42 protein-coding genes (2 of these 42 cut by a window edge) are annotated in these 57,671 nt (G+C 40.7%); 38 read left to right on the top strand and 4 right to left on the bottom strand.

Going from position 1 to position 57,671, the window contains the following annotated elements:
• Positions 1–2,152, bottom strand: partial view of a SusC/RagA family TonB-linked outer membrane protein gene (locus PQO05_RS18060; RefSeq protein WP_273628835.1) — the 5' portion only. It extends 965 nt beyond the left edge of the window; only the first 2,152 of its 3,117 coding nucleotides appear in the window; its start codon is at positions 2,150–2,152; its stop codon lies off the left edge, out of view.
• A 569-nt stretch (positions 2,153–2,721) separates the two neighbouring features.
• On the opposite strand from PQO05_RS18060, the gene PQO05_RS18055 reads away from it, so the two are divergent.
• The 19 genes from PQO05_RS18055 to PQO05_RS17965 all read left to right on the top strand — a co-directional run bounded on the left by PQO05_RS18055 (position 2,722) and on the right by PQO05_RS17965 (position 28,192).
• Positions 2,722–4,650, top strand: coding sequence for a 7TM diverse intracellular signaling domain-containing protein (locus tag PQO05_RS18055; RefSeq protein ID WP_273628834.1), 1,929 nt, complete (start codon positions 2,722–2,724; stop codon positions 4,648–4,650).
• 333 nt (positions 4,651–4,983) lie between these two features.
• The gene (locus tag PQO05_RS18050) at positions 4,984–8,310 is read left to right on the top strand and encodes a TonB-dependent receptor (protein ID WP_273628833.1); all 3,327 of its coding nucleotides are present in this window, start codon (positions 4,984–4,986) and stop codon (positions 8,308–8,310) included.
• Positions 8,311–8,355: 45 nt separating this feature from the next.
• Entirely contained in the window at positions 8,356–8,865 is a 510-nt protein-coding gene (locus PQO05_RS18045) for a hypothetical protein (RefSeq protein ID WP_273628832.1), read from the top strand.
• A 152-nt stretch (positions 8,866–9,017) separates the two neighbouring features.
• Positions 9,018–9,386 carry a hypothetical protein gene (locus tag PQO05_RS18040; RefSeq protein ID WP_273628831.1) on the top strand — a complete coding sequence of 123 codons (369 nt, stop codon included), beginning with the start codon at positions 9,018–9,020 and terminating at the stop codon, positions 9,384–9,386.
• A gap of 108 nt (positions 9,387–9,494) precedes the next feature.
• Entirely contained in the window at positions 9,495–9,950 is a 456-nt protein-coding gene (locus tag PQO05_RS18035; RefSeq protein ID WP_273628830.1) for a MarR family winged helix-turn-helix transcriptional regulator, read from the top strand.
• A 366-nt stretch (positions 9,951–10,316) separates the two neighbouring features.
• The gene (locus tag PQO05_RS18030; RefSeq protein ID WP_273628829.1) at positions 10,317–14,288 is read left to right on the top strand and encodes a hypothetical protein; all 3,972 of its coding nucleotides are present in this window, start codon (positions 10,317–10,319) and stop codon (positions 14,286–14,288) included.
• A gap of 101 nt (positions 14,289–14,389) precedes the next feature.
• The gene (locus PQO05_RS18025; RefSeq protein WP_273628828.1) at positions 14,390–14,716 is read left to right on the top strand and encodes an RNA recognition motif domain-containing protein; all 327 of its coding nucleotides are present in this window, start codon (positions 14,390–14,392) and stop codon (positions 14,714–14,716) included.
• A 145-nt stretch (positions 14,717–14,861) separates the two neighbouring features.
• Positions 14,862–15,701, top strand: coding sequence for a phosphatidylinositol-specific phospholipase C/glycerophosphodiester phosphodiesterase family protein (locus tag PQO05_RS18020; protein ID WP_273628827.1), 840 nt, complete (start codon positions 14,862–14,864; stop codon positions 15,699–15,701).
• A 242-nt stretch (positions 15,702–15,943) separates the two neighbouring features.
• Positions 15,944–16,999, top strand: coding sequence for a hypothetical protein (locus PQO05_RS18015; RefSeq protein WP_273628826.1), 1,056 nt, complete (start codon positions 15,944–15,946; stop codon positions 16,997–16,999).
• Between the two features lie 6 nt (positions 17,000–17,005).
• The gene (locus PQO05_RS18010) at positions 17,006–17,824 is read left to right on the top strand and encodes a glycosyltransferase family protein (RefSeq protein WP_273628825.1); all 819 of its coding nucleotides are present in this window, start codon (positions 17,006–17,008) and stop codon (positions 17,822–17,824) included.
• 23 nt (positions 17,825–17,847) lie between these two features.
• The gene (locus PQO05_RS18005; RefSeq protein ID WP_273628824.1) at positions 17,848–18,711 is read left to right on the top strand and encodes a transketolase; all 864 of its coding nucleotides are present in this window, start codon (positions 17,848–17,850) and stop codon (positions 18,709–18,711) included.
• A gap of 1 nt (position 18,712) precedes the next feature.
• Positions 18,713–19,651, top strand: a complete 939-nt coding sequence (locus PQO05_RS18000; protein WP_273628823.1) for a transketolase family protein — start codon at positions 18,713–18,715, stop codon at positions 19,649–19,651.
• Positions 19,652–19,657: 6 nt separating this feature from the next.
• The gene (locus PQO05_RS17995; protein ID WP_273628822.1) at positions 19,658–21,004 is read left to right on the top strand and encodes an aminotransferase class III-fold pyridoxal phosphate-dependent enzyme; all 1,347 of its coding nucleotides are present in this window, start codon (positions 19,658–19,660) and stop codon (positions 21,002–21,004) included.
• 1 nt (position 21,005) lies between these two features.
• Complete coding sequence (locus tag PQO05_RS17990; RefSeq protein ID WP_273628821.1) at positions 21,006–21,809, top strand: SDR family oxidoreductase; 804 nt, start codon at positions 21,006–21,008, stop codon at positions 21,807–21,809.
• Between the two features lie 10 nt (positions 21,810–21,819).
• Positions 21,820–23,250 (top strand): HAD-IA family hydrolase, encoded by a 1,431-nt coding sequence (locus PQO05_RS17985; RefSeq protein ID WP_273628820.1) that lies wholly within the window; start codon positions 21,820–21,822, stop codon positions 23,248–23,250.
• A gap of 2 nt (positions 23,251–23,252) precedes the next feature.
• Positions 23,253–24,215 (top strand): sterol desaturase family protein, encoded by a 963-nt coding sequence (locus PQO05_RS17980; RefSeq protein WP_273628819.1) that lies wholly within the window; start codon positions 23,253–23,255, stop codon positions 24,213–24,215.
• Between the two features lie 3 nt (positions 24,216–24,218).
• Positions 24,219–24,590, top strand: coding sequence for a DMT family transporter (locus PQO05_RS17975; RefSeq protein ID WP_273628818.1), 372 nt, complete (start codon positions 24,219–24,221; stop codon positions 24,588–24,590).
• Positions 24,591–24,749: 159 nt separating this feature from the next.
• Positions 24,750–27,440 (top strand): response regulator, encoded by a 2,691-nt coding sequence (locus PQO05_RS17970; RefSeq protein WP_273628817.1) that lies wholly within the window; start codon positions 24,750–24,752, stop codon positions 27,438–27,440.
• 59 nt (positions 27,441–27,499) lie between these two features.
• Complete coding sequence (locus tag PQO05_RS17965; protein ID WP_273628816.1) at positions 27,500–28,192, top strand: DUF2461 domain-containing protein; 693 nt, start codon at positions 27,500–27,502, stop codon at positions 28,190–28,192.
• Between the two features lie 3 nt (positions 28,193–28,195).
• Here PQO05_RS17965 and PQO05_RS17960 read toward each other — a convergent pair whose 3' ends face one another.
• On the bottom strand, positions 28,196–28,813 hold the full coding sequence (locus tag PQO05_RS17960; protein WP_273628815.1) for a hypothetical protein: 618 nt from the start codon (positions 28,811–28,813) through the stop codon (positions 28,196–28,198).
• 453 nt (positions 28,814–29,266) lie between these two features.
• On the opposite strand from PQO05_RS17960, the gene PQO05_RS17955 reads away from it, so the two are divergent.
• From PQO05_RS17955 to PQO05_RS17945, 3 genes are all read left to right on the top strand, one after another.
• Complete coding sequence (locus PQO05_RS17955; RefSeq protein WP_273628814.1) at positions 29,267–30,457, top strand: alginate lyase family protein; 1,191 nt, start codon at positions 29,267–29,269, stop codon at positions 30,455–30,457.
• A 185-nt stretch (positions 30,458–30,642) separates the two neighbouring features.
• Positions 30,643–32,550 carry a 7TM diverse intracellular signaling domain-containing protein gene (locus PQO05_RS17950; RefSeq protein WP_273628813.1) on the top strand — a complete coding sequence of 636 codons (1,908 nt, stop codon included), beginning with the start codon at positions 30,643–30,645 and terminating at the stop codon, positions 32,548–32,550.
• Positions 32,551–32,682: 132 nt separating this feature from the next.
• Positions 32,683–34,770 carry an HRDC domain-containing protein gene (locus PQO05_RS17945; RefSeq protein WP_273628812.1) on the top strand — a complete coding sequence of 696 codons (2,088 nt, stop codon included), beginning with the start codon at positions 32,683–32,685 and terminating at the stop codon, positions 34,768–34,770.
• Positions 34,771–34,821: 51 nt separating this feature from the next.
• Here PQO05_RS17945 and PQO05_RS17940 read toward each other — a convergent pair whose 3' ends face one another.
• The gene (locus PQO05_RS17940; RefSeq protein WP_273628811.1) at positions 34,822–35,829 is read right to left on the bottom strand and encodes an SDR family oxidoreductase; all 1,008 of its coding nucleotides are present in this window, start codon (positions 35,827–35,829) and stop codon (positions 34,822–34,824) included.
• Positions 35,830–36,047: 218 nt separating this feature from the next.
• Here PQO05_RS17940 and PQO05_RS17935 point away from each other — a divergent pair, with 218 nt between their 5' ends.
• The 16 genes from PQO05_RS17935 to PQO05_RS17860 all read left to right on the top strand — a co-directional run bounded on the left by PQO05_RS17935 (position 36,048) and on the right by PQO05_RS17860 (position 57,188).
• Complete coding sequence (locus tag PQO05_RS17935) at positions 36,048–37,538, top strand: gluconokinase (protein WP_273628810.1); 1,491 nt, start codon at positions 36,048–36,050, stop codon at positions 37,536–37,538.
• A 174-nt stretch (positions 37,539–37,712) separates the two neighbouring features.
• A complete protein-coding gene (locus PQO05_RS17930; RefSeq protein ID WP_273628809.1) occupies positions 37,713–38,609 on the top strand; it encodes a cation diffusion facilitator family transporter in 897 nt (298 codons plus the stop codon).
• A gap of 138 nt (positions 38,610–38,747) precedes the next feature.
• Positions 38,748–39,632, top strand: a complete 885-nt coding sequence (locus PQO05_RS17925; RefSeq protein WP_273628808.1) for a glycoside hydrolase family 16 protein — start codon at positions 38,748–38,750, stop codon at positions 39,630–39,632.
• A 178-nt stretch (positions 39,633–39,810) separates the two neighbouring features.
• Positions 39,811–42,165 carry a glycoside hydrolase family 3 C-terminal domain-containing protein gene (locus PQO05_RS17920; RefSeq protein WP_273628807.1) on the top strand — a complete coding sequence of 785 codons (2,355 nt, stop codon included), beginning with the start codon at positions 39,811–39,813 and terminating at the stop codon, positions 42,163–42,165.
• Between the two features lie 4 nt (positions 42,166–42,169).
• Entirely contained in the window at positions 42,170–43,393 is a 1,224-nt protein-coding gene (locus tag PQO05_RS17915; protein ID WP_273628806.1) for a polysaccharide deacetylase family protein, read from the top strand.
• Positions 43,394–43,845: 452 nt separating this feature from the next.
• The gene (locus tag PQO05_RS17910; RefSeq protein WP_273628805.1) at positions 43,846–46,443 is read left to right on the top strand and encodes an SLBB domain-containing protein; all 2,598 of its coding nucleotides are present in this window, start codon (positions 43,846–43,848) and stop codon (positions 46,441–46,443) included.
• Between the two features lie 159 nt (positions 46,444–46,602).
• Complete coding sequence (gene rfbG, locus PQO05_RS17905; RefSeq protein ID WP_273628804.1) at positions 46,603–47,679, top strand: CDP-glucose 4,6-dehydratase; 1,077 nt, start codon at positions 46,603–46,605, stop codon at positions 47,677–47,679.
• Entirely contained in the window at positions 47,676–48,221 is a 546-nt protein-coding gene (rfbC, locus tag PQO05_RS17900) for a dTDP-4-dehydrorhamnose 3,5-epimerase (RefSeq protein WP_273628803.1), read from the top strand. Before rfbG ends, rfbC begins: the two co-directional genes overlap by 4 nt.
• A 1-nt stretch (position 48,222) precedes the next feature.
• On the top strand, positions 48,223–49,449 hold the full coding sequence (locus PQO05_RS17895; protein WP_273628802.1) for a class I SAM-dependent methyltransferase: 1,227 nt from the start codon (positions 48,223–48,225) through the stop codon (positions 49,447–49,449).
• 11 nt (positions 49,450–49,460) lie between these two features.
• A complete protein-coding gene (locus PQO05_RS17890; RefSeq protein WP_273628801.1) occupies positions 49,461–50,573 on the top strand; it encodes a DegT/DnrJ/EryC1/StrS family aminotransferase in 1,113 nt (370 codons plus the stop codon).
• Positions 50,566–51,210, top strand: a complete 645-nt coding sequence (locus tag PQO05_RS17885; protein WP_273628800.1) for an acetyltransferase — start codon at positions 50,566–50,568, stop codon at positions 51,208–51,210. The genes PQO05_RS17890 and PQO05_RS17885 overlap by 8 nt, the downstream gene beginning before the upstream one ends.
• An 82-nt stretch (positions 51,211–51,292) precedes the next feature.
• Positions 51,293–51,967, top strand: a complete 675-nt coding sequence (locus tag PQO05_RS17880) for an LbetaH domain-containing protein (protein WP_273628799.1) — start codon at positions 51,293–51,295, stop codon at positions 51,965–51,967.
• A 136-nt stretch (positions 51,968–52,103) separates the two neighbouring features.
• On the top strand, positions 52,104–53,069 hold the full coding sequence (locus PQO05_RS17875) for an MraY family glycosyltransferase (RefSeq protein ID WP_273628798.1): 966 nt from the start codon (positions 52,104–52,106) through the stop codon (positions 53,067–53,069).
• Positions 53,070–53,109: 40 nt separating this feature from the next.
• Positions 53,110–53,787, top strand: coding sequence for a hypothetical protein (locus PQO05_RS17870; RefSeq protein WP_273628797.1), 678 nt, complete (start codon positions 53,110–53,112; stop codon positions 53,785–53,787).
• Complete coding sequence (locus tag PQO05_RS17865) at positions 53,784–55,475, top strand: capsule assembly Wzi family protein (protein WP_273628796.1); 1,692 nt, start codon at positions 53,784–53,786, stop codon at positions 55,473–55,475. Before PQO05_RS17870 ends, PQO05_RS17865 begins: the two co-directional genes overlap by 4 nt.
• Before the next feature lie 6 nt (positions 55,476–55,481).
• The gene (locus PQO05_RS17860; protein ID WP_273628795.1) at positions 55,482–57,188 is read left to right on the top strand and encodes a capsule assembly Wzi family protein; all 1,707 of its coding nucleotides are present in this window, start codon (positions 55,482–55,484) and stop codon (positions 57,186–57,188) included.
• On the opposite strand, the gene PQO05_RS17855 is transcribed toward PQO05_RS17860, so the two are convergent.
• Positions 57,178–57,671: the 3' portion of a hypothetical protein gene (locus PQO05_RS17855; protein WP_273628794.1), read on the bottom strand. Its footprint extends 589 nt past the window's final position; 494 of the gene's 1,083 nt are visible here — the last part of the coding sequence; its start codon lies beyond the right edge, outside the window; it ends in the stop codon at positions 57,178–57,180. The two genes, PQO05_RS17860 and PQO05_RS17855, sit on opposite strands and share 11 nt — an antisense overlap.

Here is a 57,671-nt window from a genome sequence, read left to right as displayed (position 1 = left end):
GGTTAAAGTCGTTGAACAAAGTAGCTTCAAAACCAAAATCGGTTTGTTGCGTTTGCTCCCACTTCAGGTTAGGGTTTGATGGTGCATTAGGGCTCCAGCCAATTGTACTTGCATCACCTGTGCCGAAGGTATAGTTACGGCCACCGCCAACTGTTGCGTTAAATGCGAAATCGCCAATACCTGCGTCGTTACCGGTTACACCGTAGCCACCTTTGAATTTTAATACGTTAACTACGTTGTTTTTTGGCCAGAAACTTTCTCTTGATGCCACCCAACCGGCAGAAAAACCAGGGAAAACACCAAATTTGTTGTTATCACCAAACCTTGATGAACCATCACGACGGATAGATCCTGTTAACAGGTATTTTTCATCATAGTTATAGGTTGCACGTGCAAATAATGAAGTAATGGTGTGTTCTGTACCATCGCTACCATCGGCAGTTCTGTCAGCAGTTACCGGTTTGTAGTTTAGGTTGGCCTGGTTAAAATTAGTTGCAATTACATTGTAAAAGGTAACGTTTGTGTTTCTGGTATCGTTATCCATGTAATTACCCTGACCTAACAGGATATTGAAATTGTGCTTGCCAATGTTTTTACCATAGCTCAGCGTGTTTTCAAAATTGTATGCCAAACCGGTATTCATTTGTCTGTTAAATGAAGGCCTTGTATTGCTGGCAGAAGGGTTATAGTAATAAGTAGGGGTGAAGGTTTCATTACCATAGAAAGCAACTTTTGTACCCAATGAAGACCTTATTTTCAAGCCTTTAATCGGGTCTGCTTCTACATACGCATTGGCTACGATATTATGCTCCCAGTTGTAGTTACCCAGGTGGGTTTGGATATAAGCCAATGGGTTCGACATTTCCTGGCCTACATAATGCGAGATACCATAAGCATTGCCATTTGGATCTCTTACAATATACTGGCTGTTGTAATCACTTGGGAAAGGGGTTTTGCTAATATCGCTAACCGTAGTAGGCGTAATAGGGTCAAGGTTTACCGCATCACTTAACGGGCCGCCAAACTCACTGTTGGTGTTACCAATGCTTTGAGTTTTAGCATAATCATAACCCAGGTTTTCGCCAATGGTTACAAATTTAGCCGGCATGTAGGTAGAGTTTAAGCGGAAGTTGATACGCTTGTAGTTTGAAATTGGCTTTGCAACGATACCGTTTTGATCAAGATAACCAAATGAAGTAAAGAAGGTTGATTTATCACCACCACCGCTAAAGCTAAGCTGATGAGTTTGCCTTGTTGCATTGTTACTAAAAATCTGCGATTGCCAATCAGTACCTACACCATACGATGCAGGATTGCCAAACGGAGCAGCTAAACCAGCATTGGTAGCCGATTCATTTCTGATCGTGGCGTATTGCGTGGCATTAAGCATGTTAAGCTTGTGAGCAGGTGATTGTAAACCGAAGAAACCGTTATAGTTAATATCTAAACGGCCGGTTCTACCTTTTTTGGTGGTAACCAAAATAACACCGTTTGCGGCACGTGTACCGTAAATAGCTGCAGATGCTGCATCTTTTAATACCTCGATTGATGATATATCAGCTTCGTTAAGGTAACCGATACCACCGTTATCTACAATTACACCATCAACAACCCAAAGCGGATCGTTATTGGCATTATTAGAGAACGAGGTATAACCGCGAATACGTATAGTAGAACTTGCACCTGGTGAACCTGAGCTTTGTGCAATGGTTACACCAGAAACACGGCCTTCTAAGGCTTGCTCAACACGGTTAATCGGCATGTTCTCTAATTGCGCTGCAGATACGCTGGAGATAGAACCGGTTACAACGCTTTTCTTTTGGGTACCGTAACCAACTACCACAACCTCGTTAAGGTCGTTTTGGGTGATACTTAAAGTTACGTTGATGATATCCTGGCTGCCCACCGGTACATTTTGGGTTGCATAACCAATAAAAGAGAAGGTTAGTGAAGCATTTGGCGGTACTTTAATAGAGTACATACCCTTAACATCTGTTACTGCAGTAGCAGGGGTTCCGTTTGCTTTAACGGTAACGCCGGGAAGTATTTGGCCGTTGTTATCGGTTACTTTACCTCTGATAATAGTTTGAGCCATTGCTAACGAGCAGGTGGCAAAAAGCAAGAAAATGAATAGTGTAAATTTTTTTCTCATAATTTAAATTATAGGGTCTATTGTCAAGTTACAGCGATTTGCTGCTAAAAAAATATCCATACGGACGCGTTTAGCCATAGGCATTAAAGGGTTTTAAAAAGTTAAACATGTTAGTTACAATTGGTTATAAACAAAAGCGTATTTGAGACACTAAGCGCATTTGTTTCGATCAAAATTATCGAAACATAAATGATAAAAACAAATGTTTTTTCTCATAAAGTATTGATAATTAATAAATTACAATCTTTTTAATACGGTTGGTGCTCCTTGAATTAGAATCAATGAAAACGTTGTAGTTAGGCTACAGGGCACTATTTGCACTAATGGCTGTAAGCACATCAATACGGTTAAATCACACGAAAAAAAAATGAATTTAAAGGCAGAATAAGCCTTTTTAAGAGTAGTTTTTGATTGTGTTAATTATACACGATGATATATAAATATCATAATCATACTTCAACATATATGATTGTATTGTTTAATTATTAGATTTGCCTTACACACCCCGCCACGGGAGTCTGTAAACCAATTTATAACAACCTATTTAATTAAACTTTTTGGTCGAACTAATGATTAAACGCATTAATCTCGTTTTAATTATCTGTGTATTGTTATCTGCGCGAGCTTTTTCGCAGGATGTTGTTGCTATAGATAACAAACTGGAGCACAATATATTTTCTCAACATCAGATTTATTGCTTCGAAGATACTTCTAATAAGTTAACATTCAGCGATATAACAGATGGTAGGTTTAAAGATTATTTTGAGGTAAACAAAGATTATTACCCTAAAAACCATCATCATGAATCTACATATTGGTATAAGGTTAAATTAAATTTTACCGAAAAAATTTTAAATAAGCCCTCCATTTTTGAATTTTTTGACCAAACCACTGAGAATATTACAGCCTATATCCCGGATTCGAAAGGGAATTATGTAGCCAGCAGGACAGGGGCATCCCTCAATTTTGAAAAAAGACTGTTCAACCATAAGAACTTTGAATTTTTAATTCCAAACCAAAGTATTGGCGAGCATACTTATTATTTTAAGGTAAGCTCGCGCGAATCTGTTAACGTAATTATAGTTTACCGCACGCTCCATTACTTTATATACTATGCCCTTACCGAATACTTTACGTTTGGTTTGTTTTATGGCATGATCCTGATTTTTTGCTTTCATAACCTGCTTATGTTTATGGCAGTTAAGAAAAAAGAATATCTGTTTTATGTGCTATATATTTTAAGTATCGGGCTATATGAAATGAGTATAGACGGCATTGCTTTTCAATATATATGGCCTAACTCTCCCAGTTGGAACGAGTATGCGTATGGCACGGCGCTATATTTTATCAGCATTTTTGCGCTCATATTTACCAAAGAGCTTTTGCATGTTAAAACTAAGGCCCCAATTCTGTACCGCATTATTAACTATATTTTAGTACTGCGAACACTGTTTTTTGTTGTTTGCCTTTGCTTTGATAAAAGCCTGTTTTATTACAAGTTTGTAGAATTTGTACCCCTGGTTACCGCTTTTATAACAGGTATCACGATATGGCAGCGTGGCTATAAACCCGCCCGCTTTTTTGTATTAGGCTACACTTTTCTTTTCATCGGCTTCTTTACCAAGGCCATCATGGTATTAGGGTATAATAAGTATCTTTTTAATTTTCCTGGCTTTATAGGCCATTATAGCCTGAGTGGGAGTTTTGTATTGGAGATGGTGTTTCTCTCTTTCGCCATCGGCGACCAGGTGAGGCTGCTGCGTAAGGAAAAGGATATCGCCCAGGAAGAAACTTTTAAGCAGATGTCTATTAATAATGAATTGAAAGATTCTATTAACCAGGAACTGGAAGAAAAAGTTAAGATCCGAACAAAAGAGGTGATTGAGAAGTCGCAAAAAATATTTGAGCAAGCCCACATTATTGAAGAACAAAATTATAACCTCGTAGCCATTAACGTACAATTGGAGCTGCAGGCCGCAGAAATTTCGAGAATGAATGTTTTGCTCGAAAAGGATAACATCCAGCTGAAAGATAATATCGAAAAGGTAACTGATGCCCGGGCACTTTCTACCGAACTTTCTTTTGAAGAATTTAGCGCAAAGTATCCTGACCAGGAAAAATGCAATAAGTTTTTGGCCGAAATTAAATGGACCAAAGGGTTTGAGTGTGTGAAATGCAATAATACAACTTATACCGAAGGCCGCGCCCCTTATAGCCGCCGGTGTATCAAGTGCCGTTACGAAGAATCTGTATTGTTTAACACTATTTTCCAAAATAGCCGCATACCTATTAATAAGGCATTTTATTTAGTATACCTGATGTATACAAGCAAGGGTTCAATATCATCCTATCAGCTTTCAGAAAAATTAGGCATTCGCCAAAGCACCTGCTGGCAGTATGCCATTAAAGTAAAAAAGGTGATGGATGATAGGAAAAGAGAAAAAAGAAACACAAATTTGGGTTGGAGCAGGTTAATTATTACCGCCCATGATGAATAGGTGTCTCAACATAAAAATGCTGATAAACTGAAATTGCATCATGGCTTAAAATAAGATACCAATCTCTGCGTTTAAAGGTCATCATTGAAAAATGATCTTTAAGCGGATGAAGAGTTAATCTTGAATATTTTATTCTGATTGCGTTTTGGGCTGCACCAGGCATCTTTTTTATCCTCCAACAATTTTCCTGACTGTTATTTTGCATTTATTAGCTATGCCGCATAGCCATTGGTAACGTCATGTTTAACAAAGCATGACTGAGCCTTAATCCTACCGCGTTTCCTCATTATTTAGTTTTGCCATTCGAAACTAAGGACTTAACAAAACAACAAAATGAGGAAATTTTTACTTCTCTCCATGCTCTGCCTGTTTACAATGATACAGGCTTTTGCACAGGTAACATCCAGCAGTATGTCTGGTACAATTAAAGACGATAAAAACGTCACGCTACCGGGTGCAACCGTAAGGGCCACACACGTACCGTCTGGTACAGTTTACGCTGTGGTAACCAATAAAGATGGTTTGTACAGCATCCCGGGTATGCGTACAGGCGGCCCTTACAAGGTTGAAATATCTTATATAGGTTTCAGCAAATCAACCTATACCGATATTACCCTGCAATTAGGCCAGCCCTACATCCTGAATTCAAATATGTCGGCAACGGGTGTAGAGTTAGCGGCGGTTACTGTTAAAGGAACCAAACGCCTTGCCAGCGCTCGTTTAGGCGCAAGTACTAATATCGACAGGGCATCAATGGCAACTTTGCCTACCTTTTCGCGTAGCATAACAGACTTTACCCGTTTATCGCCACAGGCAAGCGGTAATAGCTTTGCCGGCCGCGACCCAAGGTATAACAGTGTAACTGTTGATGGTGCCAACCTCAATAATACGTTCGGTACATCTAACGAGCCTTTACCAGGTGGTGGTACACAGCCAATTTCTATCGAAACTTATGATGAGATTTCGATAAACGTGGCGCCGTTTGATGTTAAGCAATCAGGCTTTACCGGTGCAGGTGTTTACGCAACTACTAAAAGCGGTACTAACACTTTCCATGGTTCTGCATACACTTATTACAAAAATCAATCGTTTAACGGTAACAATATCGGCGATAACTACATTGGTAATAACGTTGCTAAAGCCAGCACTAAAATTTACGGTGCTACTTTAGGCGGCCCGATCATCAAAAATAAATTATTCTTCTTCGGTAACTTCGAAAGAGAAACATCTACTTCACCAGGCATTAACTATTCGCCAACCGGTGGTTCTGGCAACGGTACAATGGCTGCAACTCCTGTTGCAGATTTAGTTAAGGTATCTGATTACCTGAGAACCAAATTTGGTTACGAAACCGGCGCTTACGATAACTTTGAAGCATTTAAGCCGCAGAACACTAAGTTTTTGGTTAAGTTAGACTGGAACATCAACGATAAAAACAAGCTGACTGTTAAATACAGCTACTTAAACGCTACCAGCGATCAGCAAATTAACGCGGGCAGTACGCCAAACAACGGGCCTTACTCTTACACCAATGCTACCGGCGGAACAACAACCCGCGGTACAGGTGGTTTGCCTAACAACCGTTACAGTAACCAATCTATCGCGTTTGCAAACTCAAACTACGGTTTTATCAATAAGGTAACCACAGGTACTGCCGAGTTAAACAGCTCTATCAGCCCTAAATTATCAAACCAGTTACTGTTAACCTTCAAAAAGTACGATAACCCAAGAACTTCTAAAGGCGATATCTTCCCAACCATCGATATTTTTAATGGCCAGGGCAGTAACTACATTACCGCAGGTTCTGATCCATATACCAAATACAACGAGGTTATTGATAACACCACCAGTTTGTATGATAACTTAACTTATTATGCAGGTAAGCACACCATTACAGCCGGTGTTAATTACGAGTACCAGCGTATTGGCAATGCCTTTATGCCGGGTGCAGCAGGTTCATACATCTATAACTCATTAGATGATTTCCTGAACGACCGTACGCCACTGCAATTTACCTACAACTACTCATTGGTACCGGGCCAGGACAAAGTTTTCTCGGCTAACTTAAAAGTGGGTACTTTAAGCTTGTATGCACAGGATGAGTACACCGTAAACAGCAATTTTAAACTTACTTACGGTTTACGTGCCGACAAGAGCATTTATCTGCAAGACCCGATTGAAAACCCGCAAATGACAGCTATGTTATTGCCGGATGCAAACGGTAACATGAAATCATATAACTCTGGTTTATGGCCAAAATCAAGAATCATGCTATCGCCAAGAATTGGTTTCAGGGCAAGTTTCCTGGATGATAATTCATTGGTGTTACGTGGAGGTATGGGTATTTTTACAGGCCGTGTTCCTTACGTATTCTTAACCAACGGACCAAGCAACAGCGGTATGTATAACTTTGGTGGTGTTGCAACTGCAGATCAGCTGAAGAACATTAAATTGGTAAAAGATCCAAGCACTTACGCTTCACTGTTCCCACAAACTGCAGGTACTGCCATCCAGCCGTCAACGGTATTAATTGACCGTAACTTTAAATTTCCGCAAGTTTTCAGGGTTAACGCGGCTGTAGAGAAAAACCTTGGTAATGGCTTCATTGCTACTGTAGAAGGTTTGTATACTAAAGATATTAATGCAACCCGTATGCGTAATGCCAACCTTAAAGCACCTACCGGCGTACTTAACGAAGGCGACCAGTCAAGGGTGCGTTACGTAGGTACAGGCGCCAATAACCTGGTTACCGCTAACGATCGTTTAATTTATCCTAATATCAGCACAGCTGTAATATTAGAGAATACCAATAAGGGATATGCCGCATCTTTAACAGGGCAATTGACCAAAAGATTTGAAAACGGATTGTTTGCTTCTGCATCTTACACCTACACCAAGGCAGAGGAGGCATTTAGCACAGCAGGTTCAACAGCAGCAAGCGTTTGGGCTTCTACTACCAACGTTGGTACCAGCAATGATGTAGAGTTAGGCAATACGCCAAACTTTGTACCTCACCGTGTAGTTGCTTATGCATCATACAGGTTTACTTATCTTGATCATGCTGCTACTACTATCGGTTTATTTTACCAGGGATCTGCACAAGGTTTCGGGGGTTACAGCTATAGCATCAATGGTGACATCAATGGTGACGGAAACGCATCATCAGACCTGATGTATATCCCTAAAAAAGCAAATGAGTTAACCTTTGCTTCTTATACGGCAACTGTAAACGGTGTAGTGTATACTTATACGCCACAACAACAAGCAGCAGCTCTGGAGCAGTTTATCAACAATACTCCGTATCTGAAAAAACACAGGGGCCAGTACGCGAAAAGAAACGCTGCTTATTTCCCATGGTATAACCGTATAGATGCCAACTTATTACAAGACTTCTATATCACCACCGGTAAAAATAACCAGAAACATACTTTGCAGTTAAGTGCAGTTGTACAAAACTTACCTAACTTATTAAGCAAATACTGGGGTGTACAAAAGCAGGCTACTTTCACAAGCCCGCTTACTTATACCAGCATTGATAATAATGGCGTACCAAGCTACAACATGCGTCAGTTAAACGGCCAATTAGTAAATACGCCGTTTGTTGATGCTACTTCTGGTACCACCTGGAGCTTATTAATTGGTGCTAAGTATATCTTTTAATCAGCGATAGGATAAAGTATTGTTAAGAATTTTAAATAGAAAACAATGAAAAAGAATATAATCATGACTTTGATGATGCTGTTGACATTAACCATGTTCTCATGCACAAAAAAAGCCGATATCGGAGGGATTGAGCCTAAGCTACCTGCTTTGCAGTTAAGCAGCCTTGGCTATCAGCAAGTGAGCCCTTTTACCATATCAAATACAGTTTTACAACTAAACTTTGGTGCAACCACAACCAATATGGCAACAGGTGCATTTAAGGTAGAAATACTTAATGGTTCGACAGTAATTAAGACTATTGATTTTGCTCAATGGACTGGTAAGGATAAATCATCAACAGCCACGGTAACCAATCATACCATTGGCTATACATTGCAATCAACTACCTATCCTAACACAAACGTGTATGCAGGTACAATTAACCTAAAACTTAGTTTATTAGGTTTAACTAATGGTGGTACTTATGGTGTACGGGCTACTGCTTACAATGCAGATAACTCGAAAAACTCATCTATTACGCAGTCGGCTTTTTTTAAGACAACAGCGCAATAAATTAGATTTTTAGTTTAAGAAAGGCTGCTCAATTGTGAGCAGCCTTTTTGTTTATGCATTATTTACACCGTTAAGTTTTGATTAAATAAATGCAGTAATATTTTTTATTAAAATTTATATATGATATTTGCTTACTAATTAGTTTAAATATTGTGAGCAGGTCTGTTTTATTAAAAACTGTATTGTTACTGTTAAGCATTTATATGCTTTTGGTAAGCCCTATAATTACTGCTTTAAGGGGAGATGCCCGTCATCTGCCTGTTAATACTACTGAACATAAACATCACATAAGCCCGGCATATATTCATGCTAATTCATGGGGGCTTATTTCTAATTATCATTTTACAACTCCGCCGGTTAAATTAACCCTTAAAGACCTGGCCGTAATACTTTGCTGTGCCGGCTTTTTACTGTTTACTACAAGTAAGCACTTCACCACTTTTAATAAGTGGTTGTACCGGCATTTAAAAGTCCCCAATTCAGATAATCTTTATCTGCGCATCCGAACGCTTCTGATCTGAAATAAACAATAAATACATTTAATACCCCGAAGTCAATGTATTTTATTGTTTTATCTGTGCCCACTTGCCAAATAGCAGGGAAGGGGTGCTATTTATTGATCTTAATTCATGAATTTCGGAGAAGAGTTCAGCTTGCAACTTAAGCTGGCCAACAAAGCATATCATCAGTACTTAAACACATTTTTTGAGCAAAGCGATATCAGGCAACACTACCAGATCATCATACAGTTATCGCGCTTTGGCGGTAAAATGACCCAGAAAAAATTGTGTGAAAACCTCAATATCGAACGCTCAAACATGGCACCAATTATTGATACACTACAGGATAATGGTTACGTAACACGCGCTATAAACTACAAAGACAGGCGCGGCAGGCTGGTTTTATTGACCGAAAAGGGTAATAAGGTATTGGAGGGGCTGGAAAACACATTTCAGCATTTTGAAGACAATGTTACGCAGGGGATCACCTGGCAGGAAATGTATAATTGCCTTCGCGTTTTAAAAGTGATCAACACCAATCTTGGCGATATATTAAGTATGAAAAAAGTTGATATTGCCGTGTAATGATCCACTCATAAAAACGATGGGATTATAGAATGAAAAGGCCTGTAAGTGCATAACTTACAGGCCTTTTTGCGAGAATAAATACCGTGAAAACACCTCTTTGTTTTTTAGATGTTACTGCCTACATTTAGGTATACCCCAGGGGCTCTGTTTTATAATCCCGGAACCCACTCTATAATTTTATTGCAGTACCGCATAATCCCGGCTTTTAATAGGTCTGGATCTTTTTCCTTAGTCAGAAACTTTCAAAATAGCCGGTATTTACCGGTCAACACAGGCATTAATTTGCCATGTTATTGGTAAGAAAAATTTCTTAATAATACTTCTGTTAACCGCATTGTTTTCGGGAGGCATAAAACCTATACCATGTTTAAGAATCTTTTTTCCTTCAGCCGCAGCCAAAGCGTAATTATTGCCACACTGATTGTAATATTGGTACTCGGTGTTTTGTATTTCTTTGTTTATGTGCCTCATAATCAAATTAATTTAGAAACAAAGCAGTTTAGGGCGCTACAAAACACAGAACAAAAAATATCAGATAAGGTAGATAATTCGCTGGCTTTGGTACATAACCTCATTCGTAATTATAAAGCAAACGCTGCCGACTACGATACCGCGAAAATACATCGTTATATCGACAGCTATCCCCAAAAAGATTTTAATCTCTCTATTAATACCCGGTATAAAAACCCTAAAGGCAATACTGCCGAAGATACAACGGTTAACTTTGATGATGAGGCACTTTCAATAGGGATAGATACCGGCAAAGTGCAAATTAAAATCACCTATACTTTTAAGCAGTTTATAGAACCACTGCTTCCGGGCGATGTTTTTGATGAGTATATCATTCTTAGCCAGTCAAATGTAATTTACCAGAGTTTCCCAAGCGGCATTACCCAAATGATTGCCGATTCGTTAAAGAGCAAAAAAAGCGCGTTTGCAAACGCACAGGTAAAAGATGTTTCGTTAAGTGGGGGCTCCTATAAGCTTTTCTCACAACAATTAAACCTTAAAACCGCTTCACCAATTATTATTGCCGGGCTGTTAACCAAAAAGCACTACAACTCAGAAAGAAATGAATTGCCCGAACAGGTAGTGTTATTTTTATTATTAATTGCGGTTACGGCTATCCTGGCATTGCCCTGGATAAAACTTTACCAGATGGGGGGCCAGGACCGGATGACCGCCATGGACGGGTTGCTCTCGCTGGCCATCCCAATGCTGCTGATGTCGGTACTGTTTTTTACGTTTCTTTCCTATAATGGCTCTTTTCGTAACGGTGTTTCCGATTTTGAAGGTATAAGTAAGCGGATGAGCGCAACCATTAAGGATAGCCTAAGCGACGAAGTTGCCCAGACTTACAATGTATTAGTTACAGCAGATTCCATATATGATCATAATAAATCGCAGGTAAAGTATCCCAAAAAGGATCTTTGGGATGACAGCCTGATCTATAATAAGCTTCAGGGCATTTTAAGCAATACAAAGGTAAACCAGCTTTACCAGCTAAACACAGATGGGCATGAAATGCAGGAATCGTGGATGCCCGACCATAAACGGCCACCGCCGGGTGATTTCTCTAACCGGGCATACTTTTACAGGTTAAAAAATCAACAGCCATTATATCTCAAACATGATTCTCAGAAACCGTTCTACATAGAACAGGTAACCTCGTGGACAACGGGCATCTTTACATCGGTTATGGCCATACCCCATAAGGGTGGGGGTGCCCCGTATACTGCCATGTCGTTTGATCTTAAAACGTTCGATCATCCTGTGCTTACACCGGGCTTTCTTTATTGTATCATCAATATGCAGGGTGATGTTCTTTATCACGCCAATAAGTCTAAGCAGTTGAATGAAAACCTTACCACCCAGTTTTCTGCACAGGATGAGCTTAAAGCTGCTTTAGGTGCGCACAGCGATAAACTTTTTAATACCAAATACTCGGGCAAACAATATAATGTTTACCTAAGCCCGCTTGCTGATCTTCCGTATGCCATTGTAATCATGGAAGACAAGTCGTACGATAATATCCGTGCCCTCAACAGCTTTGTGTTCAGCTTCTCCATGCTCTTTACCTTCTTTATTGTACTGGCGCTCGAGCTGTTTATCGTATTTGTGCTATCGGTAAAAAAGCATTACTACAGAAAGCATTATTTTGATATTTCATGGATCGGCCCCGACAGCCGGTTCCGGCAGGAATATAAACTGGCCTTATGGGGTAATATAGCCACTATTCTACTATTGCTCTGCTGGATTGGGAACACACACTTCCTGGAATGCTTTTATATGCTTTTAACTGCATCCGGTTTATCATATCTTTTCTTAAACGCACTTTATGCAATCTTTTACAAGGCGTACGATATTGATAAGTACCGGCTTAAAGTTAATGCGGTAATTGCACTGGCCGGTATCATCGTATTATTAGATGCAGTTGCCGCGTATCAAACAGAAATTGGGCGGTTATTAATTTTCCAGGTTCTTTTAATACTCATACTGGGCAGTATTTTATTTTTTCATGATAAGTTAAAAGAACGTCTTAACACCCCAATTACAGCCAATTATATCCGGGGCTTTTCGCTAATGACATTTACCCGGTTTATTATTACCAGCGGCTTGCCTGTATTGCTTTTTTATATCTCCATTACTAACTATGAAATTAAGCTGGTTACGCGTTACCGCCATGTACAGTTTGCCAAAACAATACAGGAAAATTATCTGGCTAATACCAAGGCATTAGATTCGGCAAGCCGGTATATAGATCATACCTGGATAAATAGTGTTAAAATTATTGATAAGAAAGACACGCTGTATCATTCTAAAGGAGATTCTTGTACCCGTACTTTATTTAAGTTGTTAACCATTGGTGATAAAAACCAGATCACCGGCATGAATGAGTTTGACCGCGACCCTACAGATAGCTCATGGCAATACAGCAGCCTGCTGGAGAAGGGTGTTGGTGTTACTTATTATCACTTAAATGATAAATCTTATCTGGAAGTTAAATCGGGCGACCTTAATTATAAGCTACCCGTTAAAGGATATTTAGGGTTTATTTACTGGGTTTTGTTTTTTGGGGCGCTTGCGTTCTTTTGGCTCTCATTACATTATATCCTCAGAAGGTTGTTTGCCCTAAACCTGCCGGCCGAAACCTGTTGGCAGGATATTGATACTTTATTACTCAAAGATAATGAACTCAACTCGCGCATATTCCTGATTGGCTCACCCGGCTCAGGGAAGATGAAAAAAATAATGGATCTGATCAATGGTAAAGCCCCTGATAAAATGATGGGGGATAATACATTAAAAAAGATCAACTATTATGTGGCTGATATGATCCTGATGCCTAATGATAAGGATATTGCCGAAAATGATACCGATTGGACTGACCTGAAAAAAGATGCGCTTGATCCTAAATATGATCTGGTTATTGTTGATCACTTTGGATATGATATTAAGAACCCGGTATCAAACCGTCTGAAACTTAATTTTCTGGAAGAGCTGTTGCAGGATAATCCCCGTAAGGTAATTATTATCTCTACGGTGCATCCTATTAACTTCCTCGATTCACTAAACAGCCAGCAAGCCGCGTATGCAGCCATGGCAACAAGTGGCGCAAGTGATGCCAATACCCCTGCACCTAACCGCGCGCCAGAACATGATTTGGAGAGATGGCATGTATTATTGGGGCATTTTAAAATTGCTATTCAAAAACTAAACAGCGAAGACGTAACCCCCGATGTGAACGACCCTACATGGCAGAAAATTTTGATGTACGAAACCAGGAGCGGGCACTTTTTTGATAATATGGGGAAACCTATAGCAGATATGCTGGCAAAAAGGGTGACTGATAAAAACAAGGTCGGGATCGAATCATTGTCCATTAAACTGGGTATTACAGCGCATTACTTTTATATGTATATGTGGCAGTCGTTAACCAAAGAAGAGAAGTTTTTGTTGTACGACCTTGCCGAGGATGGGCTGGTTAACCCCTATGATGATTATAACCTGATCCTGTTAATTTGCAAAGGCTTAATTATTCGTGAAAACGGCATCCTGAAAATTTTCAACCACGGTTTCCGCAACTTTATCCTTACTGCAATTGGTGGTACAGAAGCAATGCAAATTCAGCGGCAGATCAGGGATAACGGCAATTGGAGCAAGCTTAAAGTGCCTTTGGTTATACTGATTGTTGCTGTACTTATCTTCCTTTTGGCCTCGCAACAGGAAACCTACACCACACTGGTTAAATATTTAACCGCAATTGCAGTTGGAGTACCAACCGTTTTAAAGATATTTTCGTTCTTTAATTCATCAGAGAGCAAGGTTACCTGATAATAGGTAATAAGGTTATACATATATGTTTCAATATAACTTGTTTATGGAAGTATAGCTATGCATATCGCAGAAGATTCTCTAACTTTGTAATCTAAGCAATGGTAAAAATATTTATAGGAGGATTTCCTTTACAAACAGATGAGCTTACGATAGTACAGCTTTTTGCACCTTTTGGTGATGTAAGTACAATTAAGATTGTGCGCGACCGTGCAACAGGTATTTGTAAAGGCTACGCATTTGTAGAAATGCTTGAACTTGCCGCAGCGCAAAACGCAGCAGAGGCCCTCAATGGTACCGAAATGGGCGACCGGGAACTTAAAGTAAACCTGGTTGAAGAGAAACCTGTAGCGCCTGTTTACAAAAGAGTTGTGCGCAATAATAATTTCGCACCCGAAAAAGCGAAACGCCCAAGACGCCGGATTTAAAAAATCCCAGATCTGTACTTTAAATGCTGTTTATGTACATGCATTTAATATTACACGGGCAACTTAACAATAAGTATAATAACACTTTACCAAAACCTAATAATTTGGAAATATTGAGGCTGTAGCTTTGCTGTATAATTTATAAATGATGCAAGCAGCAAAGCATTGTCTGAAGCACCTCAAATTATTCCTCTTCCCGCTGCTGATTTTGATCAGCCATAAAGCCGACTCCCAAAATTATTCCTTAATAAACGCATTTGCACATAACGATTACTGGCATAAACGCCCGTTGTATGATGCATTAGATAATGGCTACACCCACGTAGAAGCCGATATTTATTTGCGCGGTGGTAAATTGGTGGTGGCGCACATGCTGCCCATCCTAAAAAAACAAAAAACACTCGAACGTCTTTACTTCCAGCCACTGGCAGATTGTATTGCCGGTAAAAATCAAATAGCCTGCCCGGCTTACCCGGTAATGCTGATGATCGACATTAAATCTGATGCCGACAAAACTTACGAAGCATTAGAAGTACTGCTCGATAAATACAGATCGATTATTTCTGGGTACGAATCTGGCGAATTTATTCAGCGCCAGATCACCGTGGTATTAACCGGGCATAAGCCATACCAATTATTAAAAAGTCAGCAAAGCCGCCTGGCGTTTATAGACGAAGACCTGATGCGGGTTAAACAGGATACCCTTGCCAAAAACGTTTACCAAACTGCCAGCTGCAAATATTCCAGAATATTAAAATGGCGGGGCGAAGGAACTATACCGCCACCGGAGCACGATCGTTTATGCGCTTTTGTAATGATTGCCCACAAATTTGGTAAGAAGGTAAGGTTATGGGCATCGCCCGAAAATGAAACGGTGTGGAAAGAATTATTAAGCTGTGGAGTAGACCTTATTAATACCGATAAACTGGTGGTATTGAGGGATTTCCTTACCTCAAGTTCTAAAAACTATGCTAAGGCAGAGTAATGATAATATTAAGTTAATGCGCTTCATAATTTGATAATCTTAAGTTCTTATTATTTAAAGATTGCCCGTTTACTTTTAATAAATGCGAGAAGGTGGACTTGTATAACTATTGATATAGAAATCCAAATTTTCTCCAGTAACACTGTTGATATAAATGAGTTGAGAGTTTTGATTAACGAGTTTGTGATTGTTTCGTTCACTCACCCACAACTCACAATTCACTAACTAATAGCCCCGGGCACATGAAGAAAAAGGTATTGTTTATTACCGGTTCCTTGAATCAAACTTCTCAGATGCATCAGATAGCTAATGAGCTGCCTGACATGGACTGCTGGTTTAGCCAGTTATTTACAGATTGGTCTTTCGGTAATTTCCTGCTTCATCGTACCACCATATTTAACGGCATTATTATGTCTGATAAGTTCAGGTTAAAATCCGAAGCTTATTTAAGACAGCACGGTTTACAGATAGATTATCAGGCTAAGCTCAATACTTATGATCTGGTAGTTTATTGCTCAGATATGCTGATCCCTGCCCGTATGCGTAAAGGCAAAACCTTATGGGTACAAGAGGGCATGGTTGATAAGTATAATATACTCAGCAAAATAGTTAAAGCCTTAAAGCTGCCGCCATCGCTGTGTGGTAATACTTCGCTCAACGGCTCATCAAACGTTTGTGACATCTATTGCGCAGCCTCGCAGGGATACAAACAATACTTTACAGAAAAAGGCACAGACGCCCGTAAAATAGTGGTAACCGGCATGCCTAACTACGATGATATAGAGCAGTTTCTGGATAACGATTTCCCATATCGCGATTATGTGATGGTGGCTACCACAGATATGCGCGAAACCTTTCGTTTCGAGAACAGGCCGGCATTTATAAGAGAAGCAGTAGAAATAGCCAATGGCAGGCCACTGCTTTTTAAGCTCCACCCTAACGAGAATTTTGAAAGGGCCGAACTGGAGATCCGCCAGCACGCGCCCGAGAGTACAATGGTTTACAGGTCGGGCAACACCAATCACATGATTGCAAATTGCTGCGAACTCATTACCCAATACTCAACCGTGGTGTATACCGGTATTGCTTTAGGTAAAAAAGTGCATTCCTGGTTCGATCTGGAGCAGTTGGAAAGGCTTTGCCCCGAACAAAACGGCGGAACATCGGCCAAAAGTATTGCAGGCCTGTGCCGCCGGTACCTTAAACATAAAGGTGATAAAGCAAGCTTTAATCCGCAAATGATACCGGTGCAAAAGAAGGCGATTCGGGAATATGCAGAAATATTGAATATAAGATAAGTGGTTATGGCAGATAAAGTAGTAATTATTGTTCAGGCCCGCATGGCTTCGAGCCGTTTGCCGGGTAAAGTAATGATGCCCTTACTAGGTAAAACCTTACTGGCCCGTATGGTAGAGCGTTTGCTCATCATACGCCATCGTGCAACAGTAGTTATTGCCACATCCGTGAATCTCGAAGATGATGTGATAGTTGAGGAAGCCAAACGACTTAGTATACCATATTACCGTGGAAGCCTCGACAACGTACTTGATCGCCATTACCAGGCCGCCCGCTTATTTGAGGCAGATGTGGTATTAAAGATTCCTTCTGATTGCCCGCTGATAGACCCCCGCATTGTAGACGATGTGCTCGATTATTTCTTCAACAATAGGGGGAAATATGATTATGTGAGCAATCTGCATCCTGCCACGCACCCGGATGGTAATGACGTAGAGATAATGACCATGGCCTGCTTACAAAAAGCCTGGGATGGTGCAACACGCCCACTAGAGTTAGAGCATACCACACCATACATCTGGGAAAACCCCGAGTTGTTCCGAATAGGAAATTTGGAATGGCAAACCGGGTTGAACTACTCCATGTCGCACCGTTTTACTATTGATTATCCGGAGGATTATCAGTTCATCAAACGGGTGTTCGAAGAACTTTACCGCACCCGCGATAACTTCTCCTGCCAGGATATCCTCGACCTGCTTCAGCGCAAGCCCGAGATCTATGAAATTAATGCACAGTATGCCGGTGTAAACTGGTACCGCAATCATTTAAATGAGCTGAAAACCATTGCGGCAGAGCAAACCAGGCAAGCGCCTTTACAAACAGTATAACAACCTTATAACCTAATAATATAGTGCAAAGAAATAATTATAACGACCAGGAATTAGAGGCAATAGCCCTAAAAGTGAGAGAGCATATTGTACGTATGTCAACCGGTGGTGGCTGCTTTACAGGCGCCTCACTTTCGGCGGTCGATCTGATAGTTTACCTGTATGGCCGGTTCTTAAATATTACCCAGGCCAACTTATACGATCCGGAACGCGACTACCTTTTCTTATCAAAAGGTCATGATGTACCCGCCTTGTACGGCACATTGGCCGAGCTGGGCTTAATCCATAAAGAACGTTTACAGAACCATCTTTCTATCGATGATTATATCTACTGGCACCCTAACACCCGTGTCCCGGGAGTTGAGTTTCATTCTGGCTCGCTGGGTCACCTGCCTTCGGTAGCTGTAGGTGTGGCTATGGATATTAAAATTAGCGGCGGCGAAAATAAAGTAGTCTGCATTTTGGGCGATGGCGAACTGAACGAAGGTACATGCTGGGAAGCCTTGCTTGTAGCCAATGCTTATCATTTAGATAACCTCATTTTTGTGGTAGATCGCAACCATTTCCAAGCCAATGTGCGCACCGAAGATTTGATCCCTTTGGAGCCGCTTGCCGATAAGTTCGAAGCCTTCGGGGCATCGGTAAAACGCATCAATGGGCACGACTTTACAGCACTTCACGACGCTTTTACTCATTACTCATTTAAGGAAGGAAAAGTAAGCGTAATTATAGCCGATACCATCAGGGGCAAGGGCTTACCAAGCATCCAGGAACGCGCCGATCGCTGGTTCTGTAACTTCTCTGGCGAAGAGGTAGCGCATTTATTAATGGAGCTTCACGGTCACGACACTACATCATTAACATCCGAAACTTTAATTGTCAGATAGTATGACATACGAAGAACTTTTAACCCAAACAGCCTTAGCCGACGAGCAGATTATTGTGATGACGGCCGAGAACCGCGCGCTTGTGCGCAACCTGCCCGGCATATTAGGCAAACGATTTATAGATACCGGCATTACCGAGCAAACCATGATAGGCGCAGCTGCCGGTTTAGCCCTGCGCAACCGTATTCCCGTTGTACATGCACTGGCTGCGTTTTTAACTATGCGCGCCTTCGAATTTGTACGTACCGATGTTGGTATTGCAGATTTGCCGGTGAAGCTAAGCGGCTTTATACCAGGGTTTTTATCAGATGCTAACGGGCCAACCCACCAGGCCATTGAAGATATCTCCATCATGCGCGGCATCCCCAATATGACGGTATTTGCCCCGGCTGATGAAGATGATCTGATTAAAATGCTGCCAGAGATCTGGGAATCTGAAGACCCGGCTTATACGCGCATTAACACCCGCCAAACCGGTTATGTGCATGCGCCTTATGAGTTTGGTAAAGCCGAGATTGTTGCCGAGGGTGCAGATGTAACTATATTAACTTATGGCTTATTGTTTGAGCAGGCATTAATCGCTGTTGAGATGCTTAGAAACGAAGGTTTATCGGTAGGCCTTATCAATATGCGCAGCCTGAAACCGGTTGACGAAGAAGCGATACTGAATACCGCAGCAAATAGTAAATTGTTGGTTACCCTCGAAGATCATTTTCAAACTGGCGGTTTGTATACCATAGTGGCCGAAGTATTATTGAAGTACGCTACCACAGCAAGAGTATTGCCTATCGCCCTGAACGAGAAATGGTTTAAACCCGCATTACTACCTGCCGTATTACAGCACGAAGGCTTCACAGGCAAGCAAATAGCCGAAAAAATATTGGGCTACAAAACCCGTTACCAGCAACCAGCAGTTTTAACTCCTCAATTTTCAGAATAAAGCATTATGGCTAATAAGATCCAGTTAACTAATAATTTTCCGATCATCAGCGAGTCTGATAAAATATATGAACGCGCTTTAAAAGTGCAGAAACCTGTTACACAGACGTTGGCTAAAGGCCCAGGTCAGTTTACCAAAGGTGTGGCGCCTAAATACCTGGTAAAAGGTAAAGGTTCGCACGTGTGGGATGCAGATGGTAACGAGTTTATCGATTTTAATGCTGCCATTGGTCCGGTTTCATTGGGTTATGCTTACCCAGTGGTTGATGAGGCCATCCGTCGCCAGTTAGAAGATGGTATCACCTTTTCACTGATGCACCCACTGGAAGTTGAGCTTGCAGAGTTAGTTCAGGAAGTTATCCCTAATGCCGAAGCTGTTAAGATCGCCAAAACAGGTGCTGATGTATGTTCGGCTGCTATCCGTGTGGCACGTGCCTTTACCGGTCGCGATAAAGTATTTTGCTGCGGTTACCATGGCTGGCACGATTGGTATATCGGTATTACCAGCCGCAACGCAGGTATCCCTGAAGCTATCCAGGATATGACCTATACTTTCGAGTATAACGATATAGAATCAATCAAAGCTGCGCTTGATGAAACCGTAGCTGCCCTGATATTGGAACCATTCATTTTCGAAGCACCAAAACCTGGCTTTTTGCAGGAGTTAGCCGAAGTATGTAAAGCCAACGGTACACTGCTCATTTTCGATGAAATGTGGACTGGTTTTCGCATCGCATTAGGTGGCGCACAGGAATATTTCAATGTAAAGGCCGATCTGGCTGTTTTTTCAAAAGCATGTGCCAACGGTATGCCTATCGCATTATTAACAGGCCGTGCCGATGTAATGGAGCTGTTTAATAATGAAGTATTCAGCTATACCACTTTCGGTGGCGAAGCTTTATCACTGGCGGCATGCATCGCAACAATTAATGAACTGCGCGATGAAAACGTACCGCAATACCTGAACGAGAAGGGTGCATTACTAAAAGATGGCTATAACCAACTGGCCAAAGTTTTCGGTATGGATCAATACACTAAATGTATCGGTTTTAATTGCCGTACTATGGTAACCTTTACGCCGCAGGCAGGTAATGGCCTGGAACTAAAAACCCTGATGCAGCAGGAAATGATTAAGCGCGGTGTGCTTTGGGCTGGTTTCCATAATATGTGCTACAGCCATAGTAGCCAGGATATTGCATATACATTATCTGCTTACCACGAAGTATTACCGATAGTTAAAGAAGCCATTTTAAGCGGCGATGTAAAAAGCTATTTAAAAGGCGAAGTGCTGGAAGCCGTGTTCCGCAAGGTGAGCAATTATAACATTAAACCTAAAACGGTTGCCGAGGCATAGTATGGATTTGTTTTCGCTACAAAATAAAACAGCCATAGTTACCGGGGCGTTAGGTCTCATCGGTAAAAAGCATTGCGAAGCTCTGGCTAATGCCGGTGCTAATGTGGTGATTGCCGATATTAACGGAGAAGCAGCCATTGCATTTGCAGCTCAATTTGGCAATAATCATCTGGGTATAGCCCTAAACGTAACCGATAAAGCATCGATAGAAAAAGTAAGGGCTGCAGTAATCGAAAAATATGGAACGATTGATGTGTTGGTGAACAATGCTGCTATCAACGATATGTTCGAGAACCCGGCGATGGCCAAAGAGCTTTCGGCTTTCGAGAATTATCCGCTGGAAGCTTTTCAACAATCAATCGATGTAAACATAACCGGTGTGTTTTTATGCGCACAAGTATTAGGTTCGGTAATGGCGCAGCAGGGCAGTGGCAGTATCATTAATATTGCTTCTACATACGGCATTGTTGGGCCAGATCAATCCATCTATCGTGACGAGTGCGGCGAACAAACCTTTTATAAATCGGCAGCATACCCGGTAACCAAAGGTGCGGTAATCAATTTTACACGCTTTTTGGCTTCATACTGGGGGCATAAGGGCGTAAGAGTAAATACGCTTTCGCCGGGCGGAGTAGAGAATAATCAGAACGAATTTTTTATACAAAACTATGCGGCCAAAACACCACTAGGCCGTATGGCAAAAGCCAATGATTACCAGGGTGCTTTAGTGTTTCTGGCAAGTGAAGCTTCGGCTTACATGACGGGGGCAAACCTGGTGGTTGACGGCGGTTGGACAGCAATTTAAAATCACAATTATGATAAACGAAATTTTAAAACAGAAGGCATCTGCCATTAAATTACTGCTTACAGATTGCGACGGTGTATTAACCGATGCGGGGGTTTATTATGATGAGTTGGGTGAAAACCTTAAGAAATTCAGCATCCGTGATGGTATGGGTGTGGAGCGCCTGCGCAAATATGCAGGTGTAGATACCGGCATTATTACCGGCGAGCGTTCACCATCGGTAATTAAACGTGCCGAAAAATTGCAGATCACAGAACTGCACCTGGGTGTTAAAGATAAACCAGAGGTTTTTAAAGAGATCTGCAACAGATTAGATCTTGAGCCGCACGAGGTTGCCTACATTGGCGATGATTATAACGATATTGAGATTATGCTGCTGGCCGGTTTAACCGCCTGCCCGTCTGATGCCATGCCTTATGTTAAAGCACACGCCGATTTGGTTTGCGAAGCCAAAGGCGGCGAAGGCTGTTTCCGTGAACTTGCAGAATTGATTATCGACTCTAAAAACAATGTAGTAGTTAAAGATGGTACCATTACCCTAAACACCGGCCGTGTAATTGGTAAAGGCCATCCTTGCTATATTATTGCTGAGATTGGTATTAACCATAATGGCTCATTAGAAACTGCTAAACAGTTAATTGATGAGGCTGTTGCTGCCAAAGCTGATGCCGTGAAATTTCAAAAACGCACACCAGAGATTTGCGTACCTAAAGATCAATGGGAAATGATGCGCGATACCCCTTGGGGCCGTATTACCTATATCGACTACAAACGTAAAACTGAGTTTGGCATTGCCGAATATGCAGCTATCGACCAATATTGTAAAAAACTGGGTATCGACTGGTTTGTATCTGCCTGGGATGCACCTTCGGTTGATTTTATGGAGCGTTTTGATACCGTGATCTACAAACTGGCTTCGGCTTCGTTGACTGATTTCGAACTGATCCAACGTATCCTGGAAACAGGGAAACCGCTGATGCTGTCAACCGGCATGTCTACCATGAAAGAGATTGAGGATACCATGGCTTATATCAATGCTTTTGATGCTAACTATCCCTTGTTTATTGCTCATGCAACATCAGCATATCCTTGCCCGCCACAAGAGTTGAACCTGAAAATGATCCAGACTTTGGAGGCTAAATATGCAGGTATTCCAATTGGTTATTCTGGCCACGAAACTGGTTTGGCTACCACGGTTGCTGCCGTAGCTATGGGTGCAACGTTTGTGGAGAGACACTTTACGCTTGATCGTGCGATGTGGGGATCGGATCACGCTGCATCTGTTGAACCGCAGGGCTTCCAACGTATGGTACGCGATATCCGCGATGTGGAAATTGCAGCCGGCGACGGTGTGAAAAAAGTATATGAATCAGAAATTGGGCCGATGAAACGCCTGCGCGTAAACATCAGCCCTGAGTATAAAGAAAAACCGGTTATTTAATAATGCCGCAAGAGAAACTCTTAACCATAACTACTACCATACTAATTTGCTGGGTAATATTCATTATTGCCTGGGAGCGAATTAGTCCGTACCGTAAAGGCCTTCCCTTTTTTAGGGAAGGCTTTTGGATTGATCTGGTTTGGTATACCATCATCCAAAGCTATTTTTTGAAGATCCTCATCTTCGATTATATTATTGCGCCCTTGCAACACCATTTTAACTGGTCGCATTTTCAGTTTGTGAAAGACTGGCCGCTGGCGGTGCAGGTGATCTTCTTTGTGGTAGTGCATGATCTGTATATCTACCTGTTCCACCGTTTTCAGCATAGCAGTAAGTTCTTTTGGAGAACACACGAGGCACATCATTCAGGAAAGGAGGTCGACTTTCTGGCTGGTTCGCGCTCACACGTGGTAGAGATCATCATCAATCAAACCATCGAATTTGCGCCCATTATATTATTAGGTGCAGCACCCGAAGTAGTGCCTATTAAAGCACTGATTGATGCCATGTTTGGTATGTTTATCCATGCTAACGTAAATGTAAAGATGGGCAAACTGAGATACTTCTTAAATTCGCCCGAGCTGCACTTATGGCACCATGCCAATTACCAGGAAGTTTTTCATGCCAACTTCGGTACCAAGCTTTCGATATGGGATTATATGTTTAAAACGGTTTACAACCCGGGCCACGCGCCGGGCAATAAGCCAGAGAACTGGGGATTAGGTTATGATTATCCAAAAGACTATTTTCTGCAACACGCCTTCTCCGTAAAACGGTTCGACGAGCAAAAGCTGTTAAAATATAGCTGGTTTAAAAGGTACTATAACCTGCGACCCGATGCCATGAAACGGGCAGTAAGCTGGTGGAACAAAGCGCCAGTTAAGGTAAAATATAAGAAGCATAAGCTCCAAAAGGCTTATTCGACTAATGCTGTAGAAACCAACGAAACTTACTCTAATACCTAACACTTGGCCTGGATCTATTTAATTATTGCTGCCGTATTTGAAACCGCCTGGACTTACTCGGTCAAGTACCTCAATTTCGGGAATTTCAAATTATTGAGCTGGTCTAATTTTTATAAAGATTCGGGCTTGTTAATTATGGCGCCGCTCATCGGATACATTGTTTTTGGTATTGCCAACGTGTATTTCTTTTCCCTGGCCATTAAACAACTATCTACTGCTACCGCTTTTGCCGTTTGGACGGCCGCTACACTTGCCATGTTAAAGCTTACCGAAGTGCTTTGGCTCCATCAGGGCATCTCCTGGAAAGAGATTTTTTTTATGCTGCTCATCATGATCGGCATATTGGGGTTGAAGTATTATGCTGTGGCGCAGTAAGTTTGCTTTTCTAAATATAATCATTACATAAACTTAATATATCTCTAACATCCAGGGTGCGTGTTTTACGTATCATCAACCGTGCGCATATTTAATCTTACAATTCTAAAATCTTTTAAGGCAAGGCTCTTTTTGAGCTTCTTTTCTTTTATTGCCGTTGTGTTAATCTGGGTAATTTCTTACCTGTTTATTAACCATAAACAAAAGCAACTCACTTCGTTTACCAGCGATCTTACCCGCATCCAGATCCAGTATCTGGAGAGCACCGGTTACCTGCAAAAATTTATGCTGTCGGGTTTCCATTCGCCCATATTTTACCGCTCGGGTAACCAACTGGATGTCGATCAGTTTTTGCTGCTTCAAAAAACGATAACCTATCACCTGCATAATTTAAAACAGAAGGCCAACCAAAACCATATCAATATTAATGAGCAGTTGGATAGCCTGATTAACCTTAGTGCACATAGCCTGGCCTTGGGTAACGAGTTAAAGGGACTTTATTACAATAAAGGGTTCGAAGATTATGGCATGGAAGGCCAGATGCGGAAGTCTGCGCATTGGATAGAGGACTCGAGCGCGGTAGCCAAATATGATATCCTGCAATTAAGAAGGCACGAGAAAGATTATATGCTACGTGGAAGAAGCGAATATGCTACACTGTTTTTTAGCCAGATAGATGCTTTAATTAAAAAAACGCCGGCGAATAGTAAGAGCTACGGCGCTTTAATAAATTACAAAGCCAGATTTGCCCAACTGGTTAATTATGCCGAAAAACTGGGCATTGGTCAGCAAGATGGTGTTGTACCGCGTATTCTGGATAATATCAACAAGTTTGAGCAACAATATAACCTTACAGGTACGCAAGCCATCAATATTACTAACCAGTTGCAGCTTACTTTTACGTTGATATTGGTAGCGGTATCTGTTTTACTGCTCATCATTATATTAACCATCAGCTTGATACTGCCGAGGTTTTTAACGCGTGACATTAAGGAGTTAAACCAGCAAATGGAGGCGTTTATTAAATCTGATTTCGAGGATATTCAGGATCTGAAGACCGAGAACAGCATCATGCCGAACAGTACGGAGATCGAGAAACTTTACAATGATTTCAACCTGCTAAAATCGACGCTTAAATCATTTATTTACAGGCTTAACTACAGGTCAGAAGAGTTGCAGTCGTTAAATGAAGAGCTGCAGGTACAATCGGAGGAATTGCAGGCACAATCTGAAGAGTTCCAGATCCTGAATGAAGAACTGAAGCTACAGAAAGAGCAGGAGCATATAGCCCGCGAAGAGGCAGAGAAAGCTAACCAGGCTAAAAGTGTTTTCCTGGCTACCATGAGCCACGAAATCCGTACGCCGATGAATGGGGTTTTGGGTATGGCTTCGTTACTGCACGATACTAACCTCGATGCCGAACAGCGTGAGTATGTAGAGACCGTACAGCGAAGTGGCGAAACGCTGCTGAATGTAATTAACGATATTCTCGATTTTTCGAAGATAGAATCGGGCAAATTGGAATTAGACCCGCACGATTTTGACCTTCGCCAATGTATTGAAGAAGTGATGGATATGTTTGCAGGTAAAGCTGCACACAGTGGTTTGGACCTTGTTTATCAGATAGATCATGAAGTGCCGCTGCAGTTGGTAGCCGATAGCATGCGCTTAAAACAAGTGCTGATTAACCTGTTAGGCAACGCTATTAAATTTACCAGCAAAGGCGAAGTGTTTTTAGGTATAAGCCTGCTTAAACGTACAGACGACCAGAAACTGGAGCTTGCCTTTGAGGTGCGCGATACAGGCATAGGTATCCCGAAAGATAAGATAGCTCATTTGTTCCAGGCTTTCTCCCAGGTTGATTCTTCAACCACCCGTAAGTACGGTGGTAGTGGTTTGGGCTTGGCTATTTGTGAGCGTTTAGTACACTTAATGCAGGGTAATATTATTGTAGAGAGCCAGGTAGGCTTGGGTACTGCATTTCACTTTACTATTGAGGCCGAAATTAGCAGGCAGGCGGTACGTACCGTGGTGCAATACAACATGGAAGGGCACGAGAATAAGCGTGTTCTGGTGGTTGATGATAATGCCACCAACCGTAAAATATTGAGGGTGCAGCTGGAGCAATGGCGTTTAATACCGGTTATGGCATCATCAGGAGATGAGGCTTTGCAGATACTAACGGGACAATCTTTTGATTTAATAATAAGCGATATGCAAATGCCAGAAATGGATGGCGTACAGTTGAGCAGGCAAATTAAAGAGAAGTATAAAAATCTTCCTATCGTGCTGCTGAGTTCAATTGGTGATGAAACTAAAGGTAAATATCCCGATTTGTTCGCATCTGTATTAACCAAACCAGTTAAACAGCAGCATTTATGTAAGGTGATAGAAATGGTGTTAAGCCAGGCAATCGAACCTCAAAAGGTAGAACCTGTACAAATCTTATTAAGCAAGGAATTTTCTGAAAAATATCCGATGCGGATTATTATTGCCGAGGATAACCTGATTAACCAGAAACTGATCGTCAGGATATTGCATAAGCTGGGTTATGAACCACACATTGCTAATAATGGTGTAGAGCTTTTGGCCATGATGGAACTAAACGAGTATGATGTGGTATTAATGGACATCCAAATGCCAGAAATGGATGGCTTGGAAGCCACGCAAATTATTCGCAGCAATATGGAGAAACAGCCTATTATTATTGCCATGACGGCCAATGCCATGCAGGAGGATAAAGACCTGTGCATTAATATCGGCATGAATTTTTACCTGCCAAAACCATTAAGAATTGAAGCCCTGTTAGATGTTTTAACAGAGGCCGCTAATTACAACAATGTGCATTAACAAAGCTTTACACAGTACAGATAAATTCTATTGCATAGATTCACTTTCTTTGTAGTACTATGGCAAAGCAGCAATCTATTATACCGAAATCGGCTTTTAAGTTTTTAGAGACATTAACACAAAACAATAACCGCGATTGGTTTAATGCCCATAAAGATGAGTTTCTGGAACAACGTGCCTACATCGAAAACTTTGCCGATCTGCTGCTAGCCGAACTGAATAGTCATGACCTGATAGAAACACCATCGGGTAATAAAAGCCTCTATCGCATTTACAGAGATACCCGTTTTTCGACTGATAAAACGCCTTACAAACAATGGTGGAGTGGTAGTTTTAAACGCGCAACTAAACAGCGCAGGGGCGGCTACTATTTCCACATTGAGCCGGGCAATAATTTTGTAATCGGCGGGTTCCGTAACCCTAATACAGCCGATTTAAAGCGCATTCGTGAAGATATTAGTTATGACCCTATCCCATTGAGGCAAATCCTTAATGCAGACACATTTATCACAACATTTGGCACCTTACAAGGCGAACAGCTTAAAACAACCCCACAAGGTTTTGCCGCTGATAACGAAGCGATAGACCTGTTACGCTATAAACAGTTTTTATTGATCAAAAGGTTTACGGACGAACAGGTGCTTGCGCCATCATTTCTGGATGAAGCCAATCAAGCATTCAAAAACATGCGCCCTTTCTTTGATTATATGAGCGATATATTATCTACCGATGTTAATGGCAATTTGCTTTAACACTTAATCTTCAATCCGCATCTGTGGTTGATATCCGGCGGCAAATGCATTAATGATAGATTTGGGCGTAAGTATAGTTACTTCGTTTGCATCGGGTAATGGCTGGCCTTGTTCATAACCAAATGGTGTCCAATGGTAAATTTGTTTATTGGTCAGGAGGTAAGGTTCAGCATCGATCTCAATAAAAACACCATCGGGTAAATTTTTCAGATATGCTTTAAAAGTAACCTTGTGGCCGTCTTTGTCAAGCCGTTCTGCGTGGATAATATCGTCTATTTTACTTATGGTTGTTTTATCATTAAATTGATATTCCGGATTACCCTTTAACCAGGCTGTTTTAAACTTTTTGGCATCTTCGCGCCGGCATTCAAAGCAGGGGCGATGGCCGGCAGCAAAGGCAGTGGCTTCGTCGAGGAAAAATAATTCGGTATACAACCCCGGTGCCATTACCTGCCGGTGCCTGTCTTTAAATTCAAGCACACAGGTAATCCATGCCTTCAATTTAAATGGGCGTAAAATAGTCTTTCCCCGGTCATGCAATTGCCCGCGATTACCCATCCAGGCGCCGCGGGCACTGGTTTGTATGATATTTCCTTTCGGGTCGACACGATTTTGCAGCATATTTTTTAATTATATCTCAACAATCTCTCTAATATTTGCAGCCTTCAAATAACAATAATCTTTTTAATGCTGCAATTTCTGTGTTTATAATTCAAGTATACTATTTATATCGTATGTTTCTTTAAAAGAAATATGCGGGCAAGGCGTATCACTAAATAAATTTTTTGTTTGTGCAAAATCGATTGGATTTGTACAATATGCTTTTTCTGTAGTAAGCGCCTTGTGTGTTATGTGTATTGATTTTGTTTTATATAGTTAATAATCAGTTATTTATGAAAATATTTATAGCTTAGTTGCCGAATCTTTCTTGTATTTAGTTAACCAATTTTACCTTTTGTAAGTCCGTTTTCCCCTAAAGCGGGTAAGCTTTATTTGATTTGAAGAACGGCATGTCGTATCGTTATAACTGTTTGCAGAAGAGGGGTATTTAACTTACCATTAAACATAACTTAAATGAGAACACGTAAAATTTCCTACTCAATTATCACATCAATTGCTGTGTTACTGGTAGCCGTATTGCTGGTAAAATGTACCAAAAAAGATATGGCCGCCCAACCGGCAGCAAAATCTGCGGCAACCAAAACAGTTAACGCAACAGCCACAACCTTTATCCATCCAGGTATATTAAATACCCAGCAAAGCCTGGATATTATAGCCAACCAGGCCAACTCTGGCAATGCCGACCGCCTTGCTGCTTATCAGTATGTATTAAACTATTGCAATAACCACAGCCCCAGCGGTAATTACAAAGCAACCGTTGGTGTAGCCGGTGGTGTGGTAACACCAGATGAAACCAGCTTTAAGGGCGATGCATTGCTTGCTTATGCCCTGGCATTGCGTTGGGCCAAAACAGGTACTGCCTCTTACGCTACCACTGTTAAACAAATTTTAGATGGCTGGGCAAACGCATTCAGAAACATGAGTGTTACCGGCGATAACAGCCACCAGGCAGCTTTAGAAGCATCATGGGCGGCCCCAACTTTTGCAGCCGCTGCAGAAATTATTAAATATTACCAGCCAACTACCGGCGCAGCTGCGGGTTGGACCACCGCCGAAAATACCCAGTTTGTTACCTTCTTAAACCGCTTGTTAAACCAATACGTAGTACATGCCACCGACCCAGGTTACCACAATAACTGGGATATTTCTGAAGGTTACGCAGAAATGGCTATCGGTGTTTTTGAAGACAATCAAACCGTTTATAATAATGGCCTAAACCTGATTAAAACGGTATTGCCTTTAGATATTAATGCCGATGGCTCCATGCCGAACGAAATTTGCGGCAGCCATAATGATTGTGTACACTTCCAGTATTCACTTACCGGTTTAAGCTATGCCGCAAATATTGCCGGTATCCAGGGCGATCTGTCTATCTATTCGGCAAGTAACAGCCGTTTATTGGCAGGGTATAACTACCAGTATCAATGGTATACCAATACACTTTCAAACCCACCTACATGCACCAACTGTACAACTTCTGGTAAAATATGGCCGGGCATTAACAGCGCCGACAGGCATTACAACACCACGGCAACAAATTATATACAAAGCCATTACAATCCTGATAGCGATGGCTTACCAGGCGGAGACGTAAGTTTCTTATGCTGGACTAACTACACTCACCATAACGTGGTATTGAATTAATACGGTCTGGTTAAGATATAAGAATCAAAAACAGACACTACCCGTTTTAAGGGCAGTGTCTGTTTGTTGGTAGTATTATTTGACAACTATTTTTAAAAAACAGTAATATTACGGCAACCAATTATGGCCGGTACAAGTAAAAGTATAAAGACCGGTTATAACCCTAATAATTATAAATTTTAAGAATGCCCCAACTTTTACATAAGAGAGTTTTTTCTATTGTATTTATACTTTGTTGCCTGTACAGCTTTATTGGCTTTGGCCAGCAAACAGTTGATATTACTGCACAAACTAACGAACACGTTTTTAGCCACCAGGAAATAAAATGGCTCGAAGACAGTGATGATAAATTTACAATAGATGAGATCCGGTCGGGTAAATTGGATAACCGGTTTCAGGAGAATAACGGAAACTATCCTAAAAATTATAATACCCCATCAACCTACTGGTATAAAATTAAGGTAAATGTTATCGGGCAACCCAATCAGAAAGAGAGCCTGATCGAATTTTTTGATCAAACTACAAATCATATTACGGCTTATTTGCCTGATGCTAACGGTAATTATATCAGCTCAGAGTCGGGAGCTGCGTATCAGTTTAACCGCCGGTTTTTTAAACACAAAAACTTTGAGTTTAAATTGCTTGACAAAGCTTCGGGCCAGTACACATATTACTTTAAGCTGAAATCGAAAGAGCGGGTTAATGTTATCATCGTATACCGTACCATAAATTACTTTATCCATTATGCACTAACCGAATATTTATGCTTCGGCATCTTTTTCGGCATGATCCTCGTTTTTTGCCTGCATAATATGCTCATGTTTATTGCGGTTAAAAAGTTGCAGCACCTGTTTTATGTACTTTATATTTTAAGTGTTGGTTTTTACGAGTTAAGTGTTGATGGCATTGCTTATCAATACCTATGGCCCAATTCGCCAAACTGGAACGAGTATGCTTACGGTACATTCCTGTTTTTAATCAGCGTGTTTGCTTTAGAATTTACTAAAACGCTGCTACAGGTTAAAGTTAAAGCGCCTAAGCTAAATGTGATCATTAACACCGCGATAACATTCAGAACTGTTTATTATGTGTTTTGCTTTTTGTTTGATAAAAACTTGTTCATCTATAAGTTTGTCGATTTTATCCCGCTTATTATTGCTTTTGGTACGGGTATCTGGATCTGGGCTAACGGCTTTAAACCTGCGCGGTTTTTTGTAGTAGGCTATGCGTTCTTGTTTTTGAGCTTCCTTCTTAAATCGGCAACAGCCCTCGGGGTAAATCATTTGGTAGGCCGCATATTGGGGCATTACAGTTTAAGTGTGGGCTTTATGTTCGAGATGGTGTTCCTTGCTTTCTCAATAGGCGACCAGGTTCGCTTGCTCAGAAAAGAAAAGGATAAAGCGCATGAAGAAATCCTGAAACAAATGGCGCTGAATGTAGAACTAAAAGATTCTATTAACCGGGAGCTGGAAGCCCAGGTAAAAGCCCGGACCGAAGAAATTGTACAACAATCTGAAATAATTGAGCAGCAATATGAAGAGCTGTTATCGCAAAACAGCCAGTTAGAAGTGCAGGCCGAAGAAATTTCGAGAATGAATGTTTTGCTCGAGAAGGATAACAGCAACCTTAAAACCAACATCAAAAAGGTAACTGATGCCAGGGCCTTATCAACGGAATTGAGCTTCGAGGAATTTAGCGCCAAGTATCCCGATCAGGAAACCTGCTACCAATTTTTGGCCGATTTAAAATGGGTTGATGGCTACCAATGTTCGCGTTGCGAGAATACCAATTATTGTGCCGGCCGTACGCCTTATGGCAGGCGGTGTACCAAATGCAGCTATGAAGAGTCTGTTTTGCAGCGCACTATATTTCATCACAACCGCATCCCCATTAACAAGGCTTTTTATCTCGTTTACCTTATGTATTCGAGCAAGGGTACCATATCATCATACCAGTTATCGAGCAAGCTGGATATCAGGCAAGGTACCTGCTGGGCTTATGCGCTAAAGGTTAAAAAGGTGATGGAAAGCCGTAAAAAAGAGATCAAAAAAGGCGGAGAGCAGGGTTGGAGCAAGTTGGTTATTGCAGAGTAAACGTTTAGAATAACAGTCAAGATTTTCATCCTTAAAGCTTTATCTTTCAAAGAATTTTCACTAAAAATATTAGTATTTTATTATATTTGGTGACATCTTTTTATGTGAAAGAGATTGGTTTAAAAACGATAAATGATAACTGAAAACGCAAGGGATACACTCATTTTAGATTTTGTTAAAAAAACCAATCAGCCCATCTTTTTAACCGGTAAAGCAGGTACGGGTAAAACCACGCTGCTTCGGCACATCAAAAATAATGTAACCAAAAATCTGGCTATCGTTGCACCCACTGCCGTTGCCGCATTAAATGCAGGCGGAGTTACTTTACACTCTTTTTTCCAGATCCCATTCGGACCGTTATCTCCGGGCAATGTAATGGAAGATACCGAAGAGGTAAGCCGGAACAGCTATTCGCCCGAAAAAATAAAACTCTTACGCTGCCTCGAACTGCTTATCATCGATGAGATCAGTATGGTTAGGGCCGATTTGCTCGATTATGTGAACCGTGCCCTGCAACGCGTAAACGGATCATCTCGCCCCTTTGGTGGTGTACAGGTATTAATGATAGGCGATTTGTACCAGTTGCCACCCGTTACCAACCAGGATTGGCCTGTTTTGCGGGAATACTATCAAAGCCCTTATTTTTTCGATAGCCTGGTGTTTAGGGTAATGCCGCTGGTAACCTTCGAGCTAACCAAAGTTTACAGGCAGTCGGACCCCGTTTTTATTGATATTTTAAATAGCATCAGGAATGCGGCATTAGAAGATACTTTACTTAACAAGCTGAATGAGCGTTATCAGGGGGATACAAATGCTGTAAGTAAAGACGATCACATCACACTCACCACGCACAATCAGTTAGTATTTGATATTAACCGTCAACGCCTGGATACGCTGGAAGGCACACTCTATCATTTTAAGGCCGTAATTACCGGCGATTTCCCTAAGGATGCTTACCCGGCCGATGAAGACCTGCAATTGAAAGTAGGTGCGCAGGTAATGTTCACTAAAAATGATTCGTCGGGCAAAAAGCAATATTATAATGGCCGTACGGCAACTGTAAAGTCTATTAACGGCGAAGCTATTTTGCTGGAGTTTACAGACGATGCTACAGAATTTCAGCTCGTGCCCGAAGTATGGCAGAATATCAAATATGGCCTCAATCAATCAGATCAAAAAATAACCGAAACCAACACCGGTTCGTTTTCGCAATTCCCGGTTAAGCTGGCATGGGCTATCACTATCCATAAAAGCCAGGGTTTAACTTTCGATAAAGCTATTGTTGATGTAAGCGCGGCTTTTGCGCATGGGCAGGCTTATGTTGCTTTGAGCCGTTGCCGCAGTTTGGAGGGTTTGATATTAAATGCCCCTGTACAGCAACGCAATATTATTACCGATAGCCAGGTGATAAATTTTATGCAGTCGGCTGCCGATAAGGCTCCTGATACACAATTGCTCGAGCAATCTGTCCATATTTACGAACGTGGTTTGGTTGAAGACCTGATGAACTTTATGGCCATTACCCATAAATGGAAACAAGTTGGAAAAGTGCTTATTGATTTACCCGACGGCGCACTAAAACAACATTACGAGCAAACGGATCCCATCTTACTACAGGAAATTGCTAAGATAGGAGAGCGCTTTACCCGGCAGGAAGTAAGTGTTTTAAATAATGATACGGGTAGCAGACAAGTATTTTTAGAACGGTTACAAAAAGCTGCAGGTTATTTTATTCCAAAAATAGATCTGGTAATCAAAGTAATCCATACCATGATTTCATCGCCATGGGAAATAAGTATTAACGAGGATAAGCTGATTGGTTTGTTAAATGATTGCCTGAACCTGCTGATGACCAGGCGTGCAGTGTTTCTGGTCGCCCAGGGAACATTTACTACCGATGCCTATTTAACGGCTAAGCATGCCGCAGATGCCGGATATAAAACGGTGCAAAGAGCTAAAACAGCCGACGGTTTGCCGCTTGCCCATCCACAGCTTTATGATGATCTGTTAAACTGGCGTAAAACACTTAGTGCCGAGCGAAAGGTTTTAGACCACGCCATTTTACCCGAAAGAACCTTGAAATTAATTGCAGGTAAACTGCCACGCTCGACGGAAGAGTTGGCGGCTATTAAAGGGATAGGGAAGGGTAAGGCCCTGGATATTGGCACTTCGGTTATCCGCGTTATCAATGCCTATTTAGGTACCGAACAACTATTTTAAAGATAACGGGGGACGCAAGTCTCCCGCTATCTCTCTCTAATCCTTTATTGATTATGGTTGGCCTGCACCGCCTGATGAGCCGTATACTTGTCCGGTTGCATAACTGGCATCGCCTGCCGCTAACTGCACATATATGGAGGCTAATTCTGCAGGTTGACCAGGGCGACCCAATGGTGTTTGCCCGCCAAATTGCTTTAACTTTTCCTGGGTTGCACCACCGCTAACTTGTAAGGGTGTCCAGATTGGTCCGGGTGCTACACCGTTAACCCTGATTCCTTTTGGACCCAGTTGTTTGGCCAGTGATTTCACATAGTTCATGGTTGCCGCTTTGGTTTGGGCGTAGTCATACAAGTCTGGTGACGGGTCGTACGCCTGTTCTGATGTGGTACCGATAATGGCTGATCCGGGTTTCAAATGTGGCAGGGCTGCCTTGATGATCCAGAACGGCGCATAAATATTGGTCTTCATGGTCCAATCGAATTGTTCAGTAGATATATCGAGGATCGAGGCATGCGATTGTTGACGGCCTGCATTGTTTACCACAATATCTAACCCACCTAAACCTTCTACAGCCTGTGCAACTAGTTTCTGGCAAAAAGCTTCGTCGCGTAAGTCACCTGGGATGGCTATTGCTTTGCGTCCTTCAGCTTTAATTAAAGCAACAACTTCCCGTGCATCGGGCTCCTCACTTGGGAAATAGTTGATGGCAACATCAGCACCTTCGCGTGCATAAGCAATGGCGGCAGCACGGCCCATTCCAGAATCGCCACCTGTAATCAGTGCTTTGCGACCCATTAAACGGCCAGATCCTTTATAACTTTTCTCGCCATGATCGGGCACCGGGTTCATTTTGCTGGCTAAGCCCGGCCATGGTTGTGACTGTCCTTCAAATGGTGGTTTGGGGTACTTGGTAGTTGGGTCCTGCAAATCAAGCACAGCAGTACGTTCTGTGTGCGGTTCTGCCTGGGCAGAAAGCACAGGGGCTGCAACAGCCGCTGCTATGCCGGCACCTAAGCCACCTATAATCTGGCGGCGCATGGTTTTATTTTCTTCAGTCATGGTTGTTAATCTTTTTAATTTATGGTTAAATAACCAATCTTTAAAGTAATTAGTTTTTAAAATCACAGATAAATATTAAAACCTCAACGCAGCATCTTTTGGTTAATTTGCCACACTTATTTTTACACATCGTGTACGTGCAGCAAAAAATATAATTGCAAATTGCACTCCCGGATCAACCACAACGTTTATCCAATAAATACAAGCCGAAAACTTAAATGGAACAATATATTTTAGGAATTGATATTGGTACAGGTAGCACTAAAGGTGTTGCCTTAAACTTAAATGGTGTGGTATTGGCATCATCGCAGCATCATTATCCTATTTATCAACCCCATCCTAATTATAGCGAGCAAAACCCCGACCTGATATGGGATGCCTTTGTAAAATGTGTTCAGGATGTTGTTCAACAGCTCAAGCAATCACCGCAGGCTATTAGTTTCAGCAGCGCCATGCACAGTTTAATCCCGGTGGATGAAAATGGTGCAGCTTTAAGCCAGATGATTACCTGGGCCGATGTACGCAGCGAAGAAATTGCCGAAAGGATCAGGGCATCTGCCGAAGGCGAGGCTATTTACAAAGAAACAGGTACGCCGATACATCCGATGTCGCCCTTGTGCAAACTCATCTGGCTTAGAGAAAACGAGGCAGATCTGTTTAACAGCACACACAAATTTGTATCTATTAAGGGCTATATCTGGCATAAACTTTTTAACCGGTTTGAGACTGATTACTCCATCGCTTCGGCAACCGGCTTGTTTGATATTAAGAAACTTACGTGGAGCGATGCTGCGTGTAAATTGGCAGGTGTTCGGTTAGATCAGCTTTCTGATGCGGTTAATACTACCTATATGCGTACCGGCTTAGTTGATAAAAGCGCCAGTCTGTTGAATATCCCCCCAACAGCACAATTTGTAATAGGGGCAAGCGATGGTTGCTGTGCCAATATGGGCAGCTATGTTACCCAACCCGGCACGGCCGCCTTAACCATTGGTACAAGCGGTGCTGTGCGTATTACCGGCCCGCAACCGGTTTATAACTACCATGCCATGACGTTTAACTACCTGTTGGATGAAAAGACTTATGTAAGCGGCGGCGCAGTTAACAATGGCGGTATAGCGGTAGACTGGTTATTGAAGAAGTTTTTAAATCAATCCAATTTAAATTCAGATAGTTATCAATCGTTATTTAAAGCGATAGATGGCGTGCCAGCAGGCAGTGACGGGCTCATATTTCTACCTTATCTATACGGCGAACGCGCACCAATATGGGATGCCAACAGCAGCGGGGCATATCTGAATATCCAGCCGCAACATGGCCAAAATCATTTTCTAAGAGCTGCGCTCGAAGGCATTTGTTTTGCACTGAATGATGTATTAAACTCATTGGAAGGTGCATCTACAGAAATCGAGCAGATCAACATTAGCGGTGGCTTTATCACCTCGCAAACCTGGGTACAAATACTGGCCGATATTACAGGGAAAAAATTGATGGTGCTACAATCTGAAGACGCTTCGGCGATGGGCGCTATATTTTTGGCTATGCAGGCCTTATATCCCAATAAGCAACTTCCGGTTATTGAAAAACCTGTTTTGATAAAACCTAACACAGATAATCATCAAACTTACACACAGATTTTCCCACTATACAAAAAACTTTATGAGGATTTAAAGGGCTCGATGCAAATGCTGCACCAGTTGAAAAAATAATTTGCTGATTTGGCGATTTGTTAATTAGATAATGAATGTATTCGTTGATGAAACTGCTACTGCCACTTGCCTCTGCCACTTTTTTCACGGACTGCTACTGCCACTCGCCACTGCTACTCTTAAACAACCCCAACATTAAGGCAATAAACTTGTTAGCTGTTAACAAGTGTGCCCATGAAATCAAGGTTCTTCATTTATGTTTCCTTAATAGTCGATCTGCTTATTGCGGCTTCTAAGTTTATAGCGGCTGCCATTACGGGCAGTTCTTCTATGCTGGCAGAAGGGATCCATTCTATCATTGATGCAATAAGTCAGCTTTTGCTGATATTGGGTTTTAAACTAAGTAAGAGAAGACCCGATTCCACAAGGCCTTTCGGTTATGGTAAAGAGCTGTATTTCTGGTCGTTTATTGTATCGCTGGTTATATTTAGTTTGGGCGGCTGCATCTCTTTTTACGAAGGCTTAACCCGCCTTAAAAACCCGGAATTTGAAGGCAGTCCTAACTGGAACTATATTACACTGGCCATTGCCTTTGTATTTAATATGGTATCGATGATTGCCGCACTCAAAGCGTTTAACCAGCAACGAGGCCGGGTAAGCTTTTGGAAAGCCGTTGTTAAAACTAAAGACCCATCAACCATCATTGTTTTACTGGGCGATTTTGGCGATCTGCTCGGTTTATTCATAGCTTTTTGGGGTGTGTTCCTGGGGCGATTATATCATAATCCATATTTTGATGGTTTTGCCTCCATGCTCATTGGGTTGATACTGATTGCGATTTCAGCAGTATTGATCCGCGAAAGCAAAAGCTTACTGTTGGGCGAAACTCCAAGCCCTAAAAATATCAGAAAAGTTGTGGCCCTGGCAGAAGCTGATGAAGCGGTGATTAAAGTGAAAAAGCATTTCTCAACCTACCTGGCACCTGAGGAGATTTTGTTACAATTAAACACTGTTTTTAAAGATAATTTAACCACCCGGCAAATTACCGATGCCATTGAAAGGATCACCAAAACTATCCAGGCAGAGTTCCCATTTATGAAGCAAATATTTATTGAACCTGTGGCACGGTAACAATATTGTAATAATAGTGTGTAAATATTACACCAACTACCGAAATTCTGTTTTCTTCTGTATGTTTGGCTAATGCAATTTGTAAACAGATTGCTTTGTACCACCAATTAATCGCAACCTAAGTATCGCTTAGCTTTTATGAAAACCAATTTACCCAAACTGCTGCCCTTGTTGGCTATAGCCCTCATTGTAAGTTCTGCAACATTACCTGTTGTAAAAAAGAAGAAAACACAACCACACGTTAAAGAAACCGTTGTTTTCTTCGATGACTTTTCAGGCAAAACCGTCGATCGTTCTAAATGGAATGTAAGGAACACCGAGTTTGTTGTTAATAATGAGCAGCAGGCTTATGTTGATTCATCGGCTACGGTTTACATAACCCACGGTGCCGAGGCCGAAGGTGCGCAGAACGGCGCATTGGTTATTAAACCTGTTTTTTACAAAGGTTTCGAGAATAAATTTGGCAAATTCGATTTCCTTTCTGGTCGAATGGATACGCGCAGCAAAGTAGAGGTTACTTACGGCCATTTATCAGCACGGATGAAACTGCCGGTTGGCGATGGCTACTGGCCTGCATTTTGGGCATTAGGCGTGGGCAAATGGCCTGATTGTGGTGAGATTGATATTATGGAAAACGTAGGCGAGGGCGACTGGGTAAGTGCCGCCATACACGGCCCTGGCTACTTTGGCGAAACACCTATTGTAAATAAAGTTTATTTAAAGCCAGGCAATGATGTATCTAAATGGCATGTATACTCTGTTGATTGGGATGCTAATGCCATGGTATTTAAGGTTGATGGCGAAGTATTTTATCGCGTTACCCGCCCAATGATTGAAAACTATGGCAAATGGGCTTTTGATGCCCCTAAATATTTGATCCTTAATATGGCTTTGGGCGGCGCTTATCCTGCCAAGGTAAACGGTATCAAGTCGCCATATAATGGTATGTCAGAGAAGGTTGTAAACGAAATTAAAGCCGGGAAAGCCAAAGTTCTGGTAGACTGGGTTAAAGTAACACGATAATATTTGAGACAAAGGACGGAAGAGAAAAGAGGAAGGACGTGAAAAGACAAAAGAGCAAGGACTATGGGATAAATGAAAAATTTTACTTCTGTGATCCCAATCTATCATCCTTCAATCCTTCATCCTTTTGTCTTTCATCCATTGTCCTTTTTCCTTCTGTCCAATTAAAATCTATTTCATGAATATTCTAAAAAATTATGCAGCTGGGTTAAGCCTTGCTGTGCTGTTTGCCAATACTGTAACGGTTAAGGCACAATCAACGCAAAACCCACCGCAGCTGGGCAAAAATTCTATCAAAGAAGTTATTGCCGCCATGACGCTACAAGAGAAAGTAACCTTGTTAGTAGGCTCGGGCAAGGCACCGAAACCCAAACCAGCCGGTAACGGAAAGCCAGGAGTAAGTAATGGCTGGGTGCCAGAACCTCCAATGATCGGCCATACCGAAACTAAAGTGCCGGGGGCAGCAGGTAATACTACGGCTATTCCGCGTTTGGGTATCCCGTCGATGGTTTTGAGCGATGGCCCGGCAGGGGTACGTATTTCGCCAACACGCAAAGGCGATAGCACGCATACTTATTATGCTACTGCCTGGCCGGTGGGTACATTGTTGGCTTCAACCTGGGATCCTCAGGTGGTAAACACTGTAGGTAAAGCCTTTGGTAACGAGGTAAAAGAATATGGTGTCGATATTCTACTAGCTCCGGGTGTAAACATCCACCGTAACCCATTAAATGGCCGGAATTTCGAATATTATTCTGAAGATCCTTTAGTGGCAGGTACTATAGCCGGTGCTTTAATCAATGGGATACAATCAAACGGGGTGGGTACATCTATCAAACACTTTGTGGCTAATAACCAGGAGAGCAACCGTAACTACAATAACTCTATTGTGAGTGAAAGGGCATTGCGCGAGTTATATCTAAAGGTATTCCGCATAGGTATCAGTGCTTCTAACCCATGGACGGTAATGTCTTCATACAACAGGGTGAACGGCGTGTATACCGCTCAACGTAAAGATTTATTAACCACGGTTCTGCGCGATGAGTGGAAGTATAAAGGTTTTGTAATGACCGACTGGGGCGGCGGATACGATTGGATTGCCGAAATGAATGCCGGTAATGATTTAATCATGCCGGGAAGACCGGATCAGATCGAAACCCTGATCAATGCCGTTCAGCACGATTCATTGAGTGTTAAAGTATTGGATAGAAACGTGGAGCACATGCTAAACATCATCCTGAAGTCGCCATCATTTCAAAAATATGCCTACAGCAACAAACCTGATCTGAAAGCCCATGCCGAGATAGCCCGTAAAGCAGCAACCGAGGGGATGATCTTATTGAAAGACCAGGGTCATGTCTTACCTATCAGCCACTCGGTAAAAACTATCGCAGCTTTTGGCAATGCTACATATAATACTATCCCGGGTGGTACAGGTAGTGGCGAGGTTAACAAAGCCTATGTTATTTCGATCTATCAGGGTTTAACAAATGCCGGTTATCAGCCGGATGAGAGTCTGAAAAATGCTTATACCCAATATTTTCAGAATGCAAAAACCGGTCAGCAGCCACGCCGCAGATCTTTTGGCGAAATGCCGACAAGTGATAGCCTGCTTAATGCAACCGTACAACATAATGATGTTGCCCTAATTACCATTGGCAGAAACGCAGGCGAAGGCAACGACCGCAACCTCGAAAACAACTATAAACTAACCGCTGAAGAAAAACAACAGTTTAAAACCATTGCCGATGCTTTCCATGCTAAAGGCAAAAAGGTTATTGCTGTATTAAATATTGGTGGTGTTATTGATATGAACGAATGGCAGGATAATGCAGATGCGATACTATTGGCATGGCAGCCCGGCCAGGAAGCAGGTAACGCTATTGCCGATGTATTAAGTGGCAAGGTAAACCCATCTGGTAAACTGGCTACTACTTTCCCGGTAAATTATGAGGATGTACCATCGGCTAAAAACTTCCCGGGTACACCGGCTAATCACCCAGAGCAGGTGGTATACCAGGAAGGTATTTATGTAGGTTACCGCTATTATGATAGCTTTAACGTGAAACCTATGTATGAGTTTGGTTACGGCTTATCGTATACTGATTTTGCTTTAAGTAACCTCAAATTGAGTTCAGCAACCTTTAACGGCACTGTTACAGCTACTGTTAATGTTAAAAATACCGGTAAGATAGCAGGTAAAGAAGTAGTACAGATCTACGTAACCGCCCCTGCAAAAACGATTGATAAACCTACGCAGGAGCTGAAAGCCTTTGGTAAAACCCGTTTATTGCAACCGGGCGAATCACAACAATTAACTTTCATCATTAAGGCTGCCGATCTGGCCTCGTTCCATACAGATAATTCTGAGTGGATTACCGACGCAGGCAAATATGAAGTAAAGGCAGGCATCTCGTCACGTGATATTAAACAAACCGCCACTTTCAATGTGCCGAAATCTATTATGGTTGAAAAAGATCATAAAGCGGTGCAGCCAGAAGTAGCTATTGATGAATTAAAAGCTAAACGTTAACAAGATGATGCGTAAAATCAGGAGTATTATAATATGCGGGTTTGTTTTAACTACTGGCATCCATAGTATATCTTTTGCAAAAACAGCCCCTCGTAAAAGCAAAGCGGATGCAGGTAAAACGGTATATGTTAAGCTGAAACTTAACTCGGATGCGCCGTTTAAGGTTAGCGTGGCGCCCTTGAAATATAATAAGCACCTGGCCTTTAGTTTTACGCTTGATGATGGTTACCGTTCGGCATTTACCTGCGCTTACCCATTGTTAAATGGAGGATTGGTTAGTCCTGCTATACCGGATGAATATCACAGTGACCAGGGAGGTGACGGTGAAAAATCAGATGGCTTGTTTTATACTAATGGCTGCGGCAAAAATGTGGCCTTTAAATTAGCTGTTGCCCTGAATGCCGGTATCGTTTATGATCATCCGGACAACCGCGCCCGCTTATCATGGGCCGAAGTTAAAACGCTTTACGATGCAGGCTGGGATATTTTAAATCATGGTTATCATCATTTATCGAAACATGGTACTGATTATAATACCGAGGTTCTGCAAAATATAAAGGTGGTACAAGAGAAGGTGGGTTTCACCATGACCCAATTTGTAGTGCCTGGCGGTGAACATGATGAGGGGTATGAGCATATTTATGAGCAGGATGCGCTTAAAGCAGGTGCTTATGCAGTAGCATCATACGTAGGCAAAGGCCCTGCTATTGATGTTAATAAACCGGTTGATCTGAAAGATATGATCTATGCACGCAATTTTTTGCAAAGCAATAAGGATAGCCTGGATTTCAAAACTATTGATCGTGATTTAAACCGTATTGATTCGCTAATGAAGCAGCCTCAGCCTATCTGGTATAATGAGTTTACGCATAGTGTTGGCGACAAAAATCTCTGGAACTTAAGTATGCTTTATCCCGAGTTTAAATATTATATGACTTCGATCGATAAAACGTATGGAGCTAAAGGCACTGATAGTATTTGGATGGCACCCTGGCAGGAAGTGTATGAATATATTTGGCTTAGAGACCATATTAAGGTAACATCGCAACAACAGGGCCGTAATGTAGTGCTTAAGTTAGAAGTACCTCCAATACCGGCTAATTTTAGACATACGGAGATTTCTATCAATATAGATACCCGCACTCAATTTACTGTTAATAATGCTGCTCCATTAAAAATGAGTAATAACGGGCACAATCTTTTAAATATAGAATTGGGTAGTATTTAAATTTAAGTTAATGATAATCAGCTTTTAGTAAATTGTATTAATTAATTGTATTGATAACGCTGATTTAGATACAAATAAAATTCTCTTTATTTGTATCATATATACACAAAAGCCAGTATAATATTACTGGCTTTTGTGTATATATGATAAGGCAATATGCCAGTAGATTTAAATAACCTGACGGGGGATGCGGATATATTCCATTATAAATAATTCTGTATATTCGCCTTTAGTATCACTTTAATAAAACGCCTAAATGAAAACAAAATAGCAAGAGTATAGTTGGAACGGACAAGATAATTAACCTTGAAAATAATTTAAACAGGGTAATACACTCATCAATTTTACTGTTGCAAATCAGTATTAATCATAATCGTTTTTTTAATAACTTAATACCTATTATGCATTCTGCAAATAGATATATTATATTTTAACGGACATTTTAAATATATATGAATCTAAAAAGAGCTATTACAGCACTTATATTTTTCTTAGTAATAATTGTATCTCATACTGCTTACTCTCAATCCAATTTAGCCGATGTTAAGGTTGATGAACTTTCTGATACACAAATCAGGCAGATCATTCAAAAAGCCGCTTCGGTTGGTTATACAGATAATAATCAGATCGCACAAATGGCCGTTGCACAAGGCCTTAGTCCGGATGAAGCACAAAAATTAACGCTCCGCATTGATAAAATTAAGAAAGACGATAATAATAATAAGGATAATAATACATCCTCTAAAAATGGTAATAAGCAGTTTCAGACTAATGATTACAATGGGAGATCATACGCAGATTCTACCGACACCTCGAAGGTAGGGAAGCGGAATTATGAAAACGATCGCCAGAAACAAATGCGTGATGCATTTGGAAACCTGATCCCTAAAATATTTGGGGAAGATCTGTTTAAAAACAGTAAAATAAGCTTTGAGCCTAATTTGAGGATGGCAACGCCTAAAAGCTATGTAATAGGGCCCGACGATGAACTGCTGATAGATTTAACAGGTGATAATGAAGCTAATTATAATTTAAAAGTAACTCCTGATGGTACCATACGCCTGCAATATGTAGGTTTAATTTCAGTAGGTGGTTTAACCATTGAAGAAGCTACAGCAAAGATAAAGGCTGCGATGTCTAAAACATATACCGGGTTAAGAACGGGCAGAAGTAGTGTTGCGGTTAATCTTGGAAATATAAGGAGCATAAAGGTTACCATTATTGGCGAATCTGTTAAGCCCGGCTCTTACACACTATCTTCATTATCAACAGTATTTAATGCTTTATATGCATCCGGCGGACCTAATAAAAACGGATCGTTCAGAAAAATCCAGGTAATCAGAAACAGTAAAGTTGTAGCTAATATAGATGTGTATGATTTTCTGCTGAAGGGTATCCAGAAAAACATCAGATTGCAAGATCAGGATGTTATTAACATACCTGTTTATGATACGCGTGTAGAAATGAGTGGCGAAGTTAAAAGGCCGGCGTTATACGAGGCCTTAAAAACAGAGTCGCTGCAAGATATAATCAATTTTGCAGGCGGTTTTACAAGCCAGGCCTACACAGCTAATATTAAGGTTTTACAAAACACCAATAGAGAGCGTAAAATAGTGGATGTGGATGCAGATCATTTCACTACATACAAGCCGGTAAACGGAGATAAATATATCATTGAAAAAATTCTCGACCGGTTTGAAAACCGTGTAGAAATTTTAGGAGCTGTTTTTCGCCCGGGCAAATATGAATTGGAAAAAGGCATGACCTTGAAGCAACTGATTCAAAAAGCAGATGGCTTGAAAGAAGATGCCTTTTTAAACAGGGGGTATATAGCAAGGCTTAATTTAGATAATACACCTGCATTGTTATCTTTTGATGTTGAAAAGATAATTAACGGAACACAGGCAGATATCCCATTACAAAGGGAAGATAAGGTTACCATTTCTTCAATATTTGATTTGAGGGATGAATACCGGGTTGAAATTAAAGGTGAGGTTAGAAACCCGGGCATCTTCAAGTATGGAGATAACATGAACCTTGAGTCACTTATTCAACAAGCAGGTGGCTTTAATGAGGGCGCAACGCCTAAGCGTATAGAAATTTCACGAAGGGTAAAGAATAGTGATGCAATGTCGACATCGGCTACAACCGCTCAGATTTTTACGGTAAATGTTGATCAGAATTTAAAATTAATTGGCGATCCATTTATACTTCAACCGTTCGATATTGTATCAGTTAGAGGCGCAGAAGGTTACCAGGTTCAAAAAGTTGTTAAAATAGAAGGTGAAGTGTTATATCCTGGTACATATACCATTCAACGCAAGGACGAGAAAATATCTGATATTGTGAAAAGAGCCGGTGGTTTAACTGCAATGGCTTTTCCTGAAGGTGCATCATTAAGAAGGCCAGGCCCGGAAGTACCTAAAGAAAAAAACAAAGACAACAACAATGACAATAATATTAACGGCAACAATACTAACAACAACAATAATAATAAAGATAGAAACAGTGTTGACCGAAGTAAAGAAGACAATGAAAAGCTGTTAAACCTAAAACGCTTGCAGCTGGCTCAGGGTGTTAAAGACTCTTCGAGTTTGCAGCAAGACTCTTTGTCCCTAAGAAGCGACTTTGTTGGTATTGATCTGGTTAGGATTTTACAAAAGCCAGAATCGCGATATAATTTACTGATGGAAGATGGTGATATAATTACCGTTCCAAAAGAGCTCCAAACTATCCGTGTTTCGGGAGAGGTTCTTAAGCCGATTAATATAGTTTATAAATCTGGTAAAAGCATGAGCGAGTATATTAATGAATCGGGAGGTTTTACTTATAATGCCAGCAAAAAAGGTGCTTATGTAGTATATGCCAACGGATCTATTAAATCAACCAAGAAGTTTCTGTTCTTTTATGATTACCCTTCAATTAAACCTGGTGCCGAGATTTTTGTGCCGAAACACCCGCCAAGAGAAAAATTTGGATTACAGGGAATTGTAGGCCTATCAACAGCCCTGGCTTCGCTGGCAGCTATTTTAGTAACGGTATTAAGGTAATATAGACCTAATTATAAGTTAAAAGCAGCCCTGTAATTAAAACAGCAATAGAAGGTAAAAAAGTTAAGCAGATAAAGATGAGATTGTGTTAAAAGGCCTGTAAATAAGGTTGAGCAAATGTATACTGGAATACAGTACGCGCCTTGGGAAATTTGAGGTATGAGCAATAAGGATTTATTTATACGCAGTTACAAAGGCAAAAAAGTTTTTGTTACAGGGCATACCGGCTTTAAGGGCTCGTGGCTGATAACAATACTTAATTGTTTGGGCGCAAAAATATTGGGCTATGCCTTAGAACCCGAAAACCCACAATCTCTTTATCGTTATATATCATCAGATATAAACCAGGGAAGTATAATTGATGATATCCGTAACCGGGATAGATTGATCAATGCCGTTCTTAATTTTGAACCCGATTATATTTTCCATTTAGCAGCACAACCATTAGTTAGGTTATCATATAGCATACCATCAGAAACCTTTGATGTTAATGTAACCGGTACTGCAAATATTTTAGAAGCCGCAAAAATGCTGAAAAATAAATGCAGTATAATTGTTATCACAACAGATAAGGTATATGAAAATAAAGAAACAACGTATGCTTATCGCGAGGATGATACTTTAGGAGGGTATGACCCTTACAGCGCAAGTAAGGCCGCGGCAGAGATAGTTGTATCATCTTTTAGAAACTCATTTTTTAATATAAATAATTACGGGGCACACCAAAAAGCCGTTATAAGTGCAAGGGCCGGCAATGTAATAGGAGGGGGTGACTGGAGTAAAGACCGGATAATTCCTGATATTATACGGTCAATGCAAACATCACAGCCCATTGAGGTTAGAAACCCTAATTCTGTTAGGCCGTGGCAACACGTGCTTGAGCCATTAACAGGCTATTTATTGGCCGGGGCATTGCTAAATGAAAACCCCGGATTAATTTCGGGGGCTTATAACTTCGGCCCCGAAATTAGCGACCATTTAACGGTAGAAGATCTTGTTAATATTGCTTTAAAATGTTGGGGAAGCGGAACCTGGGTGTATACAGGCAATGAGTCTCAGCCGCACGAGGCAGGTTTGCTTAAACTTAATATTGATAAGGCAAAAAGCATATTGCATTGGCAACCCAAGCTCAATAGTACCCAGGCTATTGAATGGACTATTGACTGGTATAAACAAAAGCCCGATGACATTCTGATTTATACGATAAACCAAATTGAACATTATTTGGCCTTATGATCTTTACAGAAAACCCACTACCAGGCAGTTATGTGATAACACCTACACCTTTTACAGATGAGCGTGGTTGGTTTGCCCGCACCTATTGTGAGGCTGAATTTGAAAAAATAGGTCATCATAAATCGTGGAAGCAAATGAACCATTCTTTCACGAAACAAAAAGGAACGATACGGGGTATGCATTATCAGTTACCGCCATACGGCGAAATTAAATTAGTGAGATGTGTACATGGGGCTGTTTATGATGTAATAGTTGATATCAGGCAAAATTCACCAACATTTTTGCAGTGGTTTGGCACCACGCTATCAGCAGGGAATAAAAACATGATGTATATACCGGTTGGGTTTGCACATGGTTTCCAAACGCTCGAAGACGACTGTGAGCTTATTTACCAGCACAGCGAATTTTATGTACCAAATTCTGAAGCCGGTATAAGATATAATGATGACCTGGTGAAAATAGAATGGCCCTTAGATGTGTTGAGTATATCTGACAGAGATTTGAACCACCCGCCACTAAACCTAAATTTTAAAGGAATTTAATATGCAATGCAGATTTTGTAAAACAGAATTAGAGAATGAGTTTATTGATTTAATAAACTCGCCTGCTTCTAATTCCTTTTTATCTAAAGAAGAATTAAATCAGCCAGAAACATACTTCCCGCTTAAAGTATATACCTGCCATAAATGCTTTTTAGTACAGGTGGATGAGTATAAAAAATCGGATGCTATTTTTGATAGTAATTACGTTTATTTTTCGTCGTACAGTACCAGTTGGTTAGCACATGCCAAACGTTATACAGAAATGATGACGGAAAGATTCGGCTATAATGAAGATTCTTTGGTTGTCGAAATCGCATCAAATGATGGATATCTTTTACAATACTTTCATCAAAAAAATATCCCGGTATTAGGTATCGAACCTACTGCAAATACAGCCGCAGCGGCTAAAGAAAAAGGTGTAGAATCAATAGTCGACTTTTTTAGTGTAGCGCTGGCACGTGAGTTAGAAAAGGATGGTAAAAAAGCCGATTTAATACTGGGAAACAATGTACTGGCCCATGTACCCGATATCCTGGATTTTGTAGGCGGAATTAAAATAGCGTTGAAAAGCGATGGTGTTGTAACCATGGAGTTTCCGCATTTGGTACAACTGATTGATAATAATCAATTTGATACAATTTATCATGAGCATTTCTCTTATCTGTCGTTTTACACGGTAAAGCAAATATTTGAGTCGCAGGGCTTACAAATGTTTGATGTGGAAGAAATACCAACCCATGGAGGTTCCTTGCGTATTTATGCCAAACATGCAGGCGATACCACTAAAGGTATTTCGCCCAATGTAGCTGCACTTTTAGATAAGGAAATAAAAAGAGGTATCAACGATTTAACATACTACAGCAATTTTCAACAAAAGGCATTTAATATAAAACTTGATACTGTTAATTTTTTAATAGCACAAAAAAAGGCAAAAAAGAAAGTAGCGGCTTACGGGGCAGCGGCCAAAGGGAATACATTACTTAATTATTGTGGTGTTAAAAGTGATTTGATTGACTTTGTTGTTGATGCCAACCCACATAAGCAAAACAAATTTATGCCAGCAAGCCATATCCCGGTAATGAATGAGCAATATCTGAAAGATGCCAAACCTGATTTTGTGATTATATTACCCTGGAATTTGAAAGACGAAATAGTAGAGCAACTTGCCTATATTAAAGAGTGGGGCGGCCAATTTGTTATTGCTATACCCGCTTTAAAAATATTATAGCTTTTTTTGAAATGGATAAAAAAATACCTATTAATAAGCCAAGCATTACTGCTTTAGAAATAAGCTATGTAAATGATGCAGTTACCAATGGCTGGGGCGAAAAATGCTATGATTATATCTATAAATTTCAGAATGATTTTGCCAGATATCAGGATAGTAAGTTTGCCTTAGCTACATCATCGTGTACAGGGGCAATCCATTTAGCGCTGATGGCCTTAGGCGTAAAGGCTAATGATGAGGTGATCGTCCCTGATATTACATGGATTGCATCTGTAGAGCCGGTGTTATATATTGGTGCAAAGCCTGTATTTGTTGATGTTTTGGCAGATACCTGGTGCATTGATCCTGTAAAGATCGAAGAGGCCATCACTCCAAATACCAAGGCAATCATTGTAGTACATTTATATGGCAATTTATGCGATATGGATGCAATAATGGATATTGCTAAGAGGCACAATCTGGTTGTGATAGAAGATGCCGCCGAGGGCTTAGGATCAGAATACAAAGGCAGAAAAGCCGGGAGTATTGGTGATGCGGGTGTGTTTTCTTTCCATGGTACAAAAACTATGACTACAGGCGAGGGAGGCATCATGGTAACTAACAGAGAAGATGCCTTTGAGAAAGCAAAAGTACTTAATGACCATGGCCGAAACCCTAAAGATCCTGAAAATAAAATGTTTTGGATGAGGGATTACGGATATAAATATAAGATGTCAAATTTGCAGGCTGCTTTAGGTTGTGCGCAAATGGAGCGGATGGAAGAACTCGTTGCTAAGAAACGGGAGATATTTAACTGGTACCGGCAATTGTTGGTAAATATCCCGGGCACACTTAACCCCGAATTGGCAGGCACTAAAAATAGCTATTGGTTACCTACAGTTGTTTTTAATAAAAATATCAACTTTGATAGAGATGCCTTTTTTGATTTAATGAAAAAGAATGGGATTGACAGCCGGCCTTTCTTTTTCCCGTTAACATCATTGCCTATGTTTGATGAGAAAAAAGAAAATGTTGTTGCGTACGATATTTATGACAGAGCGGTAAATTTACCCAGCTTTCATGATCTTACCTATCAGGAAGCAGAAAAAATCTGTAGTTTAATAAATAGTTTTATAAATGGATAAAATAGTGATTTGGGGAGCATCAGGGCAGGCAATTGTTTTAGAAGAACTTTTGGCCGCTACCCCTGTAAAGATCACTGCTTTTTTTGAAAACAATGAAGCTATACAATCTCCTATAGAAACAATACCTATTTATTATTTTGAGGCAGGTTTTGAACGCTGGCTCTCTTCAATAGAAGAACCGTCTAAATATTTCTATTCAGTTGCCATTGGCGGCAATAATGGAAATGTACGTGCTAAAATAGGTGAAATGTTTAAAAAGGCAGGCTTAAAACCATATACAGCTATTCATCACACAGCGTTTGTTGCCGGTAATTCTGTTATCGGCGAGGGTGCGCAAATTTTGGCAAACAGCAATGTTTGTGCCCGTGCTAAAATAGGTAAGTATTGTATTTTAAATACCGCATCAAGTGTGGATCATGAATGTATTATTGGTGATAACGTTCATATAGGGCCGGGAGCTAAACTGGCAGGTTGTATCACCGTGGGCGACAATTCATTTATTGGTACAAATGCTACCGTGCTGCCACGTATTATTATAGGGAAAAATGTAATAATAGGGGCCGGGGCGGTGGTTACAAAAAATGTTGCAGATGATGCGGTTATAGTTGGTAACCCGGGACGGCAATTAATAAAATAATAATGCTGTAATACTAACAATAATGGTTGGTAGGTATAGCTTAATATATTAAATCATCTGAATTGTTTATAATCATTTATCTATGAAAATATCTCTTGGTGAGGATGATCTAATTTCATATATCAGCAACCAGTTAGATTGCTTTTTTCCTGACAATAAGCCTGTTAAGGCCGGGGTAAAACAATCTATAAATATGGCAATTGCACGCTTGGAATATTGTTTTAAACACGTATCCTACAAAACGTATTGTGATGAAGATAATACCTACTATAATCATTTGCGTTCTGACCATAACATTTCACTATTGTGGTTTTTAGCTAATTCTGTTTGGCGCGAAACAGGCAATGATAATCTGGCATCAAAGCTTTATTACCTTAATAAAGCACTGCATGGATTTGATTGTATGTATGACACCAAACTGCCCGATATTTTTCTCATTTTCCATGGCGTTGGCACCATGTTGGGTAAAGCAACGTACAGCGATTTTTTTGTGGCGCTGCAAGGCTGTACAGTAGGGTCTAACAAAGGTAATTACCCGGTTATAGGCAAAGGGGTTTCATTAACAGCTAATAGTTCTATAATTGGCAACAGCAGCATTGGAGATAGGGTTAATATAGGTACAAGGGCAATTGTTTTTGAAAAAAATATTACCAGTGATACTTCCGTATTTATAAATGCAGCGGGGGCAATCGAAGATAAAAAATCAAGTACGCCTTACGCGCAGCAATGTTTTAATGTTGATTTGAAAAAATATTAGGTTGTTTAAGATTGCTAATTATCATATCGTTGCTTTCTATTATTAAACAAAAAAATAAAAATATTACTAATAAGCCTTTACCTTTGGCGGCCCGGCAAGGATTACAACTTACGGCCAAATCTTTTAATACAGTTTAATGCAAGTCTACTTTATAATTATTGCTATAGTAATATTGCTTGGTATAGAATTACTATACTTTAAAATTGCAGATCATTATAACATCATAGATAAGCCAAATCATCGCAGTTCGCACGCAAATGTGACCATTAGGGGCGGTGGGATTATTTTTGCCCTGGCGCTGTTGATATACCCCATATATGGAGGGCTTATTTATCCGTGGTTTTTAGCCGGTTTATTGACCATTAGTTTCATCAGTTTTATTGATGATACCAGGCCATTGAGCAGTAAGCTGCGTATTTTATTTCATCTGGCAGCGGTAACATTATTATTTATCCAGCTTGGCTTGTTTACGCTTCCCTTTTATTGGATTATACTGGCCCTGATTTTTGTGATAGGCACCATTAACGCCATAAATTTTATGGATGGCATTAACGGAATAACAGGAGCTTATGGCCTGGTAACCTTAGCTTCGCTATATTACATTAACTCAACTATTACCTTTACAGATCCGGTTTTTTTACTTGTTGCTATCCTATCAGTTCTGGTATTTAATTTTTTTAATTTCAGAAAAAAGGCTAAGTGCTTTGCCGGCGATGTTGGCAGCGTGAGCCTCGCATTTATTATTGTTTTTTTTATACTGCAGCTTGTGTTGCAAACACAAAACCTTGCTTATATTTTATTGCTTTTAGTGTACGGTTTAGATGCATGTACCACAATAATTTTCAGGCTTATCAGAAAAGAAAATATTTTAGAAGCCCATCGCAGTCATTTTTACCAATTTTGGGCTAATGAAAAAAAAGTACCTCATTTAATTGTATCAGGCATATACGGCTTAAGCCAATTATTAATTAATATTGCAATATTGTCTTTTAACCTCCATTCATTAGTTATAACAGGCTTAGTTATAGCAACAGGTGCAATACTTTTTGTTATAACGAGGTGGTATACCGAGGGAAGAAAGCGGTTAACAGGAAACTTTTAAGCTGATTAAATTAGACAAGGTTCAGCTTTATCAAAAATCTATGAAAAATTTTTCCGCACGTTTTAAAACTACCTGCTTTTTATCACTTTTCTCTGTCATGGCCTTAATGGGGGCATGTACAAAAACGCAAGTAAAAAGTGAAACCGTAGTTTATACTAACAATTTCGAATCCGGCGATGTTAAAAACATTTCAAACGGTACAATTGATGTTTTTAATGGTACCCATGTATTAGGCCGTTATAATTCTGACGGGTTTGCACTAACAGTTTCAGATCTTCCCAAACATGATCTTGTAGAGGTTTCCTTCGATCTTTATATTCATGATACGTGGGATGGTAATAATGTTGATAATGGCTACTCTGGTCCCGATTTATGGAGTATGATTGTTGATGGCGGCAGTTATATCCATACTTCTTTTTCAAATACCGATTGCCCTGCCGGGGTTTTCTGTACGCCACAGGCTTATCCTAACAATTATCCTAACAATAATAATAATCCTAAAGCAGGGGCTTTTGCTACAAATTTGCCAGGGGCGTGTTATTGGGCAAGCAAGCCAAATGGTACTACGCTGTACAAAATTACCAGGCAAATAAGCCATTCAGATAAAACATTAACACTACAATGTTTAGGAAACTTAGTACAGAAGAATGTAGCCGATCCTAAATGCGATGAAAGCTGGTCTGTTGATAATATTACTATAAAAGCCATCGCATTATGATATTGAGAAAATCTGCATTATTACTTATAATACTTACTATAGCAAAACTAACGGTTAGCGCCCAGTCTATACCGGTTGGTTCGCCTGCTCTTGACGATTATTTTCGCCGTTTACAATTGCTTGGCCAAACCGATTCTTCGGCATCTTTTACAAGCCGGCCGTTTTTTCCAAGTCCCAGAAACAAGAATGTATTTTATCCCGATTCTACAGAAAAAGGTTATAACAAACGCGATGCCTCAACCTCATGGCAAAATAAAGATGGTTTTAGCGGCTATTTATTACCGTTAGGTATTCAAACTCAAATTAACAGCGATCACCCTTATGGTTGGAATGATGGTGCCATGATTCCGGCTAAAGGTTTCCAAACCTTAATTAGCGCAGGTGTGTATGCGAAATATGGTATACTAACAATACAGTTTCGCCCCGAATTTGTATATGCTGCTAATAGCTTTTTTGATGATTTTAAATCTAAAACCAATGCCGTTATCGGAGCGCGGTATTACGATGTATATAACAATATTGATTTACCCGCAAGGTTTGGCACAGGCAGCTATACCAAGGCCTTTTGGGGGCAAAGCAGCATCAGGTTAAACTACAAAGCATTTTCATTTGGTTTGTCTACAGAAAACTTGTGGTGGGGGCCGGGAATCAGGAGTTCATTGTTAATGAGTAATGACGCGCCGGGTTTTAAGCACTTTACCTTAAATACCACACGGCCTGTAAAAACGGCGATAGGTTCGTTTGAAGGTCAATTTATTATTGGACAGTTAGAAAACTCGGGTTACGAGCCCCTAACACCAGGACTTACCTATTTCAATAATCCACTATATGTGCCTAAACCTACAGATTGGCGCTACATAACAGGTTTTACGGTATCATGGCAGCCTAAATGGGTTCCGGGCTTGTTTCTTGGTATGACACGTAGTGCTCAATCTTATAGCAAAGACCTGGGTAGTTTGGGAAGCTATTTGCCTTTCTTCTCCCCGTTTAAATCGGTATCTGCTGCCCAGCCAATAAACCAGCGCGATACGAGGAGCTCTCTGTTTACCCGTTGGGTTTGGCCCGAAGAACATGCAGAAATTTATTTTGAATACGGTATAGACAATAATACAAATACCGTTAGAAACGCTTTATTGCAACCTAATGACGGGCGTGCGTATGTGTTTGGGCTTAGAAAATTGATGCCGTTAAACAGCGACAATGGCGCAGGCATTATGGTTAGTATTGAGGCCACACAGTTAGGAGAAACCAACACCAATAAGATATTGGGACTTACAGAGTGGTATGTGAACCCATACATCAGGCAAGGATATACCAACATGGGGCAATCATTAGGTGCCGGTATTGGCCCGGGCGCCAACCTGCAAACTTTAGATGTAAGCTGGGTTAAAGGCTTAAAACGATTAGGGCTTCAGTTTGAAAGATATTTGCACAATGATGATTTCTACTATTATACCTTTAACGACATACAAGACTGGAGACGCCATTGGGTTGACCTAAGTGCTGGACTAAATGGAGAATGGAATTATGACAATTTTATATTTAATGCCAAATTAATGGGGGTATACTCATTAGACTACCAATGGTATCTTGATTCATCAAAAGAAGTACCAGGCGGAACATATTATGTACCCGGAGCTACCAAATTTAATTTACAGGTACAGGCAGGTTTAACTTATAGATTTTAATAGAACATGAAGAGAATCTTTTTAACCATAAGTATAGCCCTTGCCTTTGGTTTATCATCAAATTTGATATTTGCGCAAACCATACCTGTAGGCACACCCGTACTGGAAGATTATTATAGGAGGTTACAACTAAACGGCGGGTTAGATTCTACGGTATCATTTTCCGTTAGGCCGCTGTATCCGGCAAAAGCTACCAAAGTACATAATGTGTATGATCCCGATAGTACACAGCAAAAAGATAGCTGGTTTAAACCAACCGGCCCTGTCTCGTTTGCCAAAGGATATGGGGCATTCCAGATATTGCCGTTAACAATGATACAACAATATAATTCTAATCACCCCTATGGTTGGAATGATGGTTTAATGATACCCGCAAAGGGGTATCAAACTATGATTAGCGGCGGTTTCTTTTTTAAGATTGGCCCGTTGAGCATACAATTTAGACCAGAGTATGTATATGCAGCCAATCCGATTTTTGCCGGTTTTGCTTCAGGACATGGTGACGTAGACCTTACGAGTTATTATAATTATCATAACCATATAGATCAACCGGAAAGATTTGGTAACGGAACATATACCAAAGCATCATTAGGGCAAAGCAGTATACGTTTAACTTTTGGGCCGGCTTCGATAGGCTTATCAAATGAAAATCTTTGGTGGGGGCCAGGTATTGAAAACGCACTGGTTATGACTAATAATGCGCCGGGTTTTAAACATTTAACATTAAATACAGTTAGGCCTATACATACTTTTATTGGTTCATTCGAAGGGCAAATCATCGCTGCACGCTTAGATGCAACAGGACAATCAAATTTGACTGTTACAACAACATCGACCGGTACAAATTTATATCAGCCTAAACTGAACGACTGGCGTTATTATACAGGCTTTAATTTGAGTTATCAACCCCGATGGGTACCCGGATTGTTTTTAGGTTGGATAAGGACATTTAATGCCTATCATAGTGATATTCATGGTTTTAGCAATTATTTCCCATTTTTAACCCCGTTTCAGAAAGCTGATACCCACAACGCAGATGGAGATGGGTTTGATCGCGATCAAATTACTTCATTTTATGCTCGTTGGTTATTTATTAAAGCCAAAGCAGAAATCTATTTTGAATATGGCCTTAATGATAATTCTTACAATTATGCAGACTTTCTTGGTTCGCCCGAACACTCAAGAGCTTATATCTTTGGCCTGAGAAAATTAATTCCTTTGGCGTCGCATAAAGATCAGGGTATATTATTTGGCGCTGAGATTGATCAGTTATCGCAAAGTTCAGATCGCATTGTAAGGCAAGCTTCTGGTTGGTATATACATTCTGGTGTAAATGATGGACAGACTAATGAAGGGCAGATATTAGGAGCCGGTACCGGATCTGGAGGGAATTTGCAAACAGTAAATGTGAGTTGGGTGTCGGGTTTGAAGAAATTGGGTGTTATCTTTCAACGATATGAGCATGATACTGATTTTGCTCAGATTGCTTTCCCTGATATTAATGGCAACAGCAGAAACTGGGTTGATTTTGCTTTAGGATTGCAAGGCGATTGGGGTTATAAAAACCTATTGTTTAATGCCAAATTGCAAGGCGTAAAATCATTAAACTACGAATGGATTTTGAAAGATTATAATCCTAACAATACCTATTACATCCCGCATAATGATGTATTTAACTTATATGCCCAATTGGGGGTAACTTTTAGATTTTAATTTTAGAACTTCTTTTTCTGAATACAATCATATAAAAGAAAAATACGGCTTCGGCCAAAAATACACCGGTTAAAATAGTTACAGAGTATTTTAACCGGTTTTTCTTTAAAGGAAGTTCTGGTTCGTCTACTATTTGCACAGTTGGGGTTTCCTGGGCAAGCATGGTTTTGCTGGCTTCAAGGTTTTTAACCGTTTCAGAAAAAATAGTATTTAATACAATCTTATCGCGTTCCTTAACCTCTACATTGGCATTGGCCGAAGTATAAGCGGGGTTAAGGTCTAACAATGTTTGATTGGCTGATGATACCGCGTATGTTTTATGATTTAAGATCTCACCAATACTATCTGCCCGGTGTTGCAAACGGTCAACGTTAAAGCGTAAGCGGCTTGTTTTTGTCCTGATGTAAAAGTCAGTTGCCTGTTTTATCATACGCGTACAAAAAAGCTGTGCCAGTCTTTCATCTTTCATGGTTGCATTAACCT

This window comes from Mucilaginibacter jinjuensis (assembly GCF_028596025.1).
In the GTDB taxonomy this organism is placed as follows: domain Bacteria; phylum Bacteroidota; class Bacteroidia; order Sphingobacteriales; family Sphingobacteriaceae; genus Mucilaginibacter; species Mucilaginibacter jinjuensis.
This window is presented reverse-complemented; position numbering and strand designations above follow the sequence as displayed.

Excerpts from the sequence above, each read along its gene's own strand:
- PQO05_RS18055 (WP_273628834.1), top strand. The coding sequence starts at position 2,722 with ATGATTAAACGCATTAATCTCGTTTTAATTATCTGTGTATTGTTATCT.
- PQO05_RS18050 (WP_273628833.1), top strand. The coding sequence starts at position 4,984 with ATGAGGAAATTTTTACTTCTCTCCATGCTCTGCCTGTTTACAATGATA.
- PQO05_RS18045 (WP_273628832.1), top strand. The coding sequence starts at position 8,356 with ATGAAAAAGAATATAATCATGACTTTGATGATGCTGTTGACATTAACC.
- PQO05_RS18035 (WP_273628830.1), top strand. The coding sequence starts at position 9,495 with ATGAATTTCGGAGAAGAGTTCAGCTTGCAACTTAAGCTGGCCAACAAA.
- PQO05_RS18030 (WP_273628829.1), top strand. The coding sequence starts at position 10,317 with ATGTTTAAGAATCTTTTTTCCTTCAGCCGCAGCCAAAGCGTAATTATT.
- PQO05_RS18025 (WP_273628828.1), top strand. The coding sequence starts at position 14,390 with ATGGTAAAAATATTTATAGGAGGATTTCCTTTACAAACAGATGAGCTT.
- PQO05_RS18020 (WP_273628827.1), top strand. The coding sequence starts at position 14,862 with ATGATGCAAGCAGCAAAGCATTGTCTGAAGCACCTCAAATTATTCCTC.
- PQO05_RS18015 (WP_273628826.1), top strand. The coding sequence starts at position 15,944 with ATGAAGAAAAAGGTATTGTTTATTACCGGTTCCTTGAATCAAACTTCT.
- PQO05_RS18010 (WP_273628825.1), top strand. The coding sequence starts at position 17,006 with ATGGCAGATAAAGTAGTAATTATTGTTCAGGCCCGCATGGCTTCGAGC.
- PQO05_RS18000 (WP_273628823.1), top strand. The coding sequence starts at position 18,713 with ATGACATACGAAGAACTTTTAACCCAAACAGCCTTAGCCGACGAGCAG.
- PQO05_RS17995 (WP_273628822.1), top strand. The coding sequence starts at position 19,658 with ATGGCTAATAAGATCCAGTTAACTAATAATTTTCCGATCATCAGCGAG.
- PQO05_RS17990 (WP_273628821.1), top strand. The coding sequence starts at position 21,006 with ATGGATTTGTTTTCGCTACAAAATAAAACAGCCATAGTTACCGGGGCG.
- PQO05_RS17985 (WP_273628820.1), top strand. The coding sequence starts at position 21,820 with ATGATAAACGAAATTTTAAAACAGAAGGCATCTGCCATTAAATTACTG.
- PQO05_RS17980 (WP_273628819.1), top strand. The coding sequence starts at position 23,253 with ATGCCGCAAGAGAAACTCTTAACCATAACTACTACCATACTAATTTGC.
- PQO05_RS17965 (WP_273628816.1), top strand. The coding sequence starts at position 27,500 with ATGGCAAAGCAGCAATCTATTATACCGAAATCGGCTTTTAAGTTTTTA.
- PQO05_RS17960 (WP_273628815.1), bottom strand. The coding sequence starts at position 28,813 with ATGCTGCAAAATCGTGTCGACCCGAAAGGAAATATCATACAAACCAGT.
- PQO05_RS17955 (WP_273628814.1), top strand. The coding sequence starts at position 29,267 with ATGAGAACACGTAAAATTTCCTACTCAATTATCACATCAATTGCTGTG.
- PQO05_RS17950 (WP_273628813.1), top strand. The coding sequence starts at position 30,643 with ATGCCCCAACTTTTACATAAGAGAGTTTTTTCTATTGTATTTATACTT.
- PQO05_RS17945 (WP_273628812.1), top strand. The coding sequence starts at position 32,683 with ATGATAACTGAAAACGCAAGGGATACACTCATTTTAGATTTTGTTAAA.
- PQO05_RS17940 (WP_273628811.1), bottom strand. The coding sequence starts at position 35,829 with ATGACTGAAGAAAATAAAACCATGCGCCGCCAGATTATAGGTGGCTTA.
- PQO05_RS17935 (WP_273628810.1), top strand. The coding sequence starts at position 36,048 with ATGGAACAATATATTTTAGGAATTGATATTGGTACAGGTAGCACTAAA.
- PQO05_RS17930 (WP_273628809.1), top strand. The coding sequence starts at position 37,713 with ATGAAATCAAGGTTCTTCATTTATGTTTCCTTAATAGTCGATCTGCTT.
- PQO05_RS17925 (WP_273628808.1), top strand. The coding sequence starts at position 38,748 with ATGAAAACCAATTTACCCAAACTGCTGCCCTTGTTGGCTATAGCCCTC.
- PQO05_RS17920 (WP_273628807.1), top strand. The coding sequence starts at position 39,811 with ATGAATATTCTAAAAAATTATGCAGCTGGGTTAAGCCTTGCTGTGCTG.
- PQO05_RS17915 (WP_273628806.1), top strand. The coding sequence starts at position 42,170 with ATGATGCGTAAAATCAGGAGTATTATAATATGCGGGTTTGTTTTAACT.
- PQO05_RS17910 (WP_273628805.1), top strand. The coding sequence starts at position 43,846 with ATGAATCTAAAAAGAGCTATTACAGCACTTATATTTTTCTTAGTAATA.
- rfbG (WP_273628804.1), top strand. The coding sequence starts at position 46,603 with ATGAGCAATAAGGATTTATTTATACGCAGTTACAAAGGCAAAAAAGTT.
- rfbC (WP_273628803.1), top strand. The coding sequence starts at position 47,676 with ATGATCTTTACAGAAAACCCACTACCAGGCAGTTATGTGATAACACCT.
- PQO05_RS17895 (WP_273628802.1), top strand. The coding sequence starts at position 48,223 with ATGCAATGCAGATTTTGTAAAACAGAATTAGAGAATGAGTTTATTGAT.
- PQO05_RS17890 (WP_273628801.1), top strand. The coding sequence starts at position 49,461 with ATGGATAAAAAAATACCTATTAATAAGCCAAGCATTACTGCTTTAGAA.
- PQO05_RS17885 (WP_273628800.1), top strand. The coding sequence starts at position 50,566 with ATGGATAAAATAGTGATTTGGGGAGCATCAGGGCAGGCAATTGTTTTA.
- PQO05_RS17880 (WP_273628799.1), top strand. The coding sequence starts at position 51,293 with ATGAAAATATCTCTTGGTGAGGATGATCTAATTTCATATATCAGCAAC.
- PQO05_RS17875 (WP_273628798.1), top strand. The coding sequence starts at position 52,104 with ATGCAAGTCTACTTTATAATTATTGCTATAGTAATATTGCTTGGTATA.
- PQO05_RS17870 (WP_273628797.1), top strand. The coding sequence starts at position 53,110 with ATGAAAAATTTTTCCGCACGTTTTAAAACTACCTGCTTTTTATCACTT.
- PQO05_RS17865 (WP_273628796.1), top strand. The coding sequence starts at position 53,784 with ATGATATTGAGAAAATCTGCATTATTACTTATAATACTTACTATAGCA.
- PQO05_RS17860 (WP_273628795.1), top strand. The coding sequence starts at position 55,482 with ATGAAGAGAATCTTTTTAACCATAAGTATAGCCCTTGCCTTTGGTTTA.